The sequence below is a fragment of the Heyndrickxia faecalis genome (assembly GCF_040267745.1).
In the GTDB taxonomy this organism is placed as follows: Bacteria; Bacillota; Bacilli; order Bacillales; family Bacillaceae_C; genus Weizmannia; species Weizmannia faecalis.
Genome location: NZ_CP158453.1, coordinates 3,227,992 through 3,285,662, shown reverse-complemented (window position 1 = coordinate 3,285,662; position 57,671 = coordinate 3,227,992). Strand labels below are relative to the sequence as shown.

The following is a 57,671-nucleotide window of genomic DNA, read 5'->3' as shown; positions in this document are numbered from 1 at the left end:
TTGAATACGCGCGCATGCCAGTCGATCGCGCTGTTCAAATGGCGGACAAGCACGGTGCGCAATGCCGGCGTGGCTGTTTCTGTAATGGCAGTCGCATAATTTCGTACAGCCGTTTTGGAAGCGGTCAGCAGTTCACCGGCCTGAAAACCGGGATTGGTTTGCCGCTCCTCGTTTTCTTCTATTTCCTCTTCCCGCGGCGCCTGCGGATAAAACTGCAGAAGGTCGCGAATATTTTTTTCAAGTGCCCGGATCGAAAACGTATACAGTTCCCGGAGCCCTGCATCGGACACATTTCTTACGACTGATTTAAACCGGATCAAACAAATCGTCTGGGATGCAACCAGCTCATGAATTTCCAATGTTTCATGCCAAGCTAACGTTCTTGCCACAATAACCCCTCCTTTTTCTCTCACACGTTCCCATTTGTATGCAAACAGCTCGCACATGTGCCTGTTTGACCGGAAACCGAAATATTTTTACATTTCTTTTTGATTTGCTATGATAAGGATTGAAATCTGAAGAGAAAGGCGGAGGTAAGATGGAAAAACAAAGAAGACTCGGCAAATCGGATTTGTATGTCAACCCGGTCGGCCTCGGCACAAACGCGGTCGGCGGACATAATATTCACCCGAATCTCAACGATGAAACCGGAAAAGAAGTTGTGCGCACGGCAATTGATCACGGCATCAATTTTCTTGATACTGCGTTTATTTACGGGCCGGAACGTTCGGAAGAGCTGATCGGCGAGGTGCTAAAAGAACACGGCGGCCGTGACAAGGTCGTGCTCGCCACAAAAGGTGCACATAAATTTGTCGATGGAAAAGTGGTGTTTGACAACTCTCCTGCATTTTTAAAAGAAGCGGTCGAAAGCAGCCTGAAACGCCTGCAAACCGATTATATTGATTTGTTTTATATCCATTTCCCGGATGACCATACCCCGAAAGACGAAGCGGTCGGCGCCTTGAAAGAACTGAAAGATGAAGGGAAAATCCGTGCAATTGGTGTTTCCAATTTTTCCATTGAACAATTGAAAGAGGCAAACAAAGACGGGTATGTCGATGTGCTGCAGTCGGAGTACAATTTATTCAAACGCGAGGCTGAAAAAGACTTGCTTCCGTACACAGCGGAAAACGGTATTTCGTTTATCCCGTATTTTCCGCTCGCATCCGGGCTGCTCGCCGGCAAATATACAAAAGATACCAAATTTGAAGGCGGCCGTGCGAAAAATCCGCTTTACCAAGGGGAAACCTATCTCCGCAATTTGGAAAAGGTTGAAAAACTCCGCCCGATTGCGAAAGAAAAAGGCGTGGATGTCGCGCATGTTGTCCTTGCTTGGTATCTCGCCCAGCCTTCCATTGATGCTGTTATTCCGGGTGCCAAACGGCCGGAGCAGGTGATTGACAATCTGAAAACATTGGAAGTCAGCTTGACGGAAGCGGATGTGCAAAAGATCAGCGCCATTTTTCAATAATGTATTTCCACGGTGGAAAAATGTTTTTTGTTGATTGACGCATTTTCCTGTCTTATACTTAAATTAGTATGGCTAAAGGAGTTGGGAAAATGGGTGTCATGGATCTGATCAAATCGCGCCGTTCCATCGGCGTGACAGACGATAAAGAGGTACCAGATGATGTGATTGGAACATTGCTTGAAGCTGCCACATGGGCACCGAACCATAAGAAAACAGAACCGTGGAAATTCCGCGTGTTTAAAGGAGAAGGGCGTGTCAAACTCGGGGAGGAAATGGCTCGGATTGCAGCCCAGAAAGCGGAAGGCCTGAGTGAAGAAGAAGCGGCGAAAAAGATTGAAAAAGCGCGCAAAGGGCCACTGCGGGCGCCGGTGGTTATTGCGGTTGCCGTCAGCCCTTCCGGCATTGTTCCGGAAATTGAGGAAATCGTTGCGACCGGTTGTGCGATTCAAAACCTGCTGCTTACGGCAACCGAGCTCGGTTTGGCTACAATCGTGAGGACCGGTGACATCGCGCATGAACCCGAATTGAAAAACTATCTTAATCTCGAACCGGCAGATAAAATTGCCGGGCTCATCTATGTCGGCTATCCGAAAAGAGAATTGGACATCAAAGCGCAACGGACACCAGCAGAAGAAAAAACGCAATGGTTTGCTTAAACCCAGGCTTGCCGGCTCTTTTCATGGGCCGGTTCGCTTCTGCATGCTAAATTTTCTCAAAAATGAGAAGTTTTAATCCGTCCTTTTGAAAGCGAAAACAAAAAAGAGGTCCCATAACACCCGTACACAACCGTGGGAGGATCTTGCACATACGGTTTGCTTTTTACCCGCAACAAATAAGAATATTGTGATATAATCAAATTTATACATAGATAAGGAGTTGATCGGTATGGATCAAAGCCCGAATGGACAAGAGCTGAGTCGCGGGCTGAAAAACCGCCATATTCAATTGATTGCGATCGGGGGCGCAATTGGAACGGGGCTTTTCCTTGGTTCCGGCAAATCGATTCACTTTGCCGGCCCGTCTATTATGCTCGTATACTTCGTAATCGGCTTAGCCCTTTTCTTTATGATGCGGGCACTCGGCGAACTGCTGATGTACAAGCCGATTACCGGGTCGTTTACCCATTTTGCTGAAACATTTATCGGACCGTGGGCAGGCTTTATTACCGGCTGGACCTATTGGTTTTGCTGGATTGTAACCGGTATTGCCGAAATTACCGCAGTCGGTATGTATGTTCAATTTTGGGTACCCGATCTGCCACAGTGGATTCCTGCTTTGATTTGCGTCGCTGTTTTGTTTCTCATCAATATTGCGACAGTCAAAGCATTCGGGGAAATGGAATTTTGGTTTGCTATTATTAAAGTTGTCACCATTATTGCCCTGATTGTTATCGGCATTCTCCTCGTGTTCGCTGGTTTTCAAAGCAATGGGGGGCACGCCTCTTTTACAAACCTGTGGCAGCACGGCGGCTTTTTCCCGAATGGCTCAAAAGGGTTTTTGCTAGCGTTTGAAATGGCCGTCTTTTCATTTGTCGGGATTGAACTGGTCGGCGTAACAGCCGGGGAAGCAGAGGATCCATCAAAGACGCTGCCAAAAGCGATCAACCAGATTCCGCTGCGGATTTTACTGTTTTATGTCGGCGCTTTGTTTGTCATCATGTCGATTTATCCTTGGAACCGGCTGAATCCGGATGCGAGCCCGTTTGTCCGGGTATTTGCTGATATCGGTCTGCCGGCTGCAGCAGGTATCATCAATTTTGTGGTGCTCACTTCGGCGGCTTCCTCGTGCAACAGCGGCATTTTCAGTACAAGCCGTATGCTGTATTCTCTTGCAGAAGATGGAAAAGCACCGAAAATATTTAAAAAGTTAAACAAGCGGAATGTCCCGGCACCTGCTTTGCTTGGTTCAACGATCATGCTGTTAATCGGCGTTATGCTGAATTATTTTATGAAGAGCACGCAAGTCTTTACGCTTGTCACAAGCATTTCATCCATCTGTTTTGTCTGGGTGTGGGGCGTCATTATGGTTGCCCACTTGCGTTTCCGGAAAAATATGCCGGAAGAAGCGGCCAAAATCTCTTTTAAATTGCCGTTTGCCCCGGTCATCAACTGGATTGTACTCTTGTTCTTTGTTTTTGTCCTCGTGGTTCTGGGGATAGCAAAAGATACGCGTGTTGCCTTATTTGTGACACCGGTATGGTTCATCCTGCTTGTCATCGCTTACGGCCTGACACGAAAGAAGAAAAGCATTTAACAAAAACCCGTTTGGAAAGAGGATTTCCAAACGGGTTTTTCTCTTTTATATAGGGTCAACAACCTGTGTCTTAAAATATAAAAGACTTCATCTTTGAAAATACGATTTTGTCTTCTCTATACCTTGAATCAGCTTTCAAGTGCAAGCTTTTCTCTGGACTTTCTAAAAAAACCATTTAAATTTTTGCCAAAACTGTCAGCATCCTTGCCAAATCTAAGAATTTTGCGTGTTCAGCAAGCCCTACGTTAAGGAAGCGTGGAAAAATGAAGGCCTTTCTTAACCTAGAGGGCGTCTACGTTAAGGAAGCGTGAAAAAAAGAGGCTCTTCCTTAACCTAGAGGGCGTTTATGTTAAGAAAGCGTGCAAAAATGAAGGCTTTTCTTTACATAGGGCCCATCTACGTTAAGGGAAGATGACTATGATGCAGCCGAGGAACTTGTATCCCAGCAAGATGATCTTAAAACGCAACTCGATACTTTGAACAAACAGGTCGATGTTGCACAAGCTGACTTGAAAAATGCAAAATCAGAATTAAAATCCACTCAAAGCAAAGTGGATGCCAAGAAAAAGGACCTTGCTTCATTGACAGGACAGGTGCAGAAAGCGAAAAGTGCACCAAAGACGTTGGCAGCCGGCAGATATGAAGTTGGCAAAGACATCCCGGAAGGAAGGTATAAAGCCACGCCGGTTGGTGAAGGATCGAACTTCGTCACTTTTGACGGAGAAGGTGTACCAGATGTGAATACGATTCTTGGCGTAAATGGCGAAGCTTCCTATACGTTTATGGTGTATGACGGCTACACCGTCCAGACAGAAGCAACGGTTAAGCTTACCCCAATCGATTAGCATCCACTCCAATTGTTACACGGCACATACCAGCAAATCCATTAAAAAAACCGGGGACCAATGCCCCGGTTTTTCATCACTTCATCTATTATTTTATCCCTCTCATTAGCCGTTTGATAACCGGTGCGTAGAGGAGCAGGAATATGCCCAAAATGACCGAAACAAGGCCGACGCCGCCGAAGTAGATCACTTCATGGTTGGCGCTGTACAGTTTGACAAGCTGGGCGTTCAACGTTTGGGCCGCAGCATCAGACAAGTTCCAGAGGCTGAGCATTTGCGCCGAGAATGCGGCTGGCGCCAGCTTTGTCGATACACTCAAACCAACCGGTGACAAGCAAAGTTCCCCGATCACGACAAGGAAGTAGCTCAATACAAGCCAGAGCGGGCTCACGAGCGACGAAGAGCCGTTAAAGTAAGCCGGGGCCATCATGACCATATAGGACAAACCAGCAAGGATAAGCCCAAACGAAAATTTAACCGGTGTAGACGGCTGCCTGTCTCCCAGCTTCACCCAAAGCGAAGCCAAAACCGGCGCAAAGACGACGATAAACAGCGGATTCAATGTCTGAAACCAGGACGGTAAAATATGAATGCCGGCAAAATTCAGCTGTGTCCGCTTGTCCGCATAGACGGCGAGCAAACTCGCGCCTTGTTCTTCAATCGCCCAGAAGACGATGGAAGCAATAAATAAAGGAATATAAGCCAAAATGCGTGAGCGTTCGTCTTTCGATGTTTTTTTGCTAAAGTACATCATAAAGAAGTACCAGGCAGGAATCAAAAATCCTAAAATGCTGACGATGGTAATAAAGCTGTTCAGATTTAAAATCCGTGTCGGAATGGTAATCGCCAGCAAAATAATCAGGACGACAGCTCCTACGCCGATTTTGGTGAAAGTCGATCTTCTTTCTTCCGGCTTCAACGGGTTGTGCACAACAGAGCCGGCAAGCCCAAGATTTTTCTTCCTGGACATGGTGAATGCGATCAAACCGAAAAACATTCCGATCGCTGCAATACTGAAGCCGAGATGGTAATTGTACCCCTGACCGATTGTTCCGACAATGAGCGGCGCAATGAAGGCCCCGAGGTTAACCGCCATGTAGTAAATGCTGAAACCGGAATCGCGCCGTAAGTCTTTTTCATCATACAATTCCCCGACGGTTGAAGCGGCATTTGGTTTTAACAAGCCTGTCCCAAGCACAATCAGCACCATGGAAACGATCAGCGCCGGGAACCCTCCCGGAAAGGACAACGCAATATGCCCGAGCATAATCAGCACTCCGCCGTAAAAAACGGTTTTGGCGGAACCGAGCAGACGGTCTGAAATCCAGCCGCCGATAATCCCCGACATATAAACAAGCGCGCCGTAAATCGAAGCAATCGATGCGGCTGTTGTCGGGTCCAATCCCAACCCGCCGTTTGACAGGCGGTCATACATGTAGTAAATCAGAATCCCTTTCATCCCGTAGTAAGAGAATCTCTCCCAAAACTCTAGGAAAAATAAAGTCGACAACCCTTTTGGATGACCAAAAAATCCGGTCTGTGGAACAGTTTCCAGAACTTTTTTCTTGTCGATTGTTGACATGCCATTGCCTCCTTGTAAAAATCACATATTGGCATAATTTGTGAAATTAACTGAAAAATAAGTGCTGGTTTTTTCGGGGAATGAATGCGATAGATAAAATATTAACGTAAAATGAGAAAAAAATAAAGATTAATTTTTTGGCAAATTTGTGTGCGCCATTGTTAAAAAAGGCTGGAATCCGCATAAAATAAAGGATTCTGAGCTAGGAAAATATTTAAAATGAATTTTTTCCTAGATAAAGGAAACGTTTTCATAAATTAAAATAAAGGTAAATTTCATATAATTTATTTTAAAAGTAAGTTTCTGATGAAAGTAAAAAACCTGCGGCAGCCACCGCAGGTTTTTCCGTTAGGATTCCCGGTTAAAATCGCATTCCTGTAAAGAAACGACTTTTGTCTTTTTCACAAATTTATAAATGAGCCATACGGCAATAAAGATGGGCAGGCCGATATACGAGACAAACACGCTTTCCCACTTAATATGGTCTCCCAGAAATGCCTGGTAGTTTTGCCCGAGAATGACGACCGTACAAACGGCAAACGCAAATAGCGGGCCGAATGGGAACCATCTCGAACGGTAAGGCAGGTCGCTCAACGCTTTGCCTTGCGCCACATATGCACGGCGGAACCGGTAATGGCTGATGGCAATCCCGAGCCAGGCGATAAAGCCGGATAAGCCGGATGCGTTCAGGAGCCAGTTGTACACTGCCCCGTCACCGAAGAAAGATGCAAGGAAAGCCACCGTTCCGACAAGCGCAGTGACAATCAGTGCATTCACCGGTACCCCGCGTTTATTCAGTTTTCCGAGGAATTTCGGCGCTTTGCCGTCACGCGCCAGTTCCCAGAGCATTCGCGTTGACGCGTACATACCCGAGTTGCCGGCAGAAAGAACAGCCGTTAAAATAATCGCATTCATGACAGAAGCAGCAAAGGCAATGCCGGCACGCTGAAATACAATTGTGAACGGGCTCATCGTAATGTCGTCGGCGGTTAGTCTCGAATCCGTGAACGGAATCAGCAGGCCGATGACAAAAATCGCCAGAATATAGAAAAGCAAAATTCTCCAAAAAACAGATTTCACAGCATGCGGAATGGTTTTTTCCGGATCTTCACTTTCACCGGCCGCAACCCCGAGCAGTTCTGTTCCCTGGAACGAAAACCCGGCTGCCATAAAAATCCCGAGTACGGCCAGGAATCCGCCGTGGACCGGGCCGTCTGCAATCGTAAGGTTATGGAAGCCGATTGCTTTTCCACCCATAATCCCGAAAATCATCAGTGCGCCGACAATGATAAAGGCAATGACGGTCACGACTTTTATGATTGCAAACCAGTATTCTGCTTCCCCGAACCCTTTTACAGATAAATAATTTAATAAGAACATGATGAGAAGGCAGGCCGCACTCCACACGATCGAAGGCGTATGCGGGAACCAGAATTTCATGATAATGGTTGCTGCCGATAATTCGGCCGCAATCGTGATCGCCCAGTTATACCAATAGTTCCAGCCAAGCGCAAATCCAAGTGCCGGGTCAACAAATTTCGTCGCGTACGTGCTGAAGGTGCCTGCAACCGGCATGTAGGCAGCCATTTCCGCAAGACTTGTCATTAAAAAGTACACCATGACGCCTATTAAGGCATAAGCGAGAAGCGCCCCGCCCGGCCCCGCGCTGTGGATTGCCCCGCCGCTTGCCAGAAAAAGCCCGGTTCCGATTGATCCGCCGAGGGAAATCATGGTCAGGTGGCGGGATTTTAATTTTCGCTTTAGTTTTGTCACTTCACCCTTTTTCGTAACGGGAACCGCTCCAGCTGTAGTGCTTTGCCCATGATAGAAGTCATCCATCCTTGATACACTCCTTTTTATATAGGAAGGAGCAGGGAATAAACAAAAATGCCGCAGTCGTGGAGACGCGGCATCAAAGCGTATACCCTCCATCAACCTTCCGAAGATAGCTCAACACATATGCGAGGGGGAATCGCATATGTGACAGTTCTGTTCCTGTTCGGAAACAGCCCCAACATGGCACCGCGGGATCCGGCACCACATTTCGGCAGCTTTTCCTTTCAACCGGAGTCTTAAACTTTACCCGTGTCTCGTCCGATTTACTCATAAAAGCTGCGACCTCTACCTCACCGGATTTGATGAGGATTTTTTTATTCAATTTGATTTACATATAATTATAGTTATGTTTTTAGGGAAAATCAATAGAAAAGGCAGGAAAATGAGGTGGCAAAAATAGGTGTTAAATAGGACTTACTGAATCAGTAAAATTTCTAGATTTGGCAAGGCTCTGACAGCTTTGACAACCATTTTAATGCAAGGATTTTACAACAAATCTAGGGAAATGCTTGCACTTGTATTGAGAAGATAAAATCACCCTTTTCGCAAAAAAATTCTTCTATATTTTGAGACAGAGCTTGTAGATAAATGGGATACAAACTCAGAATCCAGATTCGTTCAGCAAGCCCTAAAAAAATGAGCTTACATTTTTTCATCAAGCCCGGCGCCTTTTTACAGCAGGCAACAGCGCGACAATATTTTGTTCCTATTTTTACAAACATTTGCCCCTCTATAAGAAAACTAAAAACGCTTGAGGGGGATTTTTACATATGCGGGATGGCAATTTTGGAATGCCTGTGCGATTTCGTCCCTTTTGAACCATGACTGCTGTTTTTCCGCGGGTACATACAGCAGGGGGACAGCCATGATTTGTGTTTTTTTCAAAAAAACCTTTACATCTGCCTGCTTTTTTGTATAATACATATGAAAGTAAACTTAAAGTTTAACAAAACAAAACTTCCTTGCCTTTGAGTTTACAAATGCTAAACAAAATGGAAGGTTTTATGATGGAGATCGGGAAAAAAATTAAAAACTTAAGGTTAAAAAAAGGACTCACCCAGGAGGAACTTGGAGAGCGTACGGATTTAAGCAAAGGCTATATTTCCCAGCTTGAGCGGGATTTAAGCTCCCCTTCGATTGACACGTTTTTTAATATATTGGAAGTGCTCGGCTGCACGCCGAAAGAATTTTTTGACGAAGAAGAGCGTGAACAAAAAGTCGTATACGGGGAAGAAGACCAGACCGATTATCTCGATGAAGAGCGCGGTTATAAAATCCAGTGGCTCGTCCCGGAATCGAATGAAAAGGAAATGGAACCGATCCTGCTTACGCTTGAGGAAAAAGGGGAGTTTAAAACGTTTGAACCTTCTTTATCGGAAACCTTTGCCTATGTACTGGAAGGCCGGATTGCGGTGCGGCTTGGCAAACGCCTGTACCGTGCAAAAGCCGGAGAAGCCATTTATTATCATGCATCCGATGAGCATCAGATCCTGAATGACGCGGAAGGCCGGTCCAGGCTTGTACTCGTTGCTACGGAATCGTATCTGTAAGCTGAACATAGAAGAGGAGGACAGCAATGAACAGTGATATCATCATTCGTTTTGAACATGTCACAAAACAATACGACGATGATCCTGCTATTTTGGATGACGTCAGTTTTGAAATAGAACGCGGAAAATTTTACACTCTGCTCGGACCGTCGGGTTGCGGAAAAACAACGATTTTGCGCCTGATTGCGGGATTTATTGCGCCGACAAAAGGAAATATTTACATCAATGGAAAAATCGTGAATGACGTGCCAGCCAACCGGCGCCAGGTCAATACCGTTTTCCAGGATTATGCGCTATTTCCTCATTTAAATGTGTATGAAAACGTCGCATTTGGGCTGCGCATTAAAAAAATGAAGGCAGCTGTGATTGAACAAAAAGTAAAAGAAGCCTTGAAGTTTGTGAATCTGGAAGGCTATGAAAACCGGGAAATCAGCGAAATGTCAGGCGGGCAGCGGCAGCGTGTCGCGATTGCGCGCGCGATTGTCAATGAACCGGAAGTGATTTTGCTGGACGAACCGCTTTCCGCGCTGGATTTGAAGCTAAGGACAGAGATGCAGTATGAACTGCGTGAACTGCAGCGCCGCCTTGGCATTACGTTTATTTTTGTCACGCACGACCAGGAAGAAGCGCTTGCGATGAGCGATGAAATTTTTGTCATCAATAACGGGAAAATCCAGCAGAGCGGCACGCCGACCGATATTTACGATGAACCGATCAACCGCTTTGTCGCGGACTTTATCGGCGAGTCCAATATCCTTCCGGGAAAAATGATCAAGGATTTTGTTGTGGAATTTAACGGCCATGCGTTCGAATGCGTTGACCGCGGCTTTCATCCGAACGAGCCGGTTGAAATTGTCATCCGCCCGGAAGATTTAGAAATCACGACACCGGAAAAAGGGAACTTGAAAGTGCGGGTGGATACGCAGCTGTTCCGCGGCGTCCATTATGAAATTTGTTGCTACGATGAAGAGGGAAATGAATGGCTTGTCCACTCGACAAAAAAAGCAAAAGTCGGGGATACGATCGGCCTTTATTTTGAACCGGAAGCGATCCACGTGATGAGATTCGGCGAAACAGAAGAGGAATTCGACCGGCGCCTGGAAGCGTACGATGAGGTCCGGCCATGAAAGTAAATGCACGCACTTTTTATCTCGTTCCGTATTTGCTGTGGATCCTTCTTTTTGTAATCGCGCCGATTTTGCTCATTCTCTATTATTCTTTTTTTGATATTGAAGGGCATTTGTCGCTTGTCAACTATGAAAAATTTTTTACGCCCGTTTATTTGAAAATGACGCTGAGCTCTTTTTGGTATGCGTTTTTGATTACGGCGTTTACACTTTTGATTTCGTATCCGACTGCTTATCTTTTGACAAAATCGCGGCATAAGCAGCTCTGGCTCTTATTAATCATTTTGCCGACATGGATCAATTTGTTGTTAAAAGCGTATGCGTTTCTCGGGATTTTCGGCACATTCGGCCCGGCCAACTCGTTTCTTGAATGGATGGGCATCGGGCAAAAGCAGATTTTATTTACAGACTTCAGCTTTTTGTTTGTGTCTACTTATATTTTTATCCCATTTATGATTTTGCCGATTTATAACGCGCTTGAAGAACTAAACCCGGTCTTTATGGATGCGGCGCGCGATCTTGGCGCCTCGAAATGGACCACGTTCCGCTGCGTTGTGTTTCCGCTCACGCTGGACGGTGTCAAATCAGGGTGTCAGGCTGTCTTTATTCCGTCTCTGTCACTCTTTATGATTACGCGCCTGATTGCGGGAAACCGTGTCATTACGCTCGGTACGGCAATTGAGGAGCATTTCCTTGTCACACAGGATTGGGGCATGGGGTCTACGATCGCCGTCTTTTTGATCATTGCCATGGTCGTCATTATGATTGTGACCGGCAACCGGAAGTGAGGGATGAAGTTGAAAAAAAGATGGAAATGGTCAAACTTATATCTGATATTTGTGTTTATCGTCCTTTACGCACCGATCTTTTATTTAATGTATTATTCGTTCAACAAAGCAGGGAACATGCATGAATTTAGCGGTTTTACATGGGAATGGTACAAGGAAGTGTTCCAGGACACGCGCCTTATGATCATTGTCATCAACACGCTTGTGATTGCGCTACTCGCATCCGCGATTTCAACGGTGATCGGTGTGATGGGGGCGCTCGCGATCCGGTTTGTGAAAAGAAGAAGAACGAAAAATGCGCTGCTTTCGCTCAATAATGTGCTGATCGTAAGCCCTGACGTCATTATCGGTGCATCGTTCCTGATTTTATTTACGATTGCAGGGATCAAGCTCGGGTTTACATCCGTTCTCGTTTCGCACATCGCTTTTTGCATTCCGATTGTTGTGCTGATGGTGCTGCCGAAACTGCAGGAAATGAGCCCGACTTTGATTGATGCGGCGCGCGACCTTGGGGCAAGCCAGTGGGATGTGTTGTCGAAGGTGATTCTCCCGTATATTACGCCCGGTATTTTTGCCGGTTTTTTCATGGCGCTCACGTATTCGCTCGATGATTTTGCCGTCACCTTTTTTGTCACCGGCAACGGCTATTCGACGCTTTCCGTTGAAATTTATTCGCGGGCACGCCAGGGGATTTCACTCACGATTAACGCGCTGTCAACGCTGCTCTTCTTCTTCTCTATTATCCTTGTGATCGGGTACTACCTCGTGAACCAGCGCCAGGCCCGTACGAACGGAATGGGGGTTAAAAGATGAAACAGCTGCTGCGTGTTTTTATTGCGATAATCGTTGTCGCCCTTGCCCTGCAATTTCTCGCTGGGCGCATGAACCAAACGGAAGGCTATGCAGGCGGAAATACGCTCACGATTTACAACTGGGGGGATTATATCGATCCCGCCTTGATTAAGAAATTTGAAAAGCAGACCGGCATCAAAGTCATTTATCAAACTTTCGATTCGAACGAAGCCATGATGACCAAAATTTCCCAGGGTGGTACAACGTTTGATGTTGCGGTTCCATCCGAGTATATGATCGAAAAGATGAAAAAGGAGAACTTGCTGATTCCGCTTGATCATTCGAAGCTGCCGAACTTGAAATATATCGATTCGCGCTTTATGGATTTGCCGTTTGACCCGAAAAATCAATACTCAGTGCCTTATTTCTGGGGGACGGTCGGGATTGTGTATAATTCAAGTATGCTCGGTGGCAAAAAAATTACAAGCTGGGACGACCTGTGGGATCCCGATTTGAAAAATCAGATTCTGCTTGTGGACGGCGCCCGCGAAGTGATGGGGATGGGGCTCAACAGCCTGCATTACTCGCTGAATGATACGAATGAAAAACATTTGCAGCAGGCAAAAGCAAAACTTGACCGGCTGATGCCGAATGTGAAAGCGATCGTCGGCGATGAAATCAAGATGCTACTGGCCAATGAAGAAGCTTCGCTCGGGGTTGTCTGGTCGGGGGATGCGGCTGAGATCATGTCAGAGAATAAAAAGCTGAACTATGTTGTGCCGAGCGAAGGCTCCAATCTCTGGTTCGACAACATGGTCATCCCGAAAACAGCGAAAAACGTGGATGGCGCCCTGAAGTTTATCAATTTTATGCTCGATCCGAAAAACGCCGCGCAAAACGCCGAGTACGTCGGTTATTCAACGCCGAACAAAGCGGCTCTGAAGATTTTGCCAAAATCGATTTCCGGCGACCGCCGTTTTTATCCGGACGCTGCACTCACAAAGAAACTGGAAGTATATAAAAACCTTGGCAAGAAAAAACTCGCCCGCTATAATGAGCTGTTTCTGGAGTTTAAAATGCATACCAAATAACGAAAGCCGTCCCGGATGCGCGGGGCGGCTTTCAAGTTGATCACGGGCGAAAATAACCGGCGGAATGTCTTTTGAAGCGGGAACGGACATCACTCGGGTGGCGATTGAAATATTTTTTGGAGGTTTGAAAAGGCCAAAAGCGGCTTGGTTGGTGTTCGAAATGTCCTTTTGGGGGTTTGAAAAGGCCAAAAGCGGCTTGGTTGGTGTTCGAAATGTCTTTTTGGAGGTTACAAAAGGACAAAAGTGGCTTGGGTAGTGTTCGAAATGTCTTTTTGGAGAGCTCAAAAAGACAAAAGGAACCCGGGCAGTGATCGAAATGTCCTTTTGGAGGGCTCAAAAGGACAAAAGGAATCCGGGTAGCGATCGAAATGTCCTTTTGGAGGGTTCAAAAGGCCAAAAGTGGCTTGGGTAGTGTTCGAAATGTCTTTTTGGAGGTTTGAAAAGGACAAAAGTGGCCTGGTTGGTGTTCGGAATGTCCTTTTGGAGGCTTCAAAAGGACAAAAGCGGCTTGGGTAGTGTTCGAAATGTCTTTTTTGAGAGTTCAAAAGGACAAAAGGAATCCGGGCAGCGATTGAAATGTCCTTTTGGAGGCTTCAAAAAGACAAAAGGACCCCGGGTAGCGATCGAAATGTCCTTTTGGAGGTTTCAAAAAGACAAAAGTGGCCTGGTTGGTGTTCAAAATGTCTTTTTGGAGGTTTCAAAAGGCCAAAAGCGGCTTGGGTAGTGTTCGAAATGTCTTTTTGGAGAGTTCAAAAGGACAAAAGGGACCCGCCCACCAATAGAAATCCTTCATCGAGATTATGAAAGACAAAAGAGAGACGGCAGCCCTCGGAAATGTCCTTCATCCCGCGCATGAAGGACAAAAGGGGATCCGCCCGCCCTCGGAAATGTCCTTGATCGCGGGCATGAAAGACAAAAGGGACCCCGCCCGCCCCCAGAAATGTCCTTCATCACAGGCATGAAAGACAAAAGGGGATCCGTCCGCCCGCAGAAATGTCCTTCATCGCAGCCATTTGGGCGACCTGCGTACTCGGCCATAAAAAAAGCAGGGTCTGGCCCCACTTTCGCCTTACGCTCTTCGCTTTTCCATATCAATATACAAATTTCGGTATGCGTTCGATTCCGCTTGCATGCCGAGTTCGTGATAAATTTTTGACAACCATTTGACCGGGGCGGGGTCGTTTTCCCGCAACTCCATTTCCCAGCTGAAACAGTCAAGCGCTCTGTCGTACTGCCCAAATTCAAAATACAATTCCCCGAGCAGGGATTGCTTGTCGGGATCGTCCGCCATTTGGTGCATTTGCTCCACTTTGCGGATGGCCGGCAAATGCCCGGCTGCTTTCTTGAACGGAAGCAGCCATTCCAGTATATAGGAAGTGTCCCGGTGCTGTAACAAATAGGAAGTGCATTTTACCACGAATTTCTCTGCCTGTGCCGGATGCCCGGAAAAGAGCGGGGCAAGCCGGTTCAGTGCTTCTACATCTGTTTCACCATCATCCGGGCTCCATGATTCAAGCATCTTTTCCACTTTTTCTGCCTGTTTCGCACTCAACTGAATCTGTTCCTCAAGCATCATCGGGATCATTTTTTCCAGTTGTTTTGTCTCAATATAAAACTTTAGTAAATCTTGCTGCAGCGGTTCAAACTGCCGGATGCGGGCATAGAGATTTTCCAAAATGGCCATTTTTTCCGCCTCTTCGAAATGCGCGTCCAGCCGTTCAAGGAGCGCTTTGTAGCCGGTATCGGTCGGCGACGATTCCATTTGCTCAAGGCTTAACGCGATTTCGTCCGCCCACCGGTTTTGCGCACGCAGTAGGTCGCAAAGTTTTGCAAAAGCTTCGGCATCCGGCATTTTCTCATATAAAAGTTTTTCGGCATAAAGGGGGTCTTTCCGGATCAGTTCGGGTGAATAGGATTGAAAGAGTTTGTCGTACTTAATCAGATTTAAATCGCGGGACATTTGCTTGACCCAGCTTTGCTTCGGCGCAAAGTCTTTTAAAATGCGAAGGATGCGCGTGCACTGCAATAGCTGGCCATTGCGGCGGTATTCATAAAAGATGGATTGGATATATTCAAAGAGCTTCCGTTTCGGGACAAACGATTCGAAAAACGTGGCAATCCAGGCGGCTTCAAGTGGCGGGAACAGTTTCTCCATTTTGCCAGTAAGCTGGGCAAAATGAATGGTTTTAAATGAGCAACCCGGCTGGAAAAGCAAATCAATCAGCGGATGGGGAGGCTCGAGCACAATGCAGTCACGGAAAGCCTGTGCCACTTTGGACCCCCGTTTGATTTTGGTTGCGGGTATCGCGTTCAAATAATGGTCCTTGTAAAAAAACACATACCACAGGCGGCCATCATCACCGGTTGCCTCGACAAATTTGCCCTGCAAAAAAACGGCCATCCTTTCTATATCCGCGTGAACCACATGTTTGCGGTCTGTAATGGTCAATTGGGCTGCCATAAAATCCCCTCCTTGATAGTTTGATTATACCATACGAGAGCGGGATTGCGACCATCGGATATTTCGGAACAGGTTTACGATGTTGAAGGATCGCGGGCCGTTCTAAGAAAGATTTTAGGCCCGGTTTTGGCTCTGAACCACAAGTAAAAGGTTCGTGGCCTCTCATCTGTGCAAAGTAAAAAATCCGCTGCATGTGGGGGAAATGCCAATTTTTAAATGAACAGGGTTAAATTGCCAAACGAAGTGATATGCGTTCCGGCCCCGGGTCAGCATTTCAGTACCTTCACGAAAAACTTCACGTACGTCCTTTTATTTAGGGTTTGCTGAACAAATCCGATTCTGAGTTGGTACCCAATTTGTCAACAAGATCTGTCTCAAATATAGCCTTTCTTCACATAGAACGCGTCTAAGTTAAGGAAGCGCAGAAAAAAGGAGGTCTTTCTTAACGTCTACGTGAAGGAAGCGAGGAAAAAGGAGGCCTTTCTTCACATAGAACGCGTCTAAGTTAAGGAAGCGCGAAAAAAGGAGGTCTTCCTTAACATAGAGCCTGTCTGAGTGAAGGAAGCGCAGAAAAAAGGAGGTCTTCCTTCACGTAGAGCCCGTCTAAGTTAAGGAAGCAAGCAAAAATAAAGGCCCTTCTTAACATAGAGCCCGTCTAAGTTAAGGAAGCGAGGAAAAAAGAAGGTCTTCCTTCACGTAGAGCCCGTCTAAGTGAAGGAAGCGTGGAAAAAAGACGGCCTTTCTTCACATAGAACGCGTCTAAGTTAAGGAAGCGCAGAAAAAAGGAGGTCTTCCTTCACATAGAACGCGTCTAAGTTAAGGAAGCGCGGAAAAAAGGAGGTCTTCTTTAACATAGAACCCATCTAAGTTAAGAAAGCGCGAAAAACGAAGGTCAATCTTAACATATTCTAATCATTGAAACAGCTTTCAATCACAAAGTTTTCCTATATTTTGCATTTAAAGTTTCACAAAATCCTCAGCATCCCTTGCCGATTCTGTAGGTTTTGCTTATTCAGCAAGCCCTATTTCATGTGCAAATTTTTACTCTGCCGTGTTCCATGACGAAGCAAACAAAACAGTTTCTGCAGCCGCCAAGCAGATGCAGGCATATCCGGGAAGGATGGAAAAGAACGATAAGAGTTACAATTTCTTATAATCCAAATTTTTTCTTAATTTGTTATATTTCTATATTGATAAATTTTCAATAAAAAGTATAATAGAATTATGCAATTATCCAAAAATTCTTGGGGAGGATGAGAAATGAGCATCTTTCAGACAAAAGCAATCGCAAACCTTGTAGAAGGGACCCAGGGCAAGCAAGGGCTGAAAAAAGCGCTTGGTGCACTCGATCTCACTTTGCTCGGGATCGGCGCCATTATCGGCACAGGGATATTCGTGCTGACAGGTGTGGCTGCAGCAAACTATTCCGGCCCTGCACTCGTTATTTCCTTTATCCTGTCGGGGCTCGCATGTGGATTTGCTGCCTTGTGTTATGCAGAATTTGCATCAATGGTGCCGGTTGCCGGAAGTGCTTATACTTACGGGTATGCGGCGCTGGGTGAATTTTGGGCATGGATTATCGGCTGGGATTTGATTTTGGAATACGGCCTGGCTGTTTCAACCGTTGCGATCGGCTGGTCCGGATACGCCGTGAACTTGCTTGGAAATCTCGGAGTTCATCTGCCAAAAGCGCTGACGCTTGCACCGATGGACGGTGGCATTGTCAACCTGCCGGCCATTCTCATTATCGCTCTAGTTGCCTGGCTGTTGTATTCAGGGGTCCAGCAGACATCTCGCCTGAACGGCATCATCGTAGCCATAAAAGTAGCCGTTGTCCTGCTGTTTGTGGTGCTTGCTGTCGCACATGTGAAACCGGTCAACTGGCATCCGTTTATGCCGTTCGGATTTAAAGGCGTGCTTTCGGGCGCAGCGGTTATTTTCTTTGCTTACATCGGCTTTGATGCTGTATCGACAGCTGCAGAAGAAACGCGCCGCCCGCAAAAAGACGTGCCGCGCGGAATTTTGTTCTCCTTGTTAATTTGTACCGTGTTGTATATCATCGTTTCCGCCATTTTGACAGGCGTTGTCAAATTCAGCATTTTCAGCAGGCCGGAAGCTGCTTCTGCTCCCGTTGCGTATGCATTGCAGCAAATTGGCATTCACTGGGGTGCGGCACTGGTTTCCGTTGGGGCCATTTGCGGGATTACTTCCGTATTGGTTGTTATGGCATACGGGCAGACGCGTGTATTGTTTGCCATGTCGCGTGACGGACTTTTGCCTAAAATTTTTTCAAAAGTCAGTGAAAAGAGAAAAACTCCAGCGACTTCAACTGTTTTGGTCGGAATCGTCACCGCGATCACAGCCGGGTTCCTCCCGATCAATATTGTGGCTGAGATGACCAATATTGGGACGCTTGCTGCATTTGTGATTGTATGCGTGGCAGTCATTGTGCTCCGATATAAACGCCCGGATCTGGAACGTCCGTTTAAAACACCGCTTGCCCCGGTTATACCGGCTCTCGGTGCAATTACTTGCGGCATATTGATCGCAAGCCTACAGCCGGCAACCCTGATCCGCTTCGTTGTCTGGTTCGCAATCGGCATGGTGATCTACTTCGGATACAGCATCCGCCACAGTGAGCTGCAACAAGAAGCGAAAAAAACAGCGTAAAACCAAAAATAGATGGCCTGTTTCAACAGGTCATCTATTTTTTGAATTTTTTGCGTTTTATTATTTGTCGTTCACAACAATGTAAGCCGCTTTGACTGGCCCGTGCACGCCGACGATCAAGTTCATTTCAATGTCAGCAGAGTTGCTTGGGCCGGTAATAAAATTGATGCATGACGGGACGGTTTCCCCGTTTTTGATCTTTTCGCGGATCTGTAAGGCGGCCTGCGTCATGCGCGGGACAATCGTGCTTTTCGGTACAATCGCGATATACGTCTTCGGCAGCAGGCTGACCGACCGGCCGCGTTCTTTGCTGCTGAACAAAACCACTGTGCCGGATTCCGCCAATGTGATATCACTGAACGTAATCCCGACATTCGCTTTTTCGCACAGCGCAATATTTTTTTCGCCGATTTCGGGATCCCAGACATGGGTTTCGATTCCCATTTCCGGCCAGCCTTCCTCAATCAGCGGGGTTAAGCCGAATTCCCCGAACCGCTTGTCATTCCAAAGCGAGACAGGCCCGCCGCCGTACAGTTCTACGACTTCGTTTAATTTTCCGGGCAAAGTTTTTGCATCCGTTTCAAAAAAATCAACATGGACACTGAGCGACTGCTGGCGCAATACTTCCAGCAGTTCCTCCTGGTTTGCATTTGGCAGTACATCATATTGCGGCTTATGCTTGTAATCCGGACGGGCAACGCCGGATACAACCGGTTTGCGGCCGAGCCTGCCGGCAATATTATTTAAAAATGCATCCCGGTTTTGGATGGCTCCGTTCATTTTTTCTGCCCCCTGTCTTTCTCCCGCTTTTCAAACCAGTCACGGAAAGGTTCTTTGTTCGGCGCAGGGAAATCGCGCACATCCGTCCACGGTTTCATCGGCCCCGGTCCTTTATGGATCAAATCGTCTTTTAAAAACGGACGGACGACTTTGGAAGCCATTTTTGCCCCGGCCCCGTAAAGTCCAGGTTTTGAAGCGCCGACGCCGAACGCTTTCATCAACAGCCGTTCTGCTACCGGTGAGCGTTTTTCTTTTTCCGCGATCACTTGGCGGTGCTTAATCAAAAGCTCATGCAGCGGAATTTTCACCGGGCAGGCTTCTGTGCAGGCTCCGCAAAGCGAAGAGGCGTACGGGAGTTCTTTGTATTTGTCGTATCCGCCTAAAAGTGGGCTTAATACCGCGCCGATCGGTCCTGGGTAAATGGAGCCGTACGAATGGCCGCCGATATTCCGGTAAACCGGGCATACATTGATGCAGGCTGCACAGCGGATGCACTGCAGCACCTGTTGGAATTCCGTCCCGAGAATATCGGAACGCCCGTTGTCGACAATCACGAGGTGGAATTCTTCCGGCCCGTCGACTTCGCCTGCTTCTTTCGGGCCGGTCACGGTTGTAATATAGCTCGTCAGCCGCTGACCGACCGCGCTCCTCGTTAAAAGGCTCACCAAAACTTCAAACTCTTCGTAAGTCGGGACCAGCCGTTCCATCCCCATCACAGCGATCTGTGTTTTCGGAAGGGTTGTGACCATGTCGGCATTCCCTTCATTTGTGACAAGGCCGACCGATCCGCTTTCGGCAATGGCAAAGTTGCAGCCGGTAATCCCGATTTCCGCTGATAAAAATTCTTCGCGCAAAACTTTACGTGCAAACGCGGCCAGCTCCTCCGGTTTTTCTGTGCCGGTATAGCCGAGGCGGTCACGGAACACGTCGCGGATTTGATCTTTGTTTTTGTGCAAAGCCGGCGCGACGATATGGGAAGGATGGTCGCCGGCCACCTGTAAAATGTACTCGCCGAGGTCGGATTCGACAACAGTGCTGCCCGCTTCCATCAGGGCTTCGTTCATGCCGATTTCTTCCGTCACCATCGATTTCGATTTAATCACTTTTTTCGCGTTTTTTTTCTGCACGACTTCTTTAATATACCGGCTCGCTTCTTCAGCGGTCTGGGCAAAGAAGACATGGCCGCCGCGTTTCGATACATTTTCGCTTAATTGATATAGATAATAGTCCAGATTGTTTAAAACATGCTGGCGGATTTCTTCGCCGAGCGAACGCCATTCTTCCCAGTTTCCGAGTTCATTGGCCGCTGCCAGCCGGTTGGTTTGCAGCCGTTCCTGGGCACTTCGGACGGCACCGCGCATAAAATCATCGTTGATGCCTTCTTCGACCCTGCCTTTAAATTTTTCATCACTAATCGATAAACCCATTTTTTTCACCCCTTTGCCGTTTTTTAATCCCTGCTGTTCAAAACTTCAGCAATATGCATAATTTTTATCGGTTTTCCTTTACGCGTCATCCGGCCGCCAATATTCATTAAACAGCCGCAGTCGCCGCCGATTAAAACGTCAGCACCGGTTTCTTCGACGTGCTCCACTTTTTCGTCCACCATTTGCTCGGAGATTTCGCTCATTTTCACGGAGAACGTGCCGCCGAACCCGCAGCATGACAATGCATTAGGCAGTGGCACAAATTCAAGGCCGTCCACATGTTTTAACAGTTTCATAGGCGCGTCTTTTACTCCGAGCAGGCGCGTCATATGGCATGATGGATGGTAGGTGGCCTTTGCGTGCAGGCTCGCCCCGACGTCTTCCACTTTTAATACATCCACGAGAAATTGTGTAAATTCGTATGTTTTCGCAGCGAGCGCTTTTGCTTTTGGTTCCCACACCGGGTCGCCTGCAAAAATTTCCGGGTATTCTTTAAACATGTATGCGCATGAGCCGGAAGGAGATACGACGTAATCTGCGTTTTCGAACGCTTTCATCATTTGTTTCATCGCAGGTTTTGTATCTTCCAGATAACCGCTGTTATAGGACGGCTGCCCGCAGCAAATCTGGCCTTTTGGAAGATCAACTTCACAGCCCTGCCGCTCCAGCACTTCCACCATTGCTTTCCCGACATCCGCTTTGAACATGTCGACAAGGCAAGTGATGAACAAACTCACTCTCACAATATTCACCTTCTTAAAGTATTAGGTCAATCATCAGATGACCGGATTACAGTTATTATACTCCTTATAGTGAAAACTTGGCAATGAAAGAAATATAGGTTTTAAAACTTTTGCCCTACGAAACGGCAGTTCTGATTGGTTTCCATTCCGGAATCGAAAAGTTAATTCCATTCTATATGTTTATTTTAATGGAAAGATACAAATAAAACACCTGATTTACCGCTTTTTCTATCTTTAGTGACCTTTCTGGAGAGCCCAGCCTTTTTAGTCAAGCCGAACAGTTCTCTTAACGGAAAAGATGCTGCCTTCCTGTAAATAATTCAAAAATTTTAGATACTTATTTACATTTTATCCTTGTCTCTTTACGATATAAATATATGAACATGTTTGGAAAGGGGATGATGATTTGGTCACTTTGGAAAAACTTGTCGAATTGCCTGCGTTTGGCCGGATTGTGCTTGCCGCCGGAAAGTCAGGAATCAGCCGGGCGGTTACGGGGGTCAATGTGACGGAGAGCGTTGATTGGGCGGATTTTTTTAAGCCGAACGAACTACTTGTCACCACTGGGGTCACCATGGGCAATGATCCTGAAAAATTGGAGGAGATGGTGGCGTTTGCCTGCGGTCGGCGCGCAGCCGGGATTGTCATTAACACGGGCCCGTATATTCCTGAAATTCCAGAGGCGGTCATCCGGTTTGCCGATTCACAACATTTTCCGGTTTTTCAAATGCCATGGGATTACCGGGTAGCAGATTTTATAAAAATTACCGTCCAATTTTTGATGATTGAGCAAGGTAAAGAAGCGCTTTCCCAGCAAATACTTGCGGAACTCCTTTTTAACCCGGGGATGGACCGGGCGTATATGCGGAACGGGCTGTTCAAACTCGGTTTTGGGGAAGATGCAGATTACGGCATCATCGTTTGTACCCAGGACACGGAAAAGCCTGATATGTTGCCGTTTGCACAAACGGTGGAAGATGTTTTCCATGCCCGTTATGCGCAGTATCTGGCCGGCGTTTATGAAGACCAGATTATTTACCTTGTCGACCGTTCAAAAGTGCGGACGCCAGATATCCCGTTTGCAAGGGCAGCGGCAAAAATTCAGGAATCCATTTATAAACGGAATATGGAAAGCCTGCTTGTGGGGATGGGAAATTTTTACCGGGATATTGCCGGGATCCATAAAAGCTACCACGAAGCAAAAATGGTCATCCAGCTTGCCAAGCGCCAAGCTGTACCGCCTATTTGCAAATACAAGGAAATCGGCGCCTATAAAATTCTAATGGAAGTCAAGGATCGCGAAAGGATTGCAGGGTTCCACGGGGATATGCTTGGCAACTTGTACCGCTACGATGAGTTGCACGGCACAGATTATGTCCATTTCCTGAAAATTTATTTGGAAGAAGACGGCCAGACTGCTGCGATCAGCCGCCGCGAATTTATTCACCGCAACACCGTGCTGTATAAGGCGAAAAAAATAGAAACGATACTGGATGCAGACCTGACCCGCAGTTTTACAAAGACCAATCTTTCGCTTGCGTTCATGATTGAAGACATTCTCCAATGAGTATGTGCAACCGCACAAAATAATTTGTTCCAATCATCATTACATTCTGAAAAAAACCTTTTTATAATGAGGTTATCATTTACAAAATAGAAATGGAGCTGTCAATCATGAATGAAGCGGAGATTACGCAAATCCAGCAAGACGATCGGCAGTATGTCATGCACTCGTGGGCGAAACAGGCGTATGTGCGGCCAACGGTAATAACGAAAGCAAAAGGCATTTTTTTCTGGGATGAAAGGGATCATAAGTGCTATGACATGTGCTCCCAGCTTGTTTATTTGAATGTCGGGCACCGGCACCCAAAATTGTTGGAGGCGTTTAAATCGGTCGGGGAAATTCCGCTCGCCGCGCCGGCGTTTGCCACCGCGCCAAAATCTCAACTTGCCCGCAAAATTGTTAAGGCGGCACCGGAAAACATGGCCAAAGTATTTTTTACAAATGGGGGTGCGGACGCCAATGACCATGCTGTGAAAATTGCGCGGATGGCCACCGGGCGTTATAAAATTTTTTCGCGCTATCGTTCCTACCATGGCGCGACATTTGGAGCCGGCAACCTGACAGGGGAATCGCGGCGCTTTCTCGTGGAACCAGGGATCCCCGGTTTTGTAAAATTTGAAACACCCTATCTGTACCGCGAAACGCTGGATTTTGAAAGTGAGGAAGCGGCGTCCGCTTTTTACCTTAACCGTCTGCACAGCCAGATCCTCTATGAAGGGCCTGATCAGATTGCCGCTGTTTTCCTTGAGCCGGTTCCGGGCTCAAATGGCGTCCTCATCCCGCCGAAAGGATATCTTGAAGGCGTGCGCGAATTGTGCAGCCGCTACGGAATCCTGATGATCTGCGACGAAGTGATGACCGGCTTTGGTCGGACGGGCAAAATGTTTGCTGTCCAGCACTATCCTTTTGAACCAGATATGATTACTTTCGCAAAAGGAGTGACAAGCGGATACAGCCCGCTTGGCGGTGTCATTCTCAGCCGGGACGTAGCGGAATACTTCGATGAGCATATTTTTCTGACTGGCCTGACCTACAGCGGTCACACGGTTTCAGCTCAAATTGGCTGTGCCTCGATGGACATTTACCAGGAAGAGAATCTGCTTGAAAATGCCCGCGAAACCGGGGGTGTGCTGGCAGAACGGCTCAAACAGTTGAAAAAATTTCGCGCAGTCGGAGATGTCCGCTCGATCGGCCTCTTTGCCGCAGTCGAGCTCGTAAAAGATAAGGAAACGAAGGAACCGCTTCAGGCATATGGCATGGATTACGGAAAAGATCCGTCCGGCCTTATGAAGAAATTTGTAGCGCTGCTTGCAGAAAAAGGTTTTTATACCTATTCGCATGAGTCAAGTGTGATTATTGCCCCGCCGCTGATCATTACAGCCGAACAGGTGAATGAAGCGATGAACTTGTTTGAAACGGCCCTTCGCGAGTTTGAAGAGAACGTATTGTTTCCTGCAAATACTTTAACGGTAAAATGAGGAAAAGCATTGTTGGGATAGAAAGTTTTTCAAAAACTTCATTGGCGCCGGCCGGTGAACTGCGGAAAGGTAAGGGATTGTTGAAATGGAGGACTTTTTTTATAAACAGCCCGTCCCGATTGATTTCGGGGCCGGCAAGATCAGGAAGCTACCTGAAATCATCAAACAGACAGGCGGAAAAAAGGGCATTTTAATCAGCGCCCCGTCGATGCTCAGACAGGGAATTGCGCAGGATATCATGAAAGAAGCTGGTGGTGCGCTTACGGCGGTGTTTTCAAGTATTCAGCAAAATCCGACCGTAAAAAACACGGATGATTGCGCGCGGATGCTGCGTGAAGAAGGAGCAGATTTCGCGGTTGCCATCGGGGGAGGCAGTGTCCTCGATTGCGCGAAAGCTGCTGCCTGCATCGCGCAGACGCCATACAGCGCGTCTGCGTTTCTGGCAAAAGCACAAACGCTTGTGCAACCGGGCATTCCGCTGATCGCCATTCCCACAACTTCAGGGACTGCGAGCGAAGTGACCAATGTGTCGGTCCTGACCGATACCAAAAAAGGCATTAAGGCGCTGATTTCAAGTGATTTCCTTTACCCCGCGTATGCTCTCGTGGATCCTGAATTGACGCTCTCGTGCCCGAAACATGTTACAGCGTCAAGCGGGCTTGATGTGCTTGCACATTCCCTTGAAGCCTATTATGGGAAAAAGCACCAGCCTTATACAGATATGGCGGCTGAACGGGCTGCAGCGCTCGTGTTTGAATACCTGCTCCCGGCTTACCATGAACCTGGAAATCTGCAGGCGCGGGCAAAAATGAGTGAGGCATCCGTCACAGCCGGGCTTGCTTTTAACATGACGCAGACGGCCGCCGCCCATGCCTGCTCTTACCCGCTGACTCAGGAATTCGGCATTGCGCACGGGGAAGCATGCGCTTTTACCCTGCCGTCGTTCTGGCGTTTGAACAGTGTGGAAGGACCGGAAAGCGGGCGCCTTGAAGCGTTCAGCCGCTGCCTCGGGTTCAAAGATGCGGACGCGCTTGCCGGTCGTATTGATGAAATGAAAAAAGAAATGGGGCTTATCACGACGCTTGAGGAAGCAGGTATTGAAACGGAAGCAGATCTGGACCGGCTTGTCGCAGCGAGCTTTGCACCAAATATGCAGAATAGCCCAGTGAATATAACAAAAGACAAATTGAAAGTTATGTACAGCCGGCTCGCAGGCGGAAAAGTTAAACTGGCTTGATAAAAGCTTCGGCGTTCATTAGCGGTGAACAGTAGATTTTTTCACAAAAAAATAAACTGAAAATTATCTTAAAAATAAACATTAAAACAATAAAAATAGTGATTTTGTTTTTTCAGTGATATTCAACAAAAGGAGGAGAAAGGCATGCAGCAACAAAAAATGCTGGTTAATGCACAAAGGTTACAGGAAACGCTGGAAAAGTTTGCGTCATTCGGGCGGACGCCGAATAACGGGGTTACACGGTTATCATTGTCGCAGGAAGATCTTACAGCAAGGGAGTACTTGGAAACTTGCTGTAAGGAAATCGGGATGGAAGTGAAATACGATGACATGGCAAACATGTATGCTACAATGCCCGGCAAAGAAGGCAAGCCGCCTGTGGTGATGGGCTCCCATCTCGATTCCGTCAAGAAGGGCGGACGCTTTGATGGCGTTCTTGGTGTCGCGGCGGCATTGGAAGTGGCTCGCACGATTCATGACAACCGGATCAAATTGGAAATCCCTTTTACCATCGTCAATTTTACAAATGAAGAAGGGGCAAGATTTGAGCCGGCGATGATGTGCTCGGGGGTCATTTCGGGCAAATTTGATAAGCAAACCGTTCTTCAAAGCCGGGATGAGACGGGGATGACATTCGGAGAGGCGCTTTCGGCGAGCGGTTATGCCGGCAGCGTTGAAAACCGCCTGAAGGAAGCAGCCGCCTTTCTTGAAATGCATATCGAGCAAGGTCCGGTCCTGGAAAGTGAAGACAAACAAATCGGAATTGTCGAAGGGGTCGTCGGCATGGTCAATTATGAAATTGAAGTCACTGGCGAATCCAACCATGCTGGCACGACGCCGATGGGTATGAGGAGGGATGCATTGTTCGTTGCTTGTGACATCATCAGGGATGTTCGTGAACAATTGAGTATGCTTGACCCGGAACTTGTTTATACGATGGGGCGGATGAATGTGTATCCGAATATCCATACCGTCATTCCGAATAAAGTGGTGTTCACACTTGAAGCAAGGCACAAAGATCCTCAAGTAGTGTCGCAGGTGGTGAGTACAATCAGGACGTTACCGCAGGAAATGGGCGGATGCACGATTGCTTCAAAAAAATTATGGTCCCGTGATACCGTTGCATTTGATCAGGGCATTGTCAGCCGGCTTGAAAAATCGGCTCAGTCGCTTGGGATTTCCGCCAAAAGAATGTACAGCGGCGCTGGCCATGATGCGCAATTTATTGCAAGCTACCTGCCAACCGCGATGATTTTTGTACCGAGTGCAGGTGGCAAAAGCCACTGTGAGGAAGAACTGACGTCATATGAAGACTGCGCGCGCGGCGCAAACGTGGCACTGGATACCGTGTTGTCTTTGCTTACAGGGCAATAACAGCAAATGAAAACGGAGGGGAACGGATGAAATCACAAATTGAAGAAAACGGTATTGTCATCCTGACGAAGGAAACGGCAGAACAATTGCAGCACTCAAACCTCTGGAATGATGACCTGCGCCCTGCAACAAAAGAAGAGCATACCTGGACAGGAAGGAGTTTTGCAGCTTTATGGATCGGCATGTGCCTGATCATTCCTTCCTATACAATGGCAAGCGGCATGATCTCGCTTGGGATGAACTGGTGGCAGGCACTTCTGACCATTTTTCTTGGAAACTGCGTTGTGCTGGTCCCGATTTTGTTAAATGCGCATGCCGGTGCAAAATTTGGGATTCCTTATCCGGTATTTGCAAGGCTCTGGTTCGGATCAAAAGGCGCACATATTCCGACTTTGGCTCGTGCGATCGTGGCAGCCGGTTGGTTCGGGATTAATACCTGGATCGGCACGACAAGTATTGACGCCTTGATGTCGCGCATGGTCTCGGGCTGGTCCGGCCTGCCTTTTCATACCGGAATTGTATTTCTGCTTTTCTGGGCGTTAAATGTTGGCATTGGGATCAAAGGGCCTGAAGCGATTAAATGGCTTGCCACCATTTCTACACCGGTGGTTGGGGTCTCGTCCATAATTTTATTTATCTGGGCGGCCACCCATGTCAATGGCTGGGGGCCAATACTCACAGCGCCGAGCAAGTTCCAGACGACAGGCGAATTTCTCGCGGTGTTCTTCCCGGCACTGACCGGCGTCATAGCCTTTTGGGCAACGCTTGCGCTTAATATTCCCGATTTTGCCCGCCATGCGGTGAACCAAAAATCGATGATGATTTCCCAGTCGTTTGCGCTGCCGCTGACGATGACAATATTCTCTTTTATCGGCATTTTCGTCACTTCCGCCACCGTTGTGATTTTTGGTCAGGCACTTTGGCAGCCGGTTGATCTGCTTTCAAAATTCCCGACTCTTGTCGTTTTTATCGGGGCCATTGTTGTCGCCATTTCATCCATTACGGTCAATGTCGGCGCGAACCTGGTGGCCCCGGCCCGGGCAGTTGAAAATTTATGGCCGCGGCGCCTGACATTTGCGTCGGGCGCAATTGTGACAGGCCTTTTTGCCATTGCCATGCAGCCATGGTACCTCATGTCAAACTTTCAAAATCTGATTTACGGTTTTCTTGGCACATACGGTGCGCTCCTCGGCCCGATTGACGGTATTGCGATCGCCGATTACTGGATTGTAAGGCGCCGGAGGTTTGACCTAAAAGAACTGTATGAGACGAACGGGCGCTACAACTATTCTTCCGGAATTAATACGAGCGGGGTATTTGCGCTTGTGATCGGCATTGCGGTTCCGGTTGTGGGGCTTCTTGTCCCGGGCCTTAGATTTTTGTGGGACAATGCGTGGACAGTCGGAATCTTAGTTGCCGCTGTTGCCTACAGCTGGCTGATGCGCAATGACAGGAGTTTGTTGTCCCAGAAAGCATATGAAGACATCACCGTTTTTGTCAGCCGTCATGAAAAAGGCGGTGCGGTGACCGCAACCGTTGCGGAACAAAGCAATCAAATATAACTTGCAGGGGGTGTTTGAATGGAATCTTTGACGGTCTCAGCCGTGTTTAAAGAAGTTCGGCGAGATTTATCCGCACAGGAAGCAGTGGAAGAAGCAAACCGTTGTTTATACTGTTATGATGCGCCATGTACGAAAGCCTGCCCGACCGGCATTCCCGTTCCTTCTTTTATCCGGAAAATCGCCACGGGCAATTTGAAAGGTTCCGCGCGTGCGATTCTGGAAGCCAATCCGATGGGGGCGACCTGTGCCCGCGTCTGCCCTACCGAAGAATTGTGCGAAGGGGCATGCGTGCTGAACGAGCTTTCCCTGCCGATTATGATTGGCGATTTGCAGCGGCATGCCGTTAACTGGGCGATGCAGTCCGGGGAGACTCTTTTTGAAAAACGCACGTCAAACGGCATGAAGGTTGCCATTATCGGCAGCGGCCCAGCCGGTTTATCCGCGGCTAGGGAACTGGCGAGGCACGGCTTTGGCGTCACTGTTTATGAAGCAAAGGAAAAAGCGGGCGGACTCGATACATACGGGATTGTCCCGTTCCGCCTTCCCCAGGAAATTCCGCTCTGGGAAGCGGACCAAGTGACAGCTTTGGGCGTGGAGATTTTGACAGAAATAAGGGTCGGCGAAGACATTTCAGCGGAGGAAATCCTCTCCCGCTATGATGCCGTGCTAGTTGCATGCGGAATGGGAAATGTTCCGCGCCTCGGCATCCCCGGAGAGGAGTACAACGGCGTTTTGGATGCAATTGAATTGATCGAGAATATCAAAGAAGGCAGGATAACGAATGAATTTAAGGGCAAAAGGGCGGTTGTCATCGGTGCCGGGAATACAGCGATCGATGCTGCCACCTGCCTGAAGCGCGCGGGGGCGGCGGATGTAAAAATTGTCTACCGCAGAACCGAAGCGGAAATGACGGCTTACAAAAGTGAATACGAATTTGCGAAGCGGGAGGGAATTGAATTCAGATGGCAGTGGCAGCCCGCAGAAATCATCAGCGATGTATCCGGCAATGTTACGGCGCTTTCTTTGAGCCGGGTCGTGCTTGGCGCACCTGATGCCTCTGGAAAACGCAAGATCCAGGCAACAGAAGATCCGAAATTTAGGCTAGAAACAGACGTGGTGGTCCGGGCGATTGGCCAAAACCGCCGTACTGATCTAATCAATGCATTCGGCCTTGTGCATCACCATGGTATTCTTGCAGTGGATCCGGAAACTTATCAAACTTCCAATGAAAAAATTTATGCGGCCGGAGACGTTATTTTTGGCATCGGCCCCACGGAAGCGATGGTAGTCAGTGCGGTTGAACAGGGAAAGAAGGCAGCATATGCCATTCAACGCGCCATGCAGACGCGTTACATGAGAGAGGAGGTTTAGTTTTTGGCAAATTTAAACGTTGAGATTACCGGCATCCGTTCGCCCAATCCTTTCTGGCTGGCATCGGCGCCGCCGACCAATTCCGGCTACCAGGTACAGCGTGCATTTGAAGCCGGATGGGGCGGGGTGGTTTGGAAAACGCTCGGCGATCCGATTTTAAATGTCACGTCCCGGTTCGCCGCACTTTCCTATAGCGGAAGAAGAATGGCCGGTTTCAATAATATTGAACTGATTACAGACCGGCCGCTGGATGTAAACCTGAAAGAAATTACTGAAACGAAAAAGAAATTTTCTGATCGAGCAATTATTGCCTCGGTGATGGTGGAGCCAAAACGGGAAAAATGGCATGAAATTGTCAAAAGGGTGGAGGATGCCGGTGTTGATGGACTCGAATTAAATTTTGGCTGCCCGCACGGCATGGCGGAGCGCGGGATGGGTGCGGCATCCGGCCAGGTCCCGCAGCTGGTTGAACAGCAGACTTACTGGGTCAAGGAAGCCGCAAAAACCCCGGTGATTGTAAAACTGACTCCGAATATAACGGATATTACAGCCACTGCCTTCGCTGCTGTACAGGGTGGAGCCGATGCCGTCAGTATGATCAATACAATTAACAGCCTGATGGGGGTGGATCTCGATACCTGGCAGACCGTCCCCCACGTAGCAGGCCTTGGCACACACGGCGGCTACTGCGGCCCGGCCGTGAAGCCGATCGCATTAAGTATGGTGGCAGAATGTGCCCGCGACCCTGACATCCCCGTCCCGATTTCCGGAATCGGAGGGATCGCCACCTGGAAAGACGCAGCTGAATTTATGCTGATGGGCGCCTCCAATGTCCAAGTTTGCACGGCCGTCATGCACCACGGATTCTCAATCGTAGAGGATATGATTGACGGATTGAACCATTATTTGGATGAAAAAGGGTTGCAATCAGCTTCGGACCTTATTGGAAAATCCGTACCGAAATACAAAAACTGGGGAGAACTCGACCTTAATTACAGGACAGTCGCCCGCATTAACGAGGAGCATTGCATTCATTGCAATAAGTGCTATATCGCTTGTGAGGATACGGCTCACCAGTGTATTGACAGGCTGGTGGATACTTCCGGAAAAAGCATTTTAAGGGTGCGCGAAGAAGACTGCGTCGGCTGCAATCTTTGCTCGCTTGTCTGCCCAGCGGACGGCGCCATCACAATGATACCGTTACGAGGGGAAATGCCGCTTACCTGGAATGAACGCCAGCGAAAAATATCCGGTCTTGAAGCCGACGAAATCACAATCAGTTAAATGGAGGGAAATACATGAAAAAACTTATTAAAAATGGAATTGTTGTAACCGCAGCGGACACTTATGAAGCTGATTTGCTGGTTGATGGGGAGAAAATTATAGAAATAGGACGCAATCTCACAGCAGATGATGCAGAAATCATAGATGCAAAGGGGGCTTATATTTTTCCGGGCGGGGTCGATCCGCATACACACCTAGACATGCCGTTCAACAATACGGTAACCGATGATGACTGGGAAACCGGCACAATTGCCGCAGCATTCGGCGGCACCACCACGATCATTGATTTCTGCCTTACAACAGGGGATGATACGTTGGAAAAAGCCGTTGCGCGCTGGCATGGCAAAGCGGAGGGCAAAGCTGCCATTGATTATGGTTTCCATTTGATGCTTGCCAATCTGGATGAAAAGGTGCTGGAAGAATTGCCACTCTTACTGGAAAAAGAAGGAATCACCTCGCTGAAAGTTTTTATGGCATACGCAAAAGAATTCCAAGCTGATGACCGCACCCTGTTCCGCGCATTTAAAGCCGCAAAAGAAGCAGGCGCGCTCGTAATGGTCCACTGCGAAAATGGGAGCGTCATTGACGAACTGGTTACAAAGGCGCTTGCAGAGGGACACACGGAACCGATTTACCATGCTTTAACCAGGCCTCCCGAAGCGGAAGGGGAAGCGACACACCGGGCAATCGAGCTGGCCCACATGGCGGATTCCCAGCTGTATGTCGTCCATGTCACCTGTGCCGAAGCCGTCAAGCAAATCGCCGAAGCACGCGCCAAAGGATACAAAGTATGGGGAGAAACATGCCCGCAATACCTTGTGCTTGACCAGTCTTATTTGGAAAAACCGGATTTTGAAGGCGCCAAATACGTCTGGTCGCCGCCGCTCCGCGAAAAGCATCACCAGAAAGTGTTGTTTGACGCTTTAAAGGCCGGCATTTTGCAAACCCTTGGCTCGGATCAATGCTCTTTTAACTTTAACGGAAAAAAACAGCTCGGACGCAATGACTTTTCTAAAATCCCGAACGGCGGCCCGTTTATCGAAGACCGGTTCAGTATTTTTTTTTCAGAAGGCGTGAAAAAGGGGATCTTATCCTTGAACCAGTTTGTGGACATTGTTTCCACCCAACCGGCGAAACTGTTCGGCCTGTTCCCGGAAAAAGGAACAATAGCTGTCGGGGCGGACGCAGATCTCGTTATTTTTGATCCGGAAGTAAAGCGCGTAATTTCTGCAAAAACCCATCATATGAACGTGGATTACAGCGCGTTTGAAGGCATGGAAATCACAGGAGAGCCAATCTCTGTTTTATGCCGTGGCAATTTTGTCATCAAAGACAAAAAATTTATTGGCCAGCCGGGAAGTGGGAAATATTTGAAACGCAAAAAATTTAACCAGGGTGCTCTGCAGTCCCCGACAGCAGCCACAGTGTAAAAGGAAAAAATGATGCGCGAATCCATTTTATTCCTGAAAGAAAAAGCGGAGATTGACCGTCTGCTGGATTGCGGATTTCGAATTACAGCGGTAGAAGAGGACCTGAACGGTTCTCTGGTCACCTTTACGAAAGAAAACCGATGCTCAGTGCGGCAGATCGTGACCACGGAAGGAAGAAAGTATTTTCCATTAAAAATTTGATCCATCAGAAACCCGATTGCTTTATGCAATCGGGTTTCCCATTTCTAGGAAATCTATTCCAAAATTTATTTTAACGAATTACTAATTTACCACTTTACCAAACTAAAGAAACGCGTTAAAATAATGACATATAATGAAGCGAAACCAAACCAACACAAAGGGTGAACATATATGAATAAAAAATGGGGACTTTGGACTTTAACCACGTTCGTTGTCGGCAATATGGTGGGCGGCGGGGTCTTCATGCTGCCGGCTAATCTCGCAAATAAGGCAGGGGCGCTCGGTTCAACACTTGCGTGGGTGCTGACCGGCTTTGGTGTTTTGATGATTGCGCTCGTGTTCGGAAACTTGGCCATCCGGAAACCGGAACTGAAAGCAGGACCGCAAAGCTACGCACAGTCGCTTTTTAAATCGAAACAGGCAGGCCGGGTCGCCGGCTACAGCATGGCATGGGGCTACTGGGCAGCGAACTGGGCGGCAACGGCTTCCGTCATTATTTCGTTTGCGGGTTATTTAACGACATTTTTCCCGATTATGCAAAGCACGAAAATCCTGTTTACGCTCGGATCTTTCCAAATGGAGACCGGAAAATTTTTGACATTTGCTGTGTGTACAGTCATGCTTTGGGGGATTCAATCGATTCTGTCGCATAGCTTTAACAGCGGCGGAAAAATGAATCTTGTCGCGACGGTCACAAAAGTACTCGGCTTTATGATGTTTATCGTCATTACCGTTTTTGCATTCGATGCCGCGAACTTCGGCAATGCGAAAGCTTTTACCGATGCGGACGGCCACGCTGTTTCTCTCTTCGGGCAAATTAACGGCGGCGCCATCTCCACATTGTGGGCGTTTATCGGCATAGAATCGGCAGTAATGCTGTCAAACCGCGCCAAATCACAAAAAGATGTGAAAAAGGCAACACTTCTCGGCCTGTTGATCTCGATCCTGATTTATGTCGGCATTACACTACTGACAATGGGCGCTTTGTCCCAGGCGGAACTGCGCGTTTCACATAAACCGCTTGTCGATGCGCTCGGTCAGGTGCTCGGTGCAAACGGCCAGTATATATTAGCCGCACTGGCGCTCATTTCCTTGTTTGGTTCAACTGTCGGCTGGATTATCGTCAGCTCCGAAGTGCCGTACCAGGCGGCAAAGGCCGGCCTTTTTCCGGCATTTTTCGGGAAAACGAACAGAAAAGGATCACCGTCCCGTTCGCTGCTGGTCACGAATATCATGACGCAAATCTTTTTATTCTCCACTGTGTCGGACACCATTTCGGAAGCGTATGATTTTGCCATTGTCGTGGCAACACTGGCTTATTTGATCCCGTATCTTGTATCGGTTATTTACCAGTTGAAGCTGGTGGCAGCCGGTGAAACTTATACGTCGCTAGGCGCTCGCACAACAGACGGTATCATTACCGGTATTGCGCTAGTGTATTCGGTATGGGTCATCATTACCGGCACTGCCGATTTAAAAACGTTCTTCCTCGGCATCGGGCTGTTTGTCATCGGCCTGGTTTTATACCCGGTTTTGATGCGGGAAAATAAAGTATATAAAGAGGTGCTGGAGTAACTGCGACCCGTTGGGAAAACTGCTTCCTGACGGGGCTCCTTTGCTTAGGCTAGTCACCCGGCCACAGCTACGGCGAGATGACTCAGAAGTGGAGGCGGGTTGTAACCCCCATTTCTTAGGTTCCTTTCTTGGCCGGTTTCCAACGGTCCGCCACTATGACCAGTTGATTCAAGTGGAGGCGGGTTGTAACCCCGTTTCGCAGTCTCCGTTCTTGTGCCGGTTTCCAAGGGATCGACACTATGGCGAGATGATTCAGAGGTGGAGGCGGATTGTAACCCCATTTCGATTCTTGTGCCAGTTTCCAATGGTCGGTCCGCCGCTATGGCGAGATGATTCGGACGGAGACGGGTTGTAACCCCCATTTCGCAGTCTCCGTTCTTGTGCCGGTTTCCAACGGTCCGCCACTATGACCAGTTGATTCAAGTGGAGGTGGGTTGTAACCCCATTTCGATTCTTGTGCCAGTTTCCAATGGGCTGCCACTATGCCCGAGATGATTCGGACGGAGACGGGTTCAACCCCCATTTCGATTCTTGTACCGGATTCCAATGGATCTACACTATGGCCAGATGATTGGAACAGAGGCGGTTTTCAATCCCCGTTTCGCAGTCTCCATTCTTGTGCCGATTTTCAACGGTCCGCTATGGTCAGATGGTTCGGAAGCGGAGGCGGGTTTTAATCCTCTCATTTCGCAGGCTCCCATCAAAAAGAAAAGGATGTCCTATAAAGGACATCCTTTTCTTTTTACAAACTCATCTTCAAAATTTCCCGCACATCTTCTTTGCCCAGTTTTTTAAAGTTGCCGATCGGGCCGAATGGCAAAGCTTTTTCCGCCATGACGTCGAGCTTGTCATCGCCGATATTGTAATCTGCAAGCCGGCTTGGCGCGCCGATTTCGTTAAAGAAAGCGCGGACTGCATCAATGCCAGCAAGTGCAATTTCCTCATCCGTTTTCCCTGCAGGATCCACGCCCCATACCTCAACGGCAAACCGTTTGAAACGCGGGATATTTTCTTTATAGACGTACTTCATCCAGTTCGGGAAGATGATCGCAAGCCCGCCGCCGTGCGGGATATCGTAAACAGCGCTGACGGCGTGCTCGATCGAGTGCGTTGCCCAGTCGGTTTCCACGCCGGTCGCAAGCAGGCCGTTGAGCGCAAAAGTGGAGCTCAGCATTAAGTTTGCGCGCGCATCATAGTCCTCAAGGTTTTGCAGCACTTTACGCGCATTTTCGATCACTGTTTTCATAATCGTTTCTGCAAAACCGGTTTGCAGCGGAATTTCTTTTGTATGCGAAAAATATTGCTCAAATACGTGCGAGAGCGTATCCGAAATGCCGTAAACAGTCTGGTTACGCGGCACGGTAAACGTATTTTCCGGGTCTAAAATCGAGAACGTCGGGAAAGTCATGCTTGCTCCGTGTTTTTGTTGCGTTTCCCAGTTCGTAATCACCGAGCCTTTATTCATCTCTGAACCCGTCGCAGCCAGCGTCAGCACAGTGCCAAGCGGCAGCGCTTTTTCCACTTTCGCCTTTCTTTCGTAAAAATCCCATACATCGCCGTCATACAGGGCACCGCCTGCGATTGCTTTCGAACAGTCGATGACGCTGCCGCCGCCGACAGCAAGAATCCAGTCGAGTTCATTTTCGCGGATCAGGGAGATGCCTTTTTTAACGGTGGACAGGCGCGGATTCGGTTCAACGCCCGCAAGTTCGCGCACATGGCAGCCTTTCTTCTCAAAAATTGCCTGCAATTTGTCATACAAGCCGGAACGTTTGATGCTGCCGCCGCCATATACAAGCAAGATCCGTTTTCCGAGCTGGTCGATTTTTTCATCGAGCTTTTCGAGCTGCCCTTTTCCGAAAATCAGTTCAGTCGGGTTGTAAAACGTAAACGGGTTCATCCAATTCCCTTCTTTCTTTGGAGTTTTACAGACAGATTGTACCACATTTTAGGATGCGCCAATCATTTTAAAAGCTTGCATGAGGAAAACAGTCCTTTTCGTTTAAAATTTGAAAGCGCGTTCTGACCGGTATGTAAGAAAACCTGACAACAAATATAAAAATTTTAAAAAAATTAACGAAAAAGTATTGAAAAAATGGCTGACATCACATATGATAATTTATATAACAAAGATGCGTTATAAAATCTAACATCAGAAAGGAAGAGGCAAATGGTTCCTGCAGATTCGGTCTTTATGTTTGTATCGACGGCGCTTGTTTGGGTCATGACACCTGCGATTGCGCTGTTTTACGGGGGGATGGTGAAAAGCAAAAACGTTTTAAGCACCGCGATGTACAGCTTCGGTTCGCTTGGGATTGTATCGGTATTATGGATTCTTGTTGGTTATTCGCTGGCGTTTTCAACCGGCGGCAACGCGATTCTCGGCGATTTAAGCTGGGCGGGGCTGCACGATGTCACGTTTAAACCGAATGCAGATTACAGTGCGACGATTCCGCATAACTTATTCATGATGTTCCAAATGACGTTTGCGGTTTTAACCATTGCCATTATTTCAGGCGGTTTTGTCGGACGGATGCGGTTTTCGGCATACTTGATTTTCATTTCCTTATGGTGCGTGCTCGTCTATGCGCCTGTTGCCCACTGGGTATGGGGCGTTGGCGGCTGGATCCGCAACCTTGGCGCACTCGACTTTGCAGGCGGCAATGTGGTTCATATTTCTTCCGGCGTGGCGGCCCTCATCCTCGCGCTTGTGCTCGGAAAACGGAAAGAATCCGAGACCGGACGGCATAACTTAATGCTTGTCCTGATCGGCGGCAGTCTCCTTTGGCTCGGGTGGTTCGGATTTAACGTTGGAAGTGCCTTATCGTTAAATGAAGTTGCTATGTATGCTTTCATCAATACCAATACTGCGGCGGCTTGCGGGTTAATCGGCTGGGCCGCGGTGGAATGGATTGTCAATAAAAAGCCGACATTGTCAGGCGCGATCTCGGGCGGCATTGCAGGGCTTGTAGCGATCACGCCGGCAGCCGGGTTTGTAACGCCAATGGCTTCGATCCTGATCGGCCTGGTTGGCGGCATCGTCTGCTTCTGGGGCGTCACGTATTTGAAATCGAAACTCGGCTATGATGATACGCTGGATGCATTCGGCATTCACGGCATCGGTGGCACATGGGGCGGCATTGCAACCGGCCTGTTCGCCTCTAAAGCGGTCAATTCTGCTGGCGCGAACGGTTTGTTCTACGGTGATCCGTCGCTCGTCTGGAAACAGCTCGTCGCCATTGTGTCCACCTATATTTTCGTTGGTATTGCCTCCTTTATTATCATCAAAGCGATCCAATTGTTTATGCCGATCCGTGTTGATGAAGAAGCGGAAAAAAGAGGTCTTGATATTACGTTGCACGGCGAACATGCTTACGGCCAGCCGTACGAAGATGCGGTTTACGAACAGGCTGCAGCAAAATAATAGAAGAAAAGAGCAGGTATATCCGCTTTTTCCAGGCTGCCGGGACATTCCCGGCGGCTTTTATTTTGCTTGGATTGGGAACGCGGTTTAGCACATCATGCCGTTTTCGCCGCAACATTTCCAAAAATCATGTAAAATGGAGATAAATCCTGTTTGGCGGGGGATGGGGATGCGTAAAAGAAAGGTTTCATTGCAGACAAAAATACTGGGGCTTGTGCTGCTTCTGTCTTTTTTGATCATCGGTGCGCTTTCCGGTTATTTTATGGTGCTGGAGCAACGCCAAATCGAACAACAGGAAGGGCGCCTAGCGTTAAATATTGCGAAAACGGTGGCGGCCATGCCGGCTGTTGTGAATGCTTTCCAAAGCAAAGATCCGTCCAAAACGATTCAGCCGCTTGCGGAAAAAATCCGCAAAGAAACCGGCGCCGAGTTTATCGTTGTCGGCAACAGGGAAGGGATCCGCTACTCCCATCCGCTCCCGGACCGGATTGGCAAAAAGATGGTTGGCGGTGACAATGAACGGGCCATTTTGAAAGGGGAATCCTATATCTCAAGCGCAAAAGGATCACTTGGCCCGTCATTAAGAGGGAAAACACCGGTACGCGACCGGAACGGAAACATTATTGGCATCGTGTCGGTCGGGTTCATGTTAAGTGATGTGAATCGGCAGACCAACATGCACATGATGAAAGTGGCTGGCGTCGCACTGCTCGCTTTTTTCGGGGCTATTATCGGAAGCGTGCTGCTTGCCCGGGATATCCGTAAAGACACCATGGGGCTTGAACCGTTCGAAATCGCGTCGCTTTATAAAGAAAAGCGGGCCATTTTACATGCGGTTAAAGAAGGGATTATTGCTGTAGACCGGGAAGGGTTTGTCACTACCATGAACCAGCCGGCGAAAAAAATGCTGCATATTGGCGGATCGGTCAGGCGTACAAAGATTGACAAGCTGATACCGGCTTCCATTTTTTACACCGTGTTAAAATCCGGCAAGCCGCAAATGGACCGGGAAATGGTATGGAAAGACCGGACGCTCATCGTAAACAGTACCCCGATTCTGAATGAACGGGGACAAGTGCAGGGGGCGGTCGCTTCTTTCCGCGATCGTTCTGAAATTGAAAGAATGGCCAACACATTGAGCGAAGTCCGCCAATACTCGGAAGATTTGCGGGCCCAGTCCCATGAATACGCAAATAAGCTGCATGTCCTTTCCGGGTTGCTTCAGCTTGGGGCTTATGAAGACGCAATTGAATTTATCCGGGAAGAGACGGCATCTTTGAAAAACCAGCACGCCCGTGTTTTTGAGAAGATAAAAGACATGAAAGTTCAGGCGGTTTTGCTCGGCAAACTTGGCAAAGCATCCGAAAAAAAGATTCATTTTGATATTGATCCGAACAGTTCTTTAGAAAGGTTGCCAAAGCAAATCGATGTGATGCGGCTGATTGTCATGCTTGGCAATCTGCTCGACAATGCTTTTGAAGCAGCAGGGAAAACCGATCACCCGACTGTCTTGTTTTTTGCGACAGATATGGGGGATGACATTGTATTTGAAATCAGCGATAACGGGCCTGGCATGGAAGAAGCGGTCCTCGCACATATATTTGAAAGGGGTTTTTCAACAAAAACAAAAGAAACGAACAGAGGGTTTGGCTTATCCAATGCCGCTCATGCTGTGTCCGAACTCGGGGGTTTTATTGAAGTCCACAGCCACCCCGGGGAAGGAACGGTTTTTACGGTTTATTTGCCGAAAAGGGAGGGTATCGACAGTTGAAAACAATAAAAGCGGTGATCGCCGAGGATGATTTCCGCGTGGCGCTTGTCCATGAAAAATTTCTGGCGGAGTTCCCTTGTTTCGAAGTGGTTGGCAAAGCCTTGAATGCAAAAGAAACGCTGGCGCTTGTGGAGGAAAAGTCTCCGGATTTTTTGCTTCTGGATGTATATTTTCCCGACCGGCTCGGTGTTGATCTACTTCCTGACCTGCGGGCATTGTCGCCGCATCTCGATATTATGATGATTACAGCCGCTGCGGAAAAGGATTTTATCGAAAAGGCGCTTCATTATGGGGTGGAACACTATTTAATCAAGCCGGTTTCACTTAAGCAGTTTAAGGAGGCGGTCGAAAAGTATCTGGATAAAAAGCGCCTCCTGGAAACAGCGGGTACGGTGGATCAGGCCTGGGTTGATTCGCTGTTCGGGTCGCCACGCCGGGAAGCGGGGACGCAGGAAACGGAGCTGCCGAAAGGAATTGATGCGATTACGCTGAGCAAAGTAAAAGCAGTGCTAATTCCGGACCAGGGGCAGTCCGCCGAACAGGTCGCTGAAAAAATCGGCGCCTCCCGGACAACCGCCCGCCGCTATTTGGAATACCTGGTTTCCATCCGGACGTGCAGAGCAGAAGTCGAATACGGCATCGTCGGCAGGCCGGAGCGGAAATATTATCTTGTTTAAACGCCTGTACGGCAGGTTGTGAAAACGAGGGTTACAAAAAATGGAAATCGGGTTTTCCATAAGTGTTGGGACCGTGACGGGATACTGGGGAGTACTGGGTACGTGTTGCTCTTGCACGAGGCTCACCGACCATTAGATCGGCCGGGCTTCGTTAGCGAGTACTGGGCACATGTTGCTTTTGCACCCTTCCCCCTTTTCTGTTCGTGAACAAAATGAACAAAATAGTCAAAATAGATTTTATACCAAATATGTTGAAAACGCTTACAATGGTTGGTTCATTGGGTAAACTGAAAGAAACGAACGAAGGGGTGGCTGTTGTGTTGGCATTCATGGGATTTTTGATGATTATTGTTTTCATGTTTTTGATCATGACCAAGCGGCTTTCCGCCATGATTGCGTTGATGGTGGTTCCGGTCATTTTTGCAGTAATCGGCGGGTTTTGGAAAGGAATCGGGAAGATGGCGATCGACGGGGTTACAAGCGTCGCGCCGACCGGCATTATGATTTTATTTGCGATTCTCTATTTCGGGCTCATGATCGATGCGGGGTTATTTGACCCGGTGATCTCGCAAATATTAAAACTCGTAAAAGGGGACCCGCTCAAAATTGCGATCGGGACAGCGGTTTTAGCCGTTTTGGTATCGCTTGACGGGGACGGCACGACCACCTATATGATTACTATATCCGCGATGCTGCCGCTTTACCAGCGGATCGGCATGAAACCGCTCGTGCTTGCGGGCATTGCCGTTTCCGGATCGGGCGTGATGAACCTGCTGCCATGGGGAGGCCCGACAGCCAGGGCAATGAGCGCGCTCGGCCTCGAGACGTCAGATCTGTTCACGCCGGTGATTCCGTCTATGATCGGCGGCTTGCTATTTGTCTTTCTCCTTGCTTTTTATCTCGGGCGTAAAGAAAGAAAACGGCTGGGGATCATCAGCTCAGAAAATGAAGCAATTTTGGAACAGGCTGCAGCCGTTGCAGTCGGTGAGGGGAATGAATTAAAGCGCCCGAAACTGATTTGGTTCAACGGCCTTTTGACGATTGCACTGCTTGTTGGGCTCATTATGGAAGTGCTGCCGGCAGCGGTTTTGTTTATGCTCGGTTTTGCCATTGCAGCGATGGTGAACTATCCGAATATGGATGTCCAGAAAGAAAGGGTGGCCGCCTACGCCGGAAATGCGATGTCGGTTGTGGGGATGATTTTTGCAGCCGGGATTTTTACAGGCGTTTTGTCCGGGACAAAAATGGTTGATGCAATGGCAAATACATTGGTTACACACGTTCCGGCAGCCTGGGGCCCGCATTTTGCCGTCATCACAGCAGTCATCAGTGCACCGTTTACCTTTTTCATGTCCAATGATGCGTTTTATTACGGGGTTCTCCCGCTCGTTGCAAAAGCAGCAGCAGCGTACGGCATTAGTGCGGAGGCAATTGGCAGGGCATCATTGCTCGGGCTTCCGGTCCATTTGCTGAGCCCGCTCGTCCCATCCACCTATCTGCTGGTCGGCATGGTCGGTGCCGAGTTTGGTGATTTGCAACGTGCTTTCTTAAAATGGGCGTGCGTATCGGCACTCGTTATGATCATTGTGGCATTGGTGATTGGCGTGATTCCATTTTGAAGCAGGAAAAGCGAAAGGATGATGTGTGCCTTTCGCTTTTTTGCACTTGAGGGAGCCTAGGTTTCGTTCCGGTCCTTACAGGCTGGTCTGTGGTTTTCGCGGCTCTTTTCGTAAAATGACCTGAAAGAAAAGAAGCCCGTGTTTACGCGTTCACCGAGGTGCTTTGCCGCATACGAAAACACGGCTTCCCAAAAAAGCGAGATAGAAGGAAGCGGCGGGGTGGAACAAGCCAACCACCGCTTCTGATACGACGTAAAAAGCGACAACAGGCTTGTCAATTAATCCTTTTTGCCGAATCCTGCTGTGTCCGCAACAATTGCTGGCTGATTGTCTCCTGCTGTGCATCCTGCGCAATCGTGTAGCGCGGACGCCTTTTTGTTTCTTGGTAAATTTTACCAATATACTCGCCGATTAACCCCATACTCATTAACATAAAGCCGCCTAAAAACCAAATGGAGATGATAATCGAAGCCCAGCCGTCATCCGCATGGCCGGAAATTTTTACAAAAAGTGCATACAAGCCGGCGATGGTGCTTGATAAAAAAGTAAACAAACCGACAAGGGTAATAAAGTGAATCGGCACCACACTAAAAGAAGTAAGGCCGTCAAAGGCAAACGCCAGCATTTTTTTGAGCGGATACTTGCTCTCGCCGGCTGCCCGTTCTTTCCGGTCGTAAAGCACTTCGGCCGTTTGCAAGCCGATTAACGGCACCACACCGCGCAAAAATAAATTTTGCTCAGGAAAGCGGGAAAGCTCCTCGAGCGCACGCTTGCTCATCAGCCGGTAATCCGCATGATTGTATACGAGATCAACACCGAGTTTTTTCATTGCCCGGTAATACCCCTGGGCAGTCGCTCTTTTAAAAAAGGTATCTTTCTCCCGCTTTTTCCGCACGCCGTACACAATGTCACAGCCGTCGTGAAACTTCAATAGAAATTCGCGCATAACCGAGATGTCATCCTGCAAATCGGCATCGATGGAAATGACACAGTCAGCCTCTTCTTTTGCTGTTTCGAGCCCGGCAAGTAGTGCTTTTTGGTGCCCAAAATTGCGCGAAAGCTTCAATCCTTTGACAAGTCGGTTTTTCCTTGCAATTTCCTCGATCATCGGCCATGTTTGGTCACGGCTGCCGTCATCGACAAACAAAATACTGCTTTTCGGGCTGATCAGGCCTTCGTTCATCAAGGAATACACCATTTCCGTCAGCTGGCGTTCCGTTTCGTATAAAACAGCCTCTTCGTTGTAACAGGGAACGACAATGGTCAGTACTGGATTTTCCACGTTAGCAACCTCCAACAAACAGTATTACGGATAGGTTTTGCCAGCGTGCATCACTTTATGCTTGAAAAAGGGAAATGAAGAAAAAGAATGGCAAGATGAGAGATTATGCGGTCTTCTCTATAAAATAACTTAAATTTTTACTTCAACCCCGAGCGCCCATTTGGCATGAGTACTACTTTTTGTGGCAGGCAACAGAGCGGAAAAAAACATGGAATGGCAAAAGAGAACAGACCAGACATTGGAAAATCAGGCGGAAACGTGGTATACTAAGATGCGGAGTGCAACGGATGGGGAATATACATTTTACCATCTTAATTATAGCATCTCCTCATCCCATTGTCAAATTTATTTGCTTGCGGTGCTACATTTTTCCCTACTGGTTGGGATGCCGGGGTATACCGCTTCATGCCATATAAAATGAACTTATGTTTTGACATCAAGCCAATTTGCATGATGACTACTTTTACAGCAGGCAACAGAGCTAAGATAGTTTGTTCATTTTTTTAAGAAAAATTTTCTATACTCTTACTGTCAGGAAGGGGCCGGTTCTATGCCACACGATGAAGAATGGTTAAAGGAACAAAAACGCGTTGATGATACAATTGAAAAAATGAAGCACGAAAAGGATACACTGCTCTCCAAAGTAAGGGCTGTCCGCGGCGAGGCACAGGAAATCCGCAATACGTTCTGGGAAGACGTAACGGTGAACCTCGATGAGCCGGATGATGTCGTAGAAACATCGGCGAGCGTCCGCCAGCAGGCAGAACTCCTTGCTGAACGCGAACGAAGCTATGGGCATATGGAAAAAGATGTGAAAAAACTTGATCGCCTCATTTATTCTCCATATTTTGCCCGCGTCGATTTTCATGAAGAAGGGGAACCTTCCGAGCCCATTTACATCGGCATTGCTTCCTACCGGGATGAGGATGAGTATCTCGTTTACGATTGGCGTGCGCCAATTTCCAGTATTTATTATGACGGAGTGCCCGGCCCGGTTTCGTACCAGGCGCCGGACGGCAGGCGCGAAGGCATCATGGATTTGAAACGGCAGTTTTTAATCCGGCGCGGCCACATTGAAGCGATGTTTGATACTGGTGTTTCGATTGGCGATGAAATGCTGCAGGAAATGCTTGGGGCAAACGCAAACACCCATATGAAAAATATTGTGGCGACGATTCAGAAAGAGCAGAACCGGATTATCCGTGATGTTTCAAGCAATCTTCTGTTCGTGCAAGGGGCCGCCGGAAGCGGAAAAACATCGGTTGCCCTGCAGCGGATTGCGTATTTGCTGTACCGGTACCGCGATTCGCTCCATTCCGAGCAAATTGTTTTATTTTCGCCGAACCAGCTGTTTAATCATTATGTGTCAAAAGTGCTCCCGGAGCTCGGGGAAAACAATATGCAGCAGACGACTTTCCTGGAGTTTGCCCAGGCACGCGCTGGCAAAAAGCTAAAAGTCGAAAGCCTGCTTGAGCAAATGGAAGAAGCGCTCGAAGGCAAAGCCGAAAACAGGAAAGAAGCACAAATCAAAGGCAGCCTTGCCTTTTTCCATGCCGTTCGGGATTATGCGGAAAAACTTTTAAACGGCGGCATCATTTTCCGCGATATCCGTTTTAAAGGCGAGACGATCGTGCCGAAGGAAAAAATTGCGGAGATGTTTTATGCCTATGATCAAAGCTACTCGCTGCCGAACCGGTTTCAGCTTGTCAGCAAAAAGCTGCTGAAAGAACTGGAACAGATTGCAAAAGAAGAGCGGAAAAAGCCATGGGTGGAAGAAGAAATGGAACTGCTCGGGACGGAAGCCTATCTTGCCGCCCATCAATATGCCGAGCGCAAATCGCGCAAGAACAATGATGCGTTCAGCGGGGCCGATGATGAAAAAGAATTTTTAGCGCGTAAAATCGTCAACCGCCGCTTCAGCTCGATCCGGAAACAAATTAAAACGTTCCATTATCTCCATATCCGTGCCCAGTATCTGGATTTTTTACGGCGCGGACCAGAATTTGTTCCCAGTGCGGAAGAACGGCTTGATGCAAAAACGCGCGCCGCTTTCCGTGAAGGGTGGCTGCCCTATGAAGATACCGTGCCGTTTTTGTATCTCTTTGACCTTTTGACAGGCAAAGCAACGAGCAGTTCGATCAAATATGTGTTTATTGATGAAATCCAGGATTATTCGCCGGTCCAGCTTGCCTATTTGCGCTATTTGTTCCCGTACAGCAAGTTTACGATGCTCGGCGACTTGAACCAGTCCATATTTGGCACAAGCGGCCGTTCGCAGATGGAGCTGATCAAGGAAATTTTCGGTGAAGAAAAAGCACAGGTCGTATACTTGACGAAAAGCTATCGTTCGACTGCCCAGATCACCCGCTTTACGAAAGAAATTTTAGCGGGCGGGGAGAAGATTGAATGGTTTGAACGCGAAGGCGATTTGCCGGTTGTTACGGTGGCCCGCGGCAACGAAGAAGCTTTGGCAAAAGTTGTACGGTTTGCGAAAAAATACGCAAAAGATAGCCATACAGTTGCGATCATCGGCAAGTCACAGAAACAGTGTGCCGAAGCGTATGAAACATTGCGGGAAGAACTGGATCTGACCTTTATTGAAAAAGAATACAGCGATCTTCCGGAAGGCATCATCCTGATCCCGTCTTATCTTGCGAAAGGGCTGGAATTTGACAGCGTCATCGTGCTCGATGCTTCGGCGTCTGTATATAAGGATGAAGCAGAACGCACCCTGCTATATACAGTCGGGACGCGGGCGATGCACCACCTCGCCCTTGTCAGCAACGGTCCGGTGACCCCGCTTTTAGATAAAGTGCCTGAGACGCTATACGTTAAGAAATAGGAAACAGGATAACAACGGCCGGCTGCCAAACGCATCAGCCGGCCGTAATCTTTTCCAAGAAGTAAACTTGCATGCACGTTCGATCATGTTTACGATGCGGAAGCTAATGGCAGGGACCATTCCACCTGTTTGACGGCTTTCAATGGAGGGGGGCTTGTTTTTTCTTTAATTCGGTGATAGTGTGGCGAAACAGACATCCTTGTTCGCGAAATTTAGCAGGAGTTTTGGGATGGGGTGCAGAAACATTAGAAAAAAGAAAATACCTTTTATAGGGGGAACTTATGGAAAAGTTTATTAAAATATGGAGGAGTACTTATATTTGGCTTTTGATCTTTCTACCGGTTCTTTTATTCGCAACTTTCGATCATGTCCATATTTCTTTTTTCATCTTAGCCTTTTATTTCTTTGTTCACCTTATCATAGAATTTTATAAAAAAGTTGCAGCCAGGCAAAAAATTGGCACTGTCTGCTTGATCTTGATTTTTCTTTATTTTAGCTTTGTTTATTGAGACCACCAAGACAGTTGCCCGGGGGATTTCGTGTATGGAGTCACAGCCACAAAACTTTGACATCTATAGACCGGGTAACGGCTTTTGTTATCGACGGTTCTCTTTACGCTCGAAACCTTAGTAAATCTGTTGAACTTCTGGCTAAAGTATTCCCATCACTGCTTTATGGGAGATTCCAAATACTGACAAGGAATTGAATAGACAGCTCTTCATTTATACCTGTTGACTCTGTTTTAATGTGCTCTGCCTAAAAGGAAAACGGATCCCAATCTGGATAAACGCACTTTCGGTTTCAAACGCCAGCAAGCGTCCTCCAACCTCGTGGTTTGCGATGCTAATAAAAAAGCGACATGGTTTTGGCCATGTTGCTTTTTAATTCAGTTCGCTATGGCTGATTCCAAAAAAATGTAGTAACGATGACCGGCACAATAACAGCAATCATTAGAACAGCAAGATTCCCAATAATGCTAATTACTTTCATGAAGCCGCCACCTTTGCTACTAAAGGCAAGAATTAATCCAATAATAGGGAACACAGTTAAAATGATGATTGTTATTTGCCCAGGAAATAAGTCCACACCTCCATAAATAGAAACTAAATAAACCAATGCCGAAAAAATGAAGAGTGCAAAAGATATTCCTTCAAATTTTTTCACAAAATTTCCCCTCTCTTTTTTGTTAAATATTTGTTGAGCAGGTGAATCCCGCAGTTCCTACGGTTAGAAGCCTTATGACCTCGTTTTTAAGATTGATACTTGCGGTTTATATGGTGGGTATTAGATATGGCAATTTGGCCATTCCCATACTGCCAGGTTTTTAACGTCTTTATTTTGGTAGCTTGTAGCATGAACACAGCTGGGAACTGGGAAAGGTTTTGAATACAGCTACTTGATCCATATGGGTTGAACGGGATTTTAGAGGTATGACGAATATGTCGCACCCAATATTTTTCAATCATTTTTAAATAATCAAGCAGAATATGAGATCCATTCATTGGATGATCGTGGATCGTAATAAAGTAATGCTGATCAGAATATATTTTCCACTCTTTAGGCCCCTCATCAAAGATAATTTCCAAAAAAATATCGCCATCATATTTTTTGTTATTTTCAGCTAATTTTTCGTAAACATAGGGTACCCATACTTCTCCCTGCAATTCTAAGCTTCGATATCCGATTTCCCCAAACCAACAATTAAAAGTCCTTCGCAATAACCGATAATTCCTTTCACCATAATCGTTTTTGGAAAATAAACCTCGAAAATCAAATTTTTCCGCTAGCCAATATTGAATATCTTCTTCCTGTATATCTGAGCGCAAACATTCCCTCCATATTTCTTTACCCTTTTCTAAAAAAGACTTCCTATCAATAAAACCTTCTCTTTCAAGAGGCAGATAGGGAAACTTATTACCCTCATTTTCCAAATTGGTATAAGCGTTATGAATATAGATTAAAAAATTAAAGTTATAAGAAATGACATCTCCTACGTTGATCACAATATTCCCCTTTTCTGTATGGTGTTGGGGCACCGATACTTCAGCATTGGATACGATCCCAATTTTATAAGCTAAAGGTATCACCGCTTATCTTTTACTATTTTCTTTTGGATACAACCAGCCTGACAATTAAGTAACCGGGTTCTTATTTTTTCTGGATAGATAGCTGGTAAGAGTAAAACCACCAAGCAATAGAATGCATAGAGCTAAGATCATATTCTCAATTGAAACAGACTTTATACCAAGTACAGCCATTACTCCTAAAGCAGCTATTACAAAGATCATAACCCAAAAAAGAAATATTCTGTTATATTTTTTTCGATTTTCGATAGTACGTTCATCTTCTACTACTTCATCATCGTCCTCTTGTTTTTTTAAATCCCTATTATATTCCCAGACTACAAAGATCATAACTACATCACCAACAAGTGACCAAATGGGGAAGGGATGCTCAAATATAGCAACAAATATATTAATCGCATATTCCGCACGTAAATTTTTCCATTTTATGATTTTTTTAAAGGAATTTTCTCCTTCTTTGTAGAATTGAATGATTATCTAATTACGGGAAGATGAGGAAATTTTTATGTCAGATCAAATTTTAACCTTACATGTGGGGCCGTCTCAACTTTTATCTAAACTGTGTGATGAAATAGAACTCGAAAAGACCATTAATGATTTAGTCAAATGGGATTCTGTCCGTTGTCATGTCTCACCCGGAACAAGGATTAAAGCCCTTGTCTTAAACATTTTATGCAGTGGCAAGCCCCTTTATAAGGTTCATGAATTCTATCAAAACCTAGATTCTGAGATGCTTTTCGATACATCGGTTTCACCCGATCAATTAAATGATGATGCATTAGGAAGAGCATTAGATTACTTGTATGAAGCCGAAGCATGGAAAGTCTATTCCACCATTGCATTAAAAGCACTAAAAAAATTGAATCTTCCTATTGGTGTACTGCATAACGATACAACCTCAATTTCTGTTTACGGAGAATATAAGCAACCGAAGGAAGATGGACTGCAAATTACGTACGGGTATAGTAAGGCCCATAGGCCTGACTTAAAACAAATCGTTCTGGGGATGGGGGTCACACCTGAACGAATTCCTATCCTTGCAAAAGTAGAAAATGGGAATACTTCGGATAAATCTTGGAATGTGGAATTCATTCAAAAGATGAGAAAAATCCTTTCCCATGAAGATTGGAAAAATCTCATTTATCAAGCCGATTCTGCATTAATCACAACGGAAAATCTAGCGGAAATTCAACAACAAAATTTATCGTTTATTTCCCGTTTACCTGATACATTCGGTTTAAGCACAGAACTAAAGAAAGAGGCATGGTTGCTCAATAACTGGGAAAGGGTAGGCTCACTTAGCAATAAAAAAGACGCAGCTATTTACCAAATTCAAGCTTTTGAAAGACAAATTCAAAACCTTCCTTACCGGTTTCTTGTTGTCCACTCAAACAATTTAGATCAACGAAAAGAGAAAACCCTAAATCGGGCGATCGAAAAGGAAGAAATACAATTAAAAAAAGAGATAGAAAAACTGAGTAAAGTTATCTTTCATTGTAAAGAGGACGCACTAGAAGCAATTCAATCTTTTAAGAAAAAACAAAAGGCTTCATATTTCTGTTATAAACTAAACGTCCAGATGAGTGATCAACCTATCAAACGAAAAAAGAGAGGAAGACCTAAAAAGGACGAACAGACAAAACAAGAACAAATCTATCAAATACAACTGGAATCGTTTGAAAAAGATCATGATTTTATCGAAAATAAGAAAAAAATGCTCAGCACTTTTGTTTTAATCACAAATAAATTAGATGAGGAGACACTATCCAATCAAGAAGTTTTGAGGGTTTATAAAGGACAGTCGGCCGCTGAGACCCGTTTCCGATTAATCAAAGATTCACAAATGATTGATGCCATTTACTTAAAAACCCCGGAAAGGGTTGAGGCCTTAGGTATTGTGTATGTGATGGCTTTATTAATCTATGGAATTTTAGAATATCGAGTTAGAAAAGAACTGAAAGAAAAGAACCTATCTCTAATCTTGAAAGGAAAAAGGAAACTCTATCAACCCACAGGCCAAGCATTGTTAGAGCAATTAGAAGATATTACCGTGATCCTTATAAATCAAAATCAACAAAAAATAAGGCTCTTACCCGATAATATTGATTCACAAGCCAAAAAAATCATTGAATTATGCGGGTATGATGTATCAATATACGTGTCAAAAAATGTCGAAAACAAAGGAGAATAACACACAATAGGAGGAATTCATGAAAAGAATGTCGAATTGAAAAGAATTTTATCGAAAATTCCTCAAAAATAAGAAGATATCATCCCACCAAGCCATTTAAATATAGTTCATTCAAAAATTAGAATGAACTATATTTAAGACGTGCGAAATGTGGGATTAATTACAATTACAGTAGCAATACATAACCAAATATTTATTGGCTTTCTTTTATAATTAGACGGCACTGTCTTCACCCTCCTCTAAAAAGAATATTTCTTCTACATTTTTGCCGAAAAACTTAGCAATTTTAAGCGCAAGCTCAAGACTGGGATTATAACGGTGATTTTCAATCGTAATGACTGTTTGCCGCGTAATTTTTAATTCTTTTGCAAGCTGTTCTTGCGTTATCCCGATTTCTTTTCTTAGTAACTTAATGTTGTTTTTAACCATAGCTGAGTAGCTCCCGATATGTATAAGTTTAAATGATTTTTCCTTTCCTCAATAAAGTAAGAGTATCTTTACAACCAGTATATCCGGTTTATTCAAAAATGTAAACATACTTTTACGTAAAAACATCTTTACATCAATGTCTTTACCGTTTTTGTTTGAAAACTCAATTTTGGAGATACAAAATTACCTATAAAAAAACCCTCTTTCAAAATATGTTGCTTTTAAAACCCGATCCTATACAATATACACGTGGAAAATGGCCTAAACTGAATAAAAAGAGAGCTGGCTTTTATGCAACCAAATGAGCCACTTGGTCTGATTCATCTGTTCTTAGCTGCGTGAAACATTCACTCATCTTTTTCACGATGACAGCGGAAAATGAAAAATTCCCGGGGACAGTCCCCTCAAAAGACACGATTCACACACAGCCGGGAAAATCTTGACATATACACAATGCGTACCGGCCCATCGTACGTGGTAAACTAAATTTGCATAAACATAAGGAGGAGAAAAAATGGCCTTTTCTCAAAGAATTCTTCCGGCTTCTGTCAACATGAAGGAGTTTGAAAGGTTTTTAAAAAGTGATTATGAAATCGGGATTTTTCTGGAGCTTCACATTTCACAGCTCAAATATGTCGCGGCAATGGCAAAGGCGGAAGGCAAAAAAATGATTTACCATGTGGACTTGATCCAGGGCTTGAAGAGTGATGATTACGCAACGGAATATTTATGCCAGGAGTATCAACCTTTCGGGCTAATTTCCACGAAAGCCAATGTCATACAAAAAGCAAAGCAAAAGGGAGTCGTGTCGATCCAAAGAATGTTCCTGATTGATTCGCATGCGCTTGAGAAAAGTTACAAATTAATTGAACGGACGAAACCTGATTATATTGAAGTTTTGCCGGGAATCGCGCCATGGATGATCACCGAAGTAAAAGAACGGCTTGGCATTCCAATTTTTGCAGGCGGGTTGATCCGTACGCGGGAAGATGTGGAAAAAGCATTGAAAGCCGGAGCGGAAGGCATCACTACCTCGGACACGGAATTGTGGGAAGCCTTTTTGGAAAAGAAATAAAGATAAGCGGCTGTTCCGGGCGGCCGCAGTGGTTTTTTTGCATGGGACGGCACCCGGGTGTACAGCGGGCATATTGACAAGCCGACTCCTAACCAGAAGTGGAAGCGATGTGAAACATTCTCCCATTGGAGCCGAATGCAGCCCAGCGGAATCCTAAGTCTGCTGGCAAGGATGTCCGCTTCTTTCAACAAAATCTGGAAAAATCCGGTATATATTTTTTTGTGAACATGGATTGACAAAATTTAAAGTAAGCGTTATCATCATACATAAGTTAATAAACTTGGCAGGAGAACAAAGAGATCCACTCCATTCGCAACAAATTTGCGGGCGTCGTGGGTCTTTTTGTTCTTTTTTGATGAAAGGGACCGGAGTGTTGCCGGATCAGCTTTTAATTCATTCGAAATGGAGGAAGGGGTATGAATCCATATTTAGCAGAATTGGTTGGCACAGCCATCCTGATTATTTTTGGTGGCGGTGTTTGTGCCAATGTCAATTTGAAAAAGTCATTTGCCTACCAGAGCGGCTGGATTGTCATTTCGTTCGGGTGGGGACTTGGCGTCGCCATGGCGGCTTATGCAGTCGGAAAATACAGCGGTGCCCACTTAAATCCCGCACTTACCGTCGGGCTTGCATTTAACGGGGATTTTCCATGGTCGAAAGTGGCCGGGTATATTTTGGCGCAAATGGTCGGAGCCATGATCGGCGCTGCCGTCGTATTTTTTCACTTTTTGCCGCACTGGAAGGAGACGGACGATCCGGGAGCCAAACTTGGCGTATTTTCGACCGGGCCGGCCATTCCAAACTATTTTGCCAATCTTATCAGTGAAATGATTGGGACCTTTGTTCTTGTGCTCGGTGTTCTTACGATCGGGGCAAATAAGTTTACAGACGGGCTGAACCCGTTCATCGTTGGCATGCTGATTGTAGCGATCGGGGTTTCACTTGGCGGGACGACGGGTTATGCGATCAACCCTGCCCGCGACCTTGGCCCGAGAATTGCCCATTTTCTGCTCCCGATTGCAGGGAAAGGGCCTTCGAATTGGGGTTATGCGTGGGTGCCGGTTGCCGGTCCGTTGCTCGGGGGTTCTCTCGGGGGCGTTTTTTACCGGGCTGTGTTTAAAAATGATTGGACGCCCGCGTTTTGGTGTGTTTTGCTAACGTGTTTACTTGTATTATTGATAGTATGGATGATAGAAAACAAGAAAAAGAGAGCGTAAGGAGGAAACGGGATGGAGAAATTTATTTTATCCATTGACCAGGGGACAACAAGTTCAAGAGCTATTCTTTTTAACCAAAAAGGGGAAATTGTGCATACAGCCCAGCAGGAATTTCATCAGTATTTTCCACAGCCTGGCTGGGTGGAACATAATGCGAATGAAGTGTGGGCATCGGTGCTCGCGGTTACGACGACCGTTTTAACAGAAGCAGATGTAGAGCCGAAGCAGATTGCCGCGATTGGGATTACCAACCAGCGTGAGACAACGGTCGTCTGGGATAAAAAGACGGGTCATCCGATTTACAATGCGATTGTCTGGCAGTCGCGGCAGACAGCGGATATTTGCGCTGACTTAAAAGAAAAAGGCTATGCTGATATGGTCCGTGAAAAAACAGGGCTCCTCATCGACCCGTATTTCAGCGGGACAAAAATCAAATGGATTCTCGACCATGTTGACGGAGCAAGAGAACGCGCTGAAAAAGGCGAGCTCCTGTTTGGCACAATCGACACTTGGCTGATCTGGAAATTTTCAGGCGGCAAAGCCCATGTTACCGACTATTCGAACGCGTCCCGGACACTTTTGTACAATATTTACGATTTGAAATGGGATCCCGAGCTGCTTGAAATGCTGGACGTTCCTGCTGCGATGCTTCCGGAAGTCAAACCTTCCTCCCATGTTTATGCGCAAACTGCACCGTACCATTTCTTCGGTGAGGAAATTCCGATCGCAGGCGTGGCGGGCGACCAGCAGGCGGCGCTGTTCGGGCAGGCGTGCTACGAAGAAGGGATGGCGAAAAATACGTACGGCACCGGTTGCTTTATGCTGATGAATACCGGCGAAAAAGCTGTTTCTTCCAAGCATGGCTTGCTGACGACGCTCGCATGGGGTATTGATGGAAAAGTCGAGTATGCCCTTGAAGGCAGCATCTTTGTGGCAGGGTCAGCGATTCAATGGCTGCGTGACGGGATGCGCATGATCAAAGACAGCGCCCAAAGTGAATCGTATGCAGAACGGGTCGATTCGACAGATGGCGTGTATGTCGTGCCGGCATTTGTCGGGCTTGGGACGCCGTACTGGGAAAGCGATGTGCGCGGCGCGGTGTTCGGGCTGACACGGGGCACCACGAAAGAACATTTTATCCGGGCCACGCTTGAATCGCTCGCCTACCAGACGAAAGATGTGCTTGCCGCGATGGAGGCGGATTCCGGATTGCCGCTTAAAACATTGCGTGCGGACGGCGGCGCAGTGAAAAACAATTTTCTCATGCAGTTCCAAAGCGATATGTTGGGCGTGCCGGTTGAACGCCCGGTTGTGAGCGAAACTACAGCACTTGGCGCCGCATATTTGGCGGGGCTTGCGGTCGGTTACTGGGAATCGCGTGAAGAAATTGCCCGCCAGTGGAAAGTGGAACGCAAATTTGAACCGTCACTCGCGGAAAAAGAGCGCGAAGCCTTATATGGCGGATGGAAAAAAGCAATCCACGCAACCATTGCCTTTAAATAGATTTATAGCATTTCGGCTGCCGTTCTTGCTGCAGCCGGCATGGTTTGATCCGGCTTGTCCTGTGGCAGTTTAGCTGTTGCAGGCGGCCACTGCTTTTCAATAGATTGCTATGGTTCGGTTTTCACAGCACCTTGGATTCCCGGCCATCCGGATGTGACTGCAGAAAATGCGGTATTCAGCCGGTTTTCCTTCGATGGCTTGTCTATTGGACTTTTAAACAGCTTTCGGGAAACGTGGCCGGCTATTGCTTTGTTGCCGCGCATGGTTCGGGCACTATTGCCTTCCATGCTTTGGCCGGCGGTGCCTTATCTGTCGGGGCAACGGCATGAAACAGGTATTACTCACATTTGCCCGGTGCATAACAGCTGAAAATCAGCGGAAGGTCTGTTATAATAAAAACAAGTTCATAAAATGTCAAGAGATGCAGAGAGACCTGGCTTGTTTTATGGGAGTTTTCCATAATGCATGTGTCAGGTCTCTTTTTATTTTGAAGGAGGAGATGAAAATGGAATTTTCAGGAAAACAGCGCGGGACGGTTTTACAAGGCATGAAAAATAAAACGTTCGATCTGCTTGTGATCGGCGGCGGCATTACAGGGGCCGGCATTGCGCTTGACGCAGTGACGCGCGGCATGTCGGTAGCGCTTGTCGAGATGCAGGATTTCGCGGCGGGCACGTCAAGCCGGTCAACCAAACTTGTCCATGGGGGCCTGCGGTACTTGAAGCAGTTTGAAGTAAAGATGGTGGCTGAAGTCGGAAAAGAGCGCGCCATCGTTTATGAAAACGGCCCGCATGTGACAACGCCGGAATGGATGCTGCTGCCGTTCCATAAGGGCGGCACGTTCGGCGCGTTTACAACGAATATCGGCTTACGGCTGTACGACTTTTTAGCTGGCGTGAAAAAAACGGAACGCCGGAAAATGCTGTCGGCTTCGGAAACCTTAAATAAGGAACCGCTGATCAAAAAAGACGGGCTGAAAGGCGGCGGTTATTATGTCGAATACCGGACGGACGACGCGCGGCTGACCATTGAAGTCATGAAAGCAGCTGTCGCACATGGGGCGCTGGCTGTAAACTATGCAAAAGCGGAAGAGTATTTGTATGAAAACGGCCGTATCTGCGGGGCCACTGTTCGTGACCAGATCAGCGGGGAAACCGTAAATGTGCGGGCGAAAATGGTCGTCAATGCGACCGGGCCGTGGAGTGATAAAATGCGCAATAAGGACGGGAAAGGGAGCAAAAGCCTCCGCCTCACAAAGGGCGTGCATATTGTGTTTGACCAAAGCATCTTCCCGCTCCGGCAAGCCGTGTATTTTGATACGCCGGATGGCCGCATGGTGTTTGCCATTCCGCGCGGCGGCAAAACGTATGTCGGCACAACGGATACATTTTACGACAAAGACCCGATTCACCCGAAACCGCTCCCGGAAGATATTGATTACTTATTGAAAGCGATCCGCTTTATGTTTCCGGAAGTCAAAGTGACAGCCCATGATGTCGAATCAAGCTGGGCCGGCGTCCGTCCGCTGATTTACGAAGAAGGAAAAGACGCCTCCGAAATTTCGCGTAAAGATGAAATTTGGGAATCCGAAAGCGGCCTCGTGACAATCGCAGGCGGCAAACTGACCGGCTACCGGAAAATGGCGGAAACGGTTGTAGATCTTGTGGCGCGCAGGCTTGGCGGCAATTTCCGGCCGTGCCAAACGAAGCACTTGCCGATTTCCGGCGGTGACGTAGGCGGCTCTGAAAAATTGCCGGCGTTTGTCAAAGCAAAATCAAAAGAAGGGGAAGCAAGCGGCCTGTCTGCTGAAGCAAGCCGGGCGATTGCGGAAAAATATGGCACGAACGCGGATCACGTATATGCATACGCGAAAAGCTGGAAAGACGACTATCCGCTGCCGCGGGAAGTGTACGCCGTATTGAAATACGCAGTGGAACAAGAAATGGCGGTAAAACCGGTCGATTTCTTCATTCGCCGTACCGGTGCCCTTTTCTTTGATATCAACTGGGTCCGCAAATGGAAAGAGCCGGTCATGACATGGTTGGCCGCCGAATTTTCCTGGGATGCGGAGACAGAACAGGCGTACAGGGAAGAATTGGAAGAAGCATTGCGAGAAGCGGTACCGGAAGTATAAACTTGTCCCGGAAAAAGGCACAGACCCTGGTGGCGACTATTCATATTGGGAGTATACGTTCCCAGCATTCTTTCAAAGACAGCTGGAAAAAAGCAGCGGGCACTGTTCCGCTGCTTTTTGCGTTTTGTTTAGACCATGCTTTGTTAAAAGCAAAATTTTTTTAATATAAAAATAGTGAAAACGGGAGAAACCTGTACTATAATAGAAATATAATTCGTGATACTAAAATGTAAGCGCAAACAGAGGGGATGGCAAATGAGGATCAACTTTCGGAATCTTACAGTACAAGTCGTGATTGGCATCATTCTGGGGATTATTGTAGGGCTTGTTTCACCTAAATTCGGCGCAGAACTGAATATTCTCGCGCAATGGTTTATTAAACTCATCAAAATGCTCGTCCCGCCGATTATCTTCTTTACGGTCATTATCGGGATCGGCGGCATGGGGGATTTGAAAAAAGTCGGCCGGATCGGCGGCAAGGCGCTTATCTATTTTGAAGTCGTCAGCACGGTTGCGCTCGCCATCGGTCTGGTTATCGTTAATTTAATCCAGCCTGGCCACGGCATTGATACAAGCCATGCGAAAACAAGCCAGGTTTCACAATTCGTCACGCAGGCAAAAGACAACGAACACGGTTTTATTGGTTTTATTTCCGGTATTATTCCGGAAAGCATCGCCGGGGCTTTTGTCAAGGGAGACCTTTTGCCAATATTATTCTTTGCGGTACTGTTCGGGGTCGCTGCTGCATCTCTCGGGGAGAGGGCAAAACCGGTTATCCGCTTTTTTGAAGACATAACGGAAATCTTCTTTAAAATTGTCGGCATTGTCATGAAAGTGTCGCCGATCGCTGCATTCGGGGCAATGGCCTATACAGTCGGCCAGTTTGGCGCAAGCTCGCTGATCAATCTCGGCGAATTAATGGGATCCGTCT

Annotated in this window: 44 protein-coding genes, 1 pseudogene and 1 riboswitch (2 of these 46 only partly in view); of the genes and pseudogenes, 31 read left to right on the top strand and 14 right to left on the bottom strand. The window is 47.2% G+C overall.

Annotated elements, in window-relative coordinates:
* Nucleotides 1-389 carry the 5' portion of a spore coat protein gene (locus tag ABR335_RS15620; protein WP_014096324.1) on the bottom strand. Its footprint begins 106 nt before the window's first position, so 389 of the gene's 495 nt are visible here — the first part of the coding sequence; the start codon lies at nt 387-389; its stop codon lies off the left edge, out of view.
* A gap of 149 nt (nt 390-538) precedes the next feature.
* Between ABR335_RS15620 and ABR335_RS15615 the strand changes: the two genes are divergently transcribed.
* The 4 genes from ABR335_RS15615 (at nt 539) to ABR335_RS15600 (ending at nt 4,569) form a co-directional block, all read left to right on the top strand.
* Nucleotides 539-1,471, top strand: coding sequence for an aldo/keto reductase (locus ABR335_RS15615; RefSeq protein WP_308927515.1), 933 nt, complete (start codon nt 539-541; stop codon nt 1,469-1,471).
* An 89-nt stretch (nt 1,472-1,560) separates the two neighbouring features.
* Nucleotides 1,561-2,127 (top strand): nitroreductase family protein, encoded by a 567-nt coding sequence (locus ABR335_RS15610; RefSeq protein WP_017550896.1) that lies wholly within the window; start codon nt 1,561-1,563, stop codon nt 2,125-2,127.
* A 229-nt stretch (nt 2,128-2,356) separates the two neighbouring features.
* Nucleotides 2,357-3,724, top strand: a complete 1,368-nt coding sequence (locus ABR335_RS15605; RefSeq protein WP_014096321.1) for an amino acid permease — start codon at nt 2,357-2,359, stop codon at nt 3,722-3,724.
* Nucleotides 3,725-4,200: 476 nt separating this feature from the next.
* Complete coding sequence (locus ABR335_RS15600) at nt 4,201-4,569, top strand: hypothetical protein (protein WP_041817942.1); 369 nt, start codon at nt 4,201-4,203, stop codon at nt 4,567-4,569.
* An 88-nt stretch (nt 4,570-4,657) separates the two neighbouring features.
* On the opposite strand, the gene ABR335_RS15595 is transcribed toward ABR335_RS15600, so the two are convergent.
* Nucleotides 4,658-6,151 (bottom strand): peptide MFS transporter, encoded by a 1,494-nt coding sequence (locus ABR335_RS15595; RefSeq protein ID WP_017550894.1) that lies wholly within the window; start codon nt 6,149-6,151, stop codon nt 4,658-4,660.
* A gap of 348 nt (nt 6,152-6,499) precedes the next feature.
* Complete coding sequence (locus ABR335_RS15590) at nt 6,500-7,990, bottom strand: amino acid permease (protein WP_017550893.1); 1,491 nt, start codon at nt 7,988-7,990, stop codon at nt 6,500-6,502.
* Nucleotides 7,991-8,089: 99 nt separating this feature from the next.
* Nucleotides 8,090-8,283: riboswitch (Lysine riboswitch) on the bottom strand.
* Nucleotides 8,284-8,994: 711 nt separating this feature from the next.
* On the opposite strand from ABR335_RS15590, the gene ABR335_RS15585 reads away from it, so the two are divergent.
* The 6 genes from ABR335_RS15585 to ABR335_RS15560 all read left to right on the top strand — a co-directional run bounded on the left by ABR335_RS15585 (nt 8,995) and on the right by ABR335_RS15560 (nt 13,591).
* The gene (locus ABR335_RS15585; protein ID WP_026684611.1) at nt 8,995-9,537 is read left to right on the top strand and encodes a helix-turn-helix domain-containing protein; all 543 of its coding nucleotides are present in this window, start codon (nt 8,995-8,997) and stop codon (nt 9,535-9,537) included.
* 26 nt (nt 9,538-9,563) lie between these two features.
* The gene (locus tag ABR335_RS15580; protein WP_014096316.1) at nt 9,564-10,664 is read left to right on the top strand and encodes an ABC transporter ATP-binding protein; all 1,101 of its coding nucleotides are present in this window, start codon (nt 9,564-9,566) and stop codon (nt 10,662-10,664) included.
* The gene (locus ABR335_RS15575; RefSeq protein WP_035189136.1) at nt 10,661-11,452 is read left to right on the top strand and encodes an ABC transporter permease; all 792 of its coding nucleotides are present in this window, start codon (nt 10,661-10,663) and stop codon (nt 11,450-11,452) included. The genes ABR335_RS15580 and ABR335_RS15575 overlap by 4 nt, the downstream gene beginning before the upstream one ends.
* A gap of 3 nt (nt 11,453-11,455) precedes the next feature.
* Nucleotides 11,456-12,265: an ABC transporter permease gene (locus ABR335_RS15570; protein WP_017550888.1), complete on the top strand. Its 810-nt coding sequence runs from the start codon at nt 11,456-11,458 to the stop codon at nt 12,263-12,265.
* Nucleotides 12,262-13,335 carry an ABC transporter substrate-binding protein gene (locus ABR335_RS15565; protein WP_035182645.1) on the top strand — a complete coding sequence of 358 codons (1,074 nt, stop codon included), beginning with the start codon at nt 12,262-12,264 and terminating at the stop codon, nt 13,333-13,335. Before ABR335_RS15570 ends, ABR335_RS15565 begins: the two co-directional genes overlap by 4 nt.
* Nucleotides 13,336-13,399: 64 nt before the next feature.
* Complete coding sequence (locus ABR335_RS15560; RefSeq protein WP_052301525.1) at nt 13,400-13,591, top strand: hypothetical protein; 192 nt, start codon at nt 13,400-13,402, stop codon at nt 13,589-13,591.
* 813 nt (nt 13,592-14,404) lie between these two features.
* Here the strand turns inward: ABR335_RS15560 and ABR335_RS15555 are convergent.
* Nucleotides 14,405-15,796 carry a hypothetical protein gene (locus ABR335_RS15555; protein ID WP_014096312.1) on the bottom strand — a complete coding sequence of 464 codons (1,392 nt, stop codon included), beginning with the start codon at nt 15,794-15,796 and terminating at the stop codon, nt 14,405-14,407.
* A gap of 1,260 nt (nt 15,797-17,056) precedes the next feature.
* On the opposite strand from ABR335_RS15555, the gene ABR335_RS15550 reads away from it, so the two are divergent.
* A complete protein-coding gene (locus ABR335_RS15550) occupies nt 17,057-18,466 on the top strand; it encodes an amino acid permease (RefSeq protein ID WP_014096311.1) in 1,410 nt (469 codons plus the stop codon).
* Nucleotides 18,467-18,526: 60 nt separating this feature from the next.
* On the opposite strand, the gene ABR335_RS15545 is transcribed toward ABR335_RS15550, so the two are convergent.
* Genes ABR335_RS15545 through ABR335_RS15535 form a run of 3 tightly spaced genes read right to left on the bottom strand, consistent with a single transcriptional unit; the run spans nt 18,527 to nt 21,416 of the window.
* On the bottom strand, nt 18,527-19,246 hold the full coding sequence (locus ABR335_RS15545) for a LutC/YkgG family protein (RefSeq protein WP_014096310.1): 720 nt from the start codon (nt 19,244-19,246) through the stop codon (nt 18,527-18,529).
* Complete coding sequence (locus ABR335_RS15540; RefSeq protein ID WP_013858241.1) at nt 19,243-20,673, bottom strand: LutB/LldF family L-lactate oxidation iron-sulfur protein; 1,431 nt, start codon at nt 20,671-20,673, stop codon at nt 19,243-19,245. The genes ABR335_RS15545 and ABR335_RS15540 overlap by 4 nt, the downstream gene beginning before the upstream one ends.
* Before the next feature lie 23 nt (nt 20,674-20,696).
* Entirely contained in the window at nt 20,697-21,416 is a 720-nt protein-coding gene (locus tag ABR335_RS15535; RefSeq protein ID WP_061577725.1) for a (Fe-S)-binding protein, read from the bottom strand.
* 406 nt (nt 21,417-21,822) lie between these two features.
* On the opposite strand from ABR335_RS15535, the gene ABR335_RS15530 reads away from it, so the two are divergent.
* The 9 genes from ABR335_RS15530 to ABR335_RS15490 all read left to right on the top strand — a co-directional run bounded on the left by ABR335_RS15530 (nt 21,823) and on the right by ABR335_RS15490 (nt 34,492).
* On the top strand, nt 21,823-22,983 hold the full coding sequence (locus ABR335_RS15530) for a PucR family transcriptional regulator (protein ID WP_014096307.1): 1,161 nt from the start codon (nt 21,823-21,825) through the stop codon (nt 22,981-22,983).
* A 107-nt stretch (nt 22,984-23,090) separates the two neighbouring features.
* Nucleotides 23,091-24,458 carry an aminotransferase class III-fold pyridoxal phosphate-dependent enzyme gene (locus ABR335_RS15525; protein WP_014096306.1) on the top strand — a complete coding sequence of 456 codons (1,368 nt, stop codon included), beginning with the start codon at nt 23,091-23,093 and terminating at the stop codon, nt 24,456-24,458.
* A gap of 85 nt (nt 24,459-24,543) precedes the next feature.
* Nucleotides 24,544-25,695 (top strand): iron-containing alcohol dehydrogenase family protein, encoded by a 1,152-nt coding sequence (locus ABR335_RS15520; RefSeq protein WP_014096305.1) that lies wholly within the window; start codon nt 24,544-24,546, stop codon nt 25,693-25,695.
* Nucleotides 25,696-25,839: 144 nt separating this feature from the next.
* Nucleotides 25,840-27,069 (top strand): Zn-dependent hydrolase, encoded by a 1,230-nt coding sequence (locus ABR335_RS15515; protein ID WP_276210855.1) that lies wholly within the window; start codon nt 25,840-25,842, stop codon nt 27,067-27,069.
* Between the two features lie 26 nt (nt 27,070-27,095).
* A complete protein-coding gene (locus tag ABR335_RS15510) occupies nt 27,096-28,631 on the top strand; it encodes an NCS1 family nucleobase:cation symporter-1 (RefSeq protein ID WP_014096303.1) in 1,536 nt (511 codons plus the stop codon).
* Nucleotides 28,632-28,649: 18 nt separating this feature from the next.
* On the top strand, nt 28,650-30,002 hold the full coding sequence (locus tag ABR335_RS15505) for an NAD(P)-dependent oxidoreductase (RefSeq protein WP_014096302.1): 1,353 nt from the start codon (nt 28,650-28,652) through the stop codon (nt 30,000-30,002).
* A gap of 3 nt (nt 30,003-30,005) precedes the next feature.
* On the top strand, nt 30,006-31,286 hold the full coding sequence (gene preA, locus ABR335_RS15500) for an NAD-dependent dihydropyrimidine dehydrogenase subunit PreA (RefSeq protein ID WP_061564841.1): 1,281 nt from the start codon (nt 30,006-30,008) through the stop codon (nt 31,284-31,286).
* A gap of 14 nt (nt 31,287-31,300) precedes the next feature.
* A complete protein-coding gene (gene hydA, locus ABR335_RS15495) occupies nt 31,301-32,716 on the top strand; it encodes a dihydropyrimidinase (RefSeq protein WP_061564840.1) in 1,416 nt (471 codons plus the stop codon).
* A 372-nt stretch (nt 32,717-33,088) separates the two neighbouring features.
* Nucleotides 33,089-34,492, top strand: coding sequence for an amino acid permease (locus tag ABR335_RS15490; protein WP_061087278.1), 1,404 nt, complete (start codon nt 33,089-33,091; stop codon nt 34,490-34,492).
* Between the two features lie 557 nt (nt 34,493-35,049).
* On the opposite strand, the gene ABR335_RS15485 is transcribed toward ABR335_RS15490, so the two are convergent.
* Together ABR335_RS15485 and ABR335_RS15480 are read right to left on the bottom strand one after the other, a co-directional pair.
* A complete protein-coding gene (locus ABR335_RS15485; protein WP_268810711.1) occupies nt 35,050-35,178 on the bottom strand; it encodes a hypothetical protein in 129 nt (42 codons plus the stop codon).
* A gap of 56 nt (nt 35,179-35,234) precedes the next feature.
* Nucleotides 35,235-36,392, bottom strand: a complete 1,158-nt coding sequence (locus ABR335_RS15480; RefSeq protein WP_017550634.1) for an iron-containing alcohol dehydrogenase — start codon at nt 36,390-36,392, stop codon at nt 35,235-35,237.
* A gap of 270 nt (nt 36,393-36,662) precedes the next feature.
* On the opposite strand from ABR335_RS15480, the gene ABR335_RS15475 reads away from it, so the two are divergent.
* From ABR335_RS15475 to ABR335_RS15460, 4 genes are all read left to right on the top strand, one after another.
* Complete coding sequence (locus ABR335_RS15475; protein WP_017550632.1) at nt 36,663-37,916, top strand: ammonium transporter; 1,254 nt, start codon at nt 36,663-36,665, stop codon at nt 37,914-37,916.
* Between the two features lie 169 nt (nt 37,917-38,085).
* Complete coding sequence (locus tag ABR335_RS15470) at nt 38,086-39,687, top strand: sensor histidine kinase (protein ID WP_350346374.1); 1,602 nt, start codon at nt 38,086-38,088, stop codon at nt 39,685-39,687.
* The gene (locus ABR335_RS15465; RefSeq protein ID WP_014096293.1) at nt 39,684-40,364 is read left to right on the top strand and encodes a response regulator; all 681 of its coding nucleotides are present in this window, start codon (nt 39,684-39,686) and stop codon (nt 40,362-40,364) included. The genes ABR335_RS15470 and ABR335_RS15465 overlap by 4 nt, the downstream gene beginning before the upstream one ends.
* A gap of 317 nt (nt 40,365-40,681) precedes the next feature.
* On the top strand, nt 40,682-41,983 hold the full coding sequence (locus ABR335_RS15460) for a CitMHS family transporter (protein WP_350346734.1): 1,302 nt from the start codon (nt 40,682-40,684) through the stop codon (nt 41,981-41,983).
* Nucleotides 41,984-42,257: 274 nt separating this feature from the next.
* Here the strand turns inward: ABR335_RS15460 and ABR335_RS15455 are convergent, their stop codons facing one another.
* On the bottom strand, nt 42,258-43,265 hold the full coding sequence (locus ABR335_RS15455; protein ID WP_014096291.1) for a glycosyltransferase family 2 protein: 1,008 nt from the start codon (nt 43,263-43,265) through the stop codon (nt 42,258-42,260).
* A 550-nt stretch (nt 43,266-43,815) separates the two neighbouring features.
* On the opposite strand from ABR335_RS15455, the gene helD reads away from it, so the two are divergent.
* On the top strand, nt 43,816-46,107 hold the full coding sequence (gene helD / locus ABR335_RS15450; RefSeq protein ID WP_350346373.1) for an RNA polymerase recycling motor HelD: 2,292 nt from the start codon (nt 43,816-43,818) through the stop codon (nt 46,105-46,107).
* Nucleotides 46,108-47,001: 894 nt separating this feature from the next.
* Here the strand turns inward: helD and ABR335_RS15445 are convergent.
* The 3 genes and pseudogenes from ABR335_RS15445 to ABR335_RS15435 form a co-directional block, all read right to left on the bottom strand.
* Nucleotides 47,002-47,271: a hypothetical protein gene (locus tag ABR335_RS15445; RefSeq protein WP_260832344.1), complete on the bottom strand. Its 270-nt coding sequence runs from the start codon at nt 47,269-47,271 to the stop codon at nt 47,002-47,004.
* A gap of 22 nt (nt 47,272-47,293) precedes the next feature.
* Nucleotides 47,294-47,503: pseudogene (locus tag ABR335_RS16835) on the bottom strand (IS200/IS605 family element RNA-guided endonuclease TnpB); the annotation flags it as partial.
* 736 nt (nt 47,504-48,239) lie between these two features.
* Nucleotides 48,240-48,521, bottom strand: a complete 282-nt coding sequence (locus ABR335_RS15435) for a hypothetical protein (RefSeq protein WP_350346371.1) — start codon at nt 48,519-48,521, stop codon at nt 48,240-48,242.
* A gap of 175 nt (nt 48,522-48,696) precedes the next feature.
* On the opposite strand from ABR335_RS15435, the gene ABR335_RS15430 reads away from it, so the two are divergent.
* Nucleotides 48,697-50,382, top strand: a complete 1,686-nt coding sequence (locus ABR335_RS15430) for an IS1634 family transposase (RefSeq protein ID WP_260832243.1) — start codon at nt 48,697-48,699, stop codon at nt 50,380-50,382.
* A 213-nt stretch (nt 50,383-50,595) separates the two neighbouring features.
* On the opposite strand, the gene ABR335_RS15425 is transcribed toward ABR335_RS15430, so the two are convergent.
* Nucleotides 50,596-50,811 (bottom strand): helix-turn-helix transcriptional regulator, encoded by a 216-nt coding sequence (locus ABR335_RS15425; RefSeq protein ID WP_014096284.1) that lies wholly within the window; start codon nt 50,809-50,811, stop codon nt 50,596-50,598.
* A 514-nt stretch (nt 50,812-51,325) separates the two neighbouring features.
* Here ABR335_RS15425 and ABR335_RS15420 point away from each other — a divergent pair.
* The 5 genes from ABR335_RS15420 to dctA form a co-directional block, all read left to right on the top strand.
* Nucleotides 51,326-51,886 (top strand): glycerol-3-phosphate responsive antiterminator, encoded by a 561-nt coding sequence (locus ABR335_RS15420; protein ID WP_014096283.1) that lies wholly within the window; start codon nt 51,326-51,328, stop codon nt 51,884-51,886.
* 416 nt (nt 51,887-52,302) lie between these two features.
* Nucleotides 52,303-53,103 (top strand): MIP/aquaporin family protein, encoded by an 801-nt coding sequence (locus ABR335_RS15415; protein WP_035182632.1) that lies wholly within the window; start codon nt 52,303-52,305, stop codon nt 53,101-53,103.
* Between the two features lie 12 nt (nt 53,104-53,115).
* Nucleotides 53,116-54,606: a glycerol kinase GlpK gene (gene glpK, locus ABR335_RS15410; RefSeq protein ID WP_350346370.1), complete on the top strand. Its 1,491-nt coding sequence runs from the start codon at nt 53,116-53,118 to the stop codon at nt 54,604-54,606.
* A 505-nt stretch (nt 54,607-55,111) separates the two neighbouring features.
* Entirely contained in the window at nt 55,112-56,740 is a 1,629-nt protein-coding gene (locus ABR335_RS15405) for a glycerol-3-phosphate dehydrogenase/oxidase (protein ID WP_013858258.1), read from the top strand.
* A 255-nt stretch (nt 56,741-56,995) separates the two neighbouring features.
* Nucleotides 56,996-57,671, top strand: partial view of a C4-dicarboxylate transporter DctA gene (dctA, locus tag ABR335_RS15400; RefSeq protein WP_061566194.1) — the 5' portion only. The gene runs 593 nt beyond the window's last position; the window shows 676 of its 1,269 coding nt (coding positions 1-676); its start codon is at nt 56,996-56,998; the stop codon falls past the right edge of the window.

Bases quoted from the DNA above. Each gene is read 5' to 3' on its own strand.
- ABR335_RS15615 (WP_308927515.1), top strand. From the start codon at position 539: ATGGAAAAACAAAGAAGACTCGGCAAATCGGATTTGTATGTCAACCCG.
- ABR335_RS15610 (WP_017550896.1), top strand. From the start codon at position 1,561: ATGGGTGTCATGGATCTGATCAAATCGCGCCGTTCCATCGGCGTGACA.
- ABR335_RS15605 (WP_014096321.1), top strand. From the start codon at position 2,357: ATGGATCAAAGCCCGAATGGACAAGAGCTGAGTCGCGGGCTGAAAAAC.
- ABR335_RS15595 (WP_017550894.1), bottom strand. From the start codon at position 6,151: ATGTCAACAATCGACAAGAAAAAAGTTCTGGAAACTGTTCCACAGACC.
- ABR335_RS15590 (WP_017550893.1), bottom strand. From the start codon at position 7,990: ATGGATGACTTCTATCATGGGCAAAGCACTACAGCTGGAGCGGTTCCC.
- ABR335_RS15585 (WP_026684611.1), top strand. From the start codon at position 8,995: ATGGAGATCGGGAAAAAAATTAAAAACTTAAGGTTAAAAAAAGGACTC.
- ABR335_RS15580 (WP_014096316.1), top strand. From the start codon at position 9,564: ATGAACAGTGATATCATCATTCGTTTTGAACATGTCACAAAACAATAC.
- ABR335_RS15575 (WP_035189136.1), top strand. From the start codon at position 10,661: ATGAAAGTAAATGCACGCACTTTTTATCTCGTTCCGTATTTGCTGTGG.
- ABR335_RS15570 (WP_017550888.1), top strand. From the start codon at position 11,456: ATGAAGTTGAAAAAAAGATGGAAATGGTCAAACTTATATCTGATATTT.
- ABR335_RS15565 (WP_035182645.1), top strand. From the start codon at position 12,262: ATGAAACAGCTGCTGCGTGTTTTTATTGCGATAATCGTTGTCGCCCTT.
- ABR335_RS15560 (WP_052301525.1), top strand. From the start codon at position 13,400: ATGTCTTTTGAAGCGGGAACGGACATCACTCGGGTGGCGATTGAAATA.
- ABR335_RS15555 (WP_014096312.1), bottom strand. From the start codon at position 15,796: ATGGCAGCCCAATTGACCATTACAGACCGCAAACATGTGGTTCACGCG.
- ABR335_RS15550 (WP_014096311.1), top strand. From the start codon at position 17,057: ATGAGCATCTTTCAGACAAAAGCAATCGCAAACCTTGTAGAAGGGACC.
- ABR335_RS15545 (WP_014096310.1), bottom strand. From the start codon at position 19,246: ATGAACGGAGCCATCCAAAACCGGGATGCATTTTTAAATAATATTGCC.
- ABR335_RS15540 (WP_013858241.1), bottom strand. From the start codon at position 20,673: ATGGGTTTATCGATTAGTGATGAAAAATTTAAAGGCAGGGTCGAAGAA.
- ABR335_RS15525 (WP_014096306.1), top strand. From the start codon at position 23,091: ATGAATGAAGCGGAGATTACGCAAATCCAGCAAGACGATCGGCAGTAT.
- ABR335_RS15520 (WP_014096305.1), top strand. From the start codon at position 24,544: ATGGAGGACTTTTTTTATAAACAGCCCGTCCCGATTGATTTCGGGGCC.
- ABR335_RS15515 (WP_276210855.1), top strand. From the start codon at position 25,840: ATGCAGCAACAAAAAATGCTGGTTAATGCACAAAGGTTACAGGAAACG.
- ABR335_RS15510 (WP_014096303.1), top strand. From the start codon at position 27,096: ATGAAATCACAAATTGAAGAAAACGGTATTGTCATCCTGACGAAGGAA.
- ABR335_RS15505 (WP_014096302.1), top strand. From the start codon at position 28,650: ATGGAATCTTTGACGGTCTCAGCCGTGTTTAAAGAAGTTCGGCGAGAT.
- hydA (WP_061564840.1), top strand. From the start codon at position 31,301: ATGAAAAAACTTATTAAAAATGGAATTGTTGTAACCGCAGCGGACACT.
- ABR335_RS15490 (WP_061087278.1), top strand. From the start codon at position 33,089: ATGAATAAAAAATGGGGACTTTGGACTTTAACCACGTTCGTTGTCGGC.
- ABR335_RS15485 (WP_268810711.1), bottom strand. From the start codon at position 35,178: ATGAGAGGATTAAAACCCGCCTCCGCTTCCGAACCATCTGACCATAGC.
- ABR335_RS15480 (WP_017550634.1), bottom strand. From the start codon at position 36,392: ATGAACCCGTTTACGTTTTACAACCCGACTGAACTGATTTTCGGAAAA.
- ABR335_RS15475 (WP_017550632.1), top strand. From the start codon at position 36,663: ATGGTTCCTGCAGATTCGGTCTTTATGTTTGTATCGACGGCGCTTGTT.
- ABR335_RS15470 (WP_350346374.1), top strand. From the start codon at position 38,086: ATGCGTAAAAGAAAGGTTTCATTGCAGACAAAAATACTGGGGCTTGTG.
- helD (WP_350346373.1), top strand. From the start codon at position 43,816: ATGCCACACGATGAAGAATGGTTAAAGGAACAAAAACGCGTTGATGAT.
- ABR335_RS15435 (WP_350346371.1), bottom strand. From the start codon at position 48,521: ATGATCTTTGTAGTCTGGGAATATAATAGGGATTTAAAAAAACAAGAG.
- ABR335_RS15430 (WP_260832243.1), top strand. From the start codon at position 48,697: ATGTCAGATCAAATTTTAACCTTACATGTGGGGCCGTCTCAACTTTTA.
- ABR335_RS15425 (WP_014096284.1), bottom strand. From the start codon at position 50,811: ATGGTTAAAAACAACATTAAGTTACTAAGAAAAGAAATCGGGATAACG.
- ABR335_RS15420 (WP_014096283.1), top strand. From the start codon at position 51,326: ATGGCCTTTTCTCAAAGAATTCTTCCGGCTTCTGTCAACATGAAGGAG.
- ABR335_RS15415 (WP_035182632.1), top strand. From the start codon at position 52,303: ATGAATCCATATTTAGCAGAATTGGTTGGCACAGCCATCCTGATTATT.
- glpK (WP_350346370.1), top strand. From the start codon at position 53,116: ATGGAGAAATTTATTTTATCCATTGACCAGGGGACAACAAGTTCAAGA.
- ABR335_RS15405 (WP_013858258.1), top strand. From the start codon at position 55,112: ATGGAATTTTCAGGAAAACAGCGCGGGACGGTTTTACAAGGCATGAAA.